Here is a 56,540-nt window from a genome sequence, read left to right as displayed (position 1 = left end):
ACGGCCGCCCGGCCGGCTCGCTGCCCGTCACCGCCTGGGTGGACAACGACCACGAGGCCGCCGTACTCGGCATCCTCGACCACCTGGCCGCCGCCGGCGCCCGCCGGATCGGCCTGCTCACCGGCACCACGACCGACACGTACACCCACCTGTCGACCACCGCGTACCTGAGTTGGTGCGAGCGCGTCGGCCAGGACCCGGTTTACGAGGCCTACCCGGCACACGATCCCTGCGCGGGCGCGGTCGCCGCCGACCGGCTGCTCGCCCGCCCCGACCGGCCCGACGCCGTCTACGGCCTGTTCGACCCGAACGGCACCGACCTGCTCGCCGCCGCCCGCCGCTACGGGCTGCGTGTCCCGGAGGACCTGCTGCTGGTCTGCTGCAGCGAGTCCACCGTGTACGCCAGCACCGAGCCACCCATCACCACGTTGTCGCTGAAGCCGCGCCGCATCGGCACGGCGGTGATCCAGGTCCTCATCGACGCCATCGAGGGGCTCGACGCGGACCGGCCGGTCGAGCAGGTGATACCCACCGAGCTGATCGTGCGCACGTCGTCGCAGCGCCGGCCGCCCCGTACGACGGTCAGCCCGCCCCGGTCACCCGAGGGCACGTAGGCGTCCCGGACGAGCGGCACACGGGGCCCGGCCGACGTGCCGCGGGAGCGGCGGCCGGAGTGGCGGAGGCGACACCGGCACGACCGCAGCGCGATCACGTCACCGTCCCGGACGGACGAAGACCGGCCCAATCGGGGCGAAAGCCGCAGTGAAGCGGAGTCATGTTCTGATTCACCACCCCTGGGTCATCACACAGCGCGATCCGCATTCCTATGATGGGCCCACACACCGCGGGCCGCTGCGACCAGGCAGTCCGAAGCGGTGCAGATGCGGCGCGATGGTGGAGGGGTCGATGACTCAGGGGGCCGGTCAGGGACCCGAGGTGGAGCGGACCGCGACGGTGCGCGACTTCCGGGTGCCCGCGTACGTCCACGAGACCGCGCCGTACGCCACCCCCGGCCCGCACGCGGCCGAGGCCGCGCCGCCCTCCGAAGAGACCTATCCGGAGGGTTACACACCCACCCAGCGTGATCTGCCCGTCATCCGTCGGGGTGACACGGTCCAGGTGGCCGTCGACCCGGAACCGGCCCCGGTGCAGCAGCCCACCACGGGCCAGGGCCCGCTGTTCGTCGTCGGCGACGTGCACGGGTACCTCGACCAGCTCGTGGCCGCCCTGCAGGAGAAGGGCCTCATCGACGACGCCGGACAGTGGTGCGCGGGCACCTCCCGGCTGTGGTTCCTCGGTGACTTCACGGACCGCGGCCCGGACGGCATCGGCGTCATCGACCTGGTGATGCGGCTGTCCGCCGAAGCCGCCGCGGCCGGTGGCTACTGCAAGGCGCTGATGGGCAACCACGAGCTGCTGCTGCTCGGCGCCAAGCGGTTCGGTGACACGCCCGTCAACTCGGGCGCGGGCACCGCCACCTTCCAGGCGGCCTGGCTGCTGAACGGCGGCCAGAAGACCGACATGGACCGGCTCCAGGACCACCACCTGCAGTGGATGGCCCGCCTCGACGCCCTCGAACAGGTCGACGACCACCTCCTGGTGCACTCCGACACCACGACCTACCTCGACTACGGCCGCTCCATCGAAGAGGTCAACGACACCGTCCGCGAGACGCTCACGCGTAACGACGCGGAGGAGGTGTGGGACCTCTTCCGCAAGTTCACCAAGCGTTTCTCCTTCCGCGACGAGGGCGGGGCCGACGCCGTACGCTCGCTGCTGGACACGTACGGCGGCACCCGGATCGTCCACGGTCACAGCCCCATCCCGTACCTGCTGGGCGAGGTCGGCTCCGAGGACGGCGAGGACGACACCCGCACCGCTGTCGAAGGTCCCCACGTCTATGCGGACGGCCTGGCCATCGCGATGGACGGCGGCGTGACCATGGCCGGAAAACTGCTGGTCCAGCAGCTCCCGCTCGACGCCTGACCGTTCATCGCACGCTCTGCTCCCCGGCGGCGTGCCCATGGGCCGGCATCCAATTTCTGTAAACCCCCTGTCACCACACGCCGTCACCGCTCTACCATCGGTCTATCCGTAGCAGGCTCCCCTCCGTTTCTGCCCGACGGCTCGTTGGCATGCGAGCCCCAAGCCCTACGGAGCATCGGGGGATGCACATGAACAGCGTTCCGCAGTACCTGTCGAACGAGGACCGCCAAGAGTACGAGCGGGTCCTCGACGAGGCGCTGCGCTCCGCGCCACACCGCCCGGAACTGGCCGCTCTCGGACGGCGGCTGAACGCCGAACAACTGCGCGCCATGGCACTCAACGCCACCGCCCTCATCACGGCGGCGGCCACGACCGAGTACCAGCACTACGTGAAGGTCCGCGAGGAACTGCGCCACCCGGGGCCGACCGCCCCCGCGTCGTCCACGCACGAGACCGACTCCGAACAGCCGGGCACGGGCGCGGTGCGTCTCGCCGCCACGATGGGAGAGGTCGCCGAGGCGTCCGGCGCGGGCGCCGTCGCCGTCGTCGCCGTACTGGCACCCGTCCTGGCCGGCACGGCCGCGGCGATCTTCCTGCTCGTCGGCTACGTCCTGAGGATGCTCGACCCGGGACAGACGTTCGCGCAGACCATGCTCACCACCGGCTGGGTGTTCGGCGCCGTGACCGCGGTGGCGATCCTCGTCGCCGCTGTGGGTTTGCTGCTCACCGCGCTGCACAACCGCCCCACCGCCGAGTCCGGCCGCTACGGCGAACTCGACGAGGAGGTGGCTCGGGCCAGGGAGGCCTGGCACGACGCCCTGCTGGAACGCGGCATCCTCCCCTTCCTGCGGGAAGCACTCGCGGACCCCGGCTCGGCGGCAGCCCTGCACCCGTCGGGGCCGACGGCACCGACCAACCGGATGCCCCACCTCGGATATGCCCGCCCGGGGTTCACGAGCCCCGGTGAGGGCCCGAACGCGGGGTCCCGCCCGAGCTACTCGAGCCCCGACTACAGCAGCCCGGACTTCGGCGGCCCGGAACACCGCCCCGAGTAGTCGTCGGCCCGGGCGGGCAACGGATCAGAGGATGCCCGCCCGGCCGGCGGCAGTGACCCAGGACGGGAACTCCGACAGCAGGCGGTCGTACAGCTCCGCGTCCGGGACGGTGCTGATGTCGTCCACGGCGAAGAAGCCGACGTTGTCGACACGTCGGTCCGGCAGGGTGTCAAAACGCTCCAGCACTCCGTAGTCGGACCGACCGAGCCCCACGAACTGCCAGAAGACCGGCTCCTCCACCGCCTCCCGCAACTCCCGCTCGATCTCGGCGTTGCGGTAGACACCGCCGTCGGAGAAGAACAGCACCAGGGTCGGAGCCGACGCCGGGTTGTTCCGGACGAAGGCGCGTACCTCCGCGATCACCTTCTGCTCCTCGTTCTGGATTCCGACCGCCCGCATGTCGACCTGGTCGGGATGCAGCCCCTTCTTCCTGCTGCGGCGGAAGAGGCCGATCTCCCCCACGCGTACGTGCAGCCTCAGCCACTCGGGGAGGTCGCCCAGACGGAGATCGGGCAGGCGCGCCGGGTTCGACGCGAAGGTCCACGCCTGCATCTCACCGTCGTCGTCCAGTTGGGCGGCCACGGCGGCCATCCGCTCCACGACGTCCGCCACCACGCCCTTGGAGTAGAGGAAGGACATGGACCCGGACGCGTCGAGGACCAGGATGACGCGCGCGGTGACACCGGCCGCGCCGTGCTTGCTCAGACTGACCGCGACCTGTTCCTTGCGCAGGGACAGCCGTTTGCGCATGTCCACGGGAAGGCGTTCCTCGCCCTTGGTGAGGCGGGGCCCCACGGGTGCCGGGGGCAGCGGCGGGGCCGCAGGCGGGGTGGTCGGCGGCGCCGACGCGGACGGCGGAGCCGATGCCGTCGGCAGAGCGGCGGCCACCGGGGGAGCGTCGTCCACCGTGATGCCGAAGTCGGTCGCCAGCCCCGCCAGCCCTGAGGCGTACCCCTGTCCGACCGCGCGGAACTTCCACTGGCCCCGGCGCCGGTACAACTCGCCACCGACCAGTGCGGTCTCTGTCCCGGCCACCATGTCGAACCGGGCCAGCTCGGTGCGGTTTCCCGCGTCCAGCAGGCGCAGTGACAGCCCCGGCACCCGGCCGAACGTCCCACCGTCCGCCGAAGCGCACAGGACGACGCGTTCGACGGCGGGTTCCACCGAGCGAAGGTCGACCTCGACGGCGTCGGTCGCGACGCCCTCACCGGCACCGGAACCGGGACCGCCATGCTTACCGGCGTGCCTCACCGCATCGGACGCGTGGCGGGGCTGGTTGTAGAAGACGAAGTCGCCGTCGTCCCGCACGCGGCCGGTCGAGGTGAGCAGCAGCGCGGAGGCGTCGACCTCGGGCACGCCCGGCCCGACGGACCAGACGAGTTCGACGCGGACCACGGGGGAGTCGACGGCGAGATTGGCGCCCTTGGCCAGGAAGGTGGCTGTCATGGCACCAGTCTGCCGATGCCGTGCCCGCAGTGGGAGGGAGCACGTGACCCGTCCCGGGGCTCGGAACGGGTCAGACGCAGTGATTCCTCACCGGTCGCGCGCAGCTCGACCAGCGGCGTGCGCAGGATCCGGCCTGCGTGCGTCAGCTCGTACCGCGTCCGTACGGGAAAGCCTCCGCGCCGCTCCACCGCCACCAGGCCCTCTCCCGCAAGGCCCGGAGCCGCTCGCTGAGCGCCTGCGCCGCCAGGCCGGGAAGCAGGGCCCGCAGCTCGGTGAAGCCGCGTGGACCTCCCATCAGCTCCGCAGGGAGAGGGTGGTCCATCGGCCGGAGACCGCCGGGAGGACCACCTCCACCGAGCCATCGCCGTCGGGCGCCAGATGCGTCCACGCGGACCCGGCGCCGAGTCCGCGCTCCGCTTGTGCGCTTCCGTTCGGTGACCCGGGTCGACGCTGAGCGCTCCCCGCCGGCTGCGGGGCAGAGCTCAGCGTGACGTCGAAAGCGGGTGACTCAGTCGGCCAGCGGCAGATACACCCGGTTGCCGCCGGCGGCGAACTCCTTGGACTTCTGCAGCATTCCCTCGGCGACCTCCTCGGCGGACGCGCCCTCGGCCACACCGCCACCGAACCGCTCCGTGATGCTCTGGCTGATCTTCATCGAGCAGAACTTCGGCCCGCACATCGAGCAGAAGTGCGCCGTCTTGGCAGGCTCGGCCGGCAGCGTCTCATCGTGGAACTCCCGTGCCGTGTCCGGGTCGAGGGCCAGGTTGAACTGGTCCTCCCACCGGAACTCGAAGCGGGCGTCCGACAGGGCGTCGTCCCACTCCTGCGCACCCGGGTGCCCCTTGGCGAGGTCGGCGGCATGAGCGGCGATCTTGTAGGTGATGACGCCGGTCTTGACGTCGTCACGGTTGGGCAGCCCCAGATGCTCCTTGGGCGTGACGTAGCAGAGCATGGCCGTGCCCCACCAGGCGATCATCGCGGCACCGATGCCGGAGGTGATGTGGTCGTACGCGGGCGCGACGTCCGTCGTCAGCGGGCCGAGCGTATAGAACGGAGCCTCATCGCAGATCTCCTGCTGAAGGTCGATGTTCTCCTTGATCTTGTGCATCGGGACATGGCCCGGGCCCTCGATCATGGTCTGTACGTTGAAACGCTTCGCGACCGAGTTGAGTTCCCCGAGCGTGCGCAACTCCGCGAACTGCGCCTCGTCGTTGGCGTCCGCGATGGACCCCGGCCGCAGGCCGTCACCGAGGGAGTACGTGACGTCGTAGGCCGCGAGGATCTCGCAGAGCTCCTCGAAGTTCTCGTACAGGAACGACTCCCTGTGGTGTGCCAGGCACCACGCCGCCATGATCGACCCGCCCCGCGAGACGATGCCGGTCTTGCGGTTCGCGGTGAGCGGCACATACGCCAGGCGCACTCCGGCGTGGACCGTCATGTAGTCCACGCCCTGCTCGGCCTGCTCGATGACGGTGTCCTTGTAGATCTCCCAGGTCAGCTCCTCGGCCCGGCCATCGACCTTCTCCAGAGCCTGGTAGAGCGGCACCGTCCCGATGGGGACGGGGGAGTTGCGCAGCACCCATTCGCGGGTGGTGTGGATGTTGCGTCCGGTGGACAGGTCCATGACCGTGTCGGCGCCCCAACGGGTCGCCCAGGTCATCTTCTCGACCTCCTCCTCGATGGAGGAGGTCACCGCCGAGTTGCCGATGTTGGCGTTGACCTTCACCAGGAACCGCTTGCCGATGATCATCGGCTCGATCTCCGGGTGGTTGACGTTGGCGGGCAGCACGGCCCGCCCCGCCGCGATCTCTTCACGGACCACGTCCGGTGAGACGTTCTCCCGGACGGCCACGTACTCCATCTCCGGGGTGATCTCGCCCCGTCGTGCGTACGCGAGCTGCGTCACCGCCTCGCCGTCCCGGCCCCGGCGGGGCTGGCGCGGCCGTCCTGGGAAGACCGCGTCGAGGTTGCGCAGGCCTCCGCGCGGAGAGGTGTGCTTGATTCCGTCGTCCTCGGGGCGAACGGGACGACCCGCATACTCTTCGGTGTCACCACGGGCGATGATCCAGTTCTCCCGCAGCGGCGGCAGTCCCCGGCGGACGTCGGTGTCGACGAGTGGGTCGGTGTACGGGCCGGAGGTGTCATAGAGCGTGACCGACTGCCCGTTGGTCAGGTGCACCTGGCGGACCGGCACCCGCAGATCGGGGCGCGAGCCCTCGACGTACGCCTTGTGCCAGCCGATGGACCTCCCGGCCTCCACGGCGGTCTCCTCGTCGGCGGAGCTCTGCGCGACGGCAGGCGTGCGTGCGTCCTTGATGGTCATGAGACCTACTCCCTACGCCGGCATTACCCGGTAACAGGTTCGGCGGTCGACGCAGCGGTTTCCGTCTGCCGACGCTCCGTGGGAAACATCACTCGGCTTCGGTGTCGTTTCCCGTGAAACATCGCTGGGACGGAGGTCAGCGCCCTCTCAGCCCGGTGCTCCGAGCTCCCGCGTGTACAAAGGTGCCACCACGCTAGCGTCAATTCGGGCGCGGTGAACAGAGGGCCTCCCTCGTTCTTGCGATGATCGGTCGGTGACGACACCGCAGCATCCCTCCTTCCCGCCACACGACTCCCGCCGTGGACCGGGCGTCGAAGACGGCAACAGCCGCGGAGACGGGCAACACGGCGCCGGCGGCCACGGCGACTCGGGCGGCCACGGTGGTTCCGGCGGCTCGGGCGGCCACGGTGGCTCGGGCGCGCACGGCGGCGGCCACGGACACTCCCACGCCCATGGCCCGGCGGCGCCCGTCTCCCGGCATCTGCGGAAGGTCATCGCTGCGGTCCTCATTCCCTTCGCCGCCGCGGTGTTGGTCGGTCTCGCGGTGCTCTGGCCGGGTGGTGCGCCGACGCACGAACGCACCGGAGTAGGTTTCGACCGGCAGACGCAGCAGGCCACCGTCACCAAGGTGGTCGAGCTGAGCTGTCAGGCCGTCAACGCATCGGGGAGCACCCCGACCGGTGACACCTCCACCGCCGAGGGGTCCTCCGCGGTGCAACAGGCGAAGGGCGACTGCAAACGGGCGACGATCCGCGTCGACACCGGCGAGGACAAGGGCCGTACGTTCGCTGAGATCGTGCAGCCGGACCAGTCACGGCAGTTGCACGAGGGCCAGAAGGTCGTGGTCGCCTACGAGCCCTCCGCGCCGAAGGACCTGCAGTACTCGGTGACCGACATCAACCGCCGGCTTCCGTTGGCGCTGCTCGCCGGCATCTTCGCGCTCGCCGTGGTGGCGGTCGGACGGCTGCGCGGCCTCATGGCGCTGATCTCGCTGGCCATCAGCTTCCTGGTGCTGAACTTCTTCGTCCTGCCCGCGATCCTGCAAGGATCGAACCCGCTGGTCGTGGCGGTGATCGGGTCCAGCGTGATCATGCTGATCGCGCTGTATCTGTGCCACGGCCTGTCAGCCCGTACGTCCGTGGCGGTGCTCGGCACGCTGATCTCGTTGCTGTTGATCGGCGTGCTCGGTTCTCTGTTCATCGACTGGGCCGCGCTCACCGGCAACACGGACGACAACACCGGCCTGATCCACGGCCTGTATCCGTCGATCGACATGAGCGGTCTGCTGCTCGCCGGCGTCATCATCGGCTCGCTCGGCGTTCTCGACGACGTGACCGTCACTCAGACGTCCGCGGTGTGGGAACTGCACGAGGCCAACCCGTCGATGGGCTGGCGCGGGCTGTACCGCGCGGGCATCCGTATCGGCCGCGACCACATCGCCTCGGTCGTCAACACACTCGTCCTGGCGTACGCGGGCGCCGCACTGCCACTGCTGCTGTTGTTCTCGATCGCTCAGAGCAGCGTGGGGACGGTCGCCAACAGCGAGTTGGTCGCGGAGGAGATCGTGCGCACGCTGGTCGGCTCCATCGGGCTGGTGGCGTCGGTGCCGGTCACCACGGCCCTCGCAGCCCTTGTCGTCTCGGCCGACCGGCCGGCGGCGCAGGCCGCCGGTGCGGTGCCGGGTGCCGGGGCGGCACCGGTACGCGGCGGGCGGGGCCGTCGCCGCAAGCGCTGAGGCGCCCGCCCCCTCCGGGGGCGGCGGGCGGAGTCGTCCACAGGGAGCGGCAGCCACGGCGAAGCGTTACGCCATCGCCGTACGCATGCCGTAACGGTTCAGCCCGCGCTCGGCTCCTCCGCCAGAATGCGGTCCAGGGCCTCGTCGAGATGAGCGTCGAAATCGGCGAGCGCGCCTTCCTGTCCCAGCGGCACCAGCTTGTCGGTCCGGTCGAGAAAGGCCACGAGGGGCGCCGCCGACGAACGGAACAGCGCCTGGTCACTGCCGACCTGCAGGCGAATCAGTACCTCGGCCAGCGGCTCGGGGTCGACGGGTGCGATGCGCACATCTCCGTCACCGCACGGCCGACCCACCCCGTCGACCAGCAGCTCACGGCCGAACGCCCAGGTCACCGGGGCATCTCCGGGCAGATGGAAGGTCAGTCGCACGGCATAGGGATCACAGGTTTCGTAGCGCAGCTCCACCGGAATACGGAAAGAGAGCTCCTCGGACACGAGAAAGCTCATCATGACCTCTGCCTGCACGGACTCGCCCATCGCCTACCCCGTCATTCGCCGTCGACTGGCCGGGAATCAAACCTCTTACACTGGTGGCATCTTGCTCAACGTACACACCAGATCACAAGGAGTGAGTTTTCAGATACTGATAGAGAGCGCGAGTGACCCCAGCAGGCGTCCCACCTCGTCCTGCAACTGCTGCGCCGCGGGCAACAAGCGGTCGGCCTGGTGGGAGGGCAGAGAGATGGCCATCGTCACGGCATTGGTGCCGACGGTGATTGGAATCGCGGCGCAGACCGTCCCCAGGGCATACTCCTGCCGCTCGGTCACCGGCGTCATCCGCCGCATCCGTTCCAGTCGTTTCAGCAGACTGTTCTCGTCACGCACCGTGTACGGCGTGACGGGCTGCACCGGGTAGCGGTCAAGGTGGTCGCGGCGGGCCTCCTCGTCCAGCTGCGACAACAGGCATTGCCCGATGGCGTGCGCGTGCCCGGTCTCCCGGAAGTCCGCCCATTCCTCGACCGCGGGGATGCCCGGGGAGTCGGAAACGCACATGAGCTCGATCTCGCCGTCGCGGTACATGGCGTAGTAGACAGGGGCGCCGATCGCGTCGCGCCAGCGCGCGAGCGCGTCGACCACCGTGCTGCGACGTTTCTGCTCCGCCCCGCTGCTGCTCAGCCGCTCGGCGGCCTCGCCGAGGAAGAACAGTCCCTTCTCGCGGCGCAGATAACCCTCGTGCACCAGAGTGCGCAGCAGGTGGTAGGCCGTGGGCAGGGCGAGCTGCGTCTCACGCGCCAGTTGCTTGGCGGGGGCTCCGTACGGGTGCTGTGCGACGCACTCCAGCAGGCGCATCGCCCGCTGGACGGAACCGATGAGAGTCACGCGGGAGGGCCCCGCGGTGGGAGCCGTAGGAGGTGTCCGAGGCGTCGAGTGGGGCTGCACGGGCAGTGCGTGCAACGGTACGAATGCGGTGTCAGCCGTGGCCAAGGGTCACTTCCGTAACGCGAGAAGGCAGTCCGTGCGGAAACACGGGTGGGGACGTACGCCGCTCGCGGGGTCGCCCCCGCGTGGATTTCCGGACTTTAACCGCCGGTCACCACTCGCCGACGGCCCGTCCGGAAAACTTCCCCCGCGCGAGGGACCCGGTCGTTCCTGTCACCGCCACCGATGTCCCACGGCTCTCACCAGTCGCCGCGCGACGACGAACCCGACATGAACTTGCGTACGACGTAGATCAGTCCGCCGACGAGCGCGACGAAGACCAGCAGCTTGAACAGCAGTCCGATCACGAACCCGACCACGCTGGCGATCAGGCCGCCGAACACGACCAGGGCGATGACCGGCACCGCGACCCACTTCACCCACCACGGCAGTGCCGTGAAGATCTCTCGCATCGCCCTCGTCCTTACTTTCCGCCCGTCGAGTGCCGGGGCCTGGGGTGGCCCCGGGTTCCTTCTGGGAATTTCCTGATGTCCTGCACTCGATGCTAGGGCCGCAAGGGTCCCGGCAGGGCCCTCGCGGCCCCTGTCTCCCCCTGACCGATCCCCTAGGGAACCGGGGGCCGCGGCTCAGCTCTCGGGCGGAGAGAACACGACCAGGACCCGGAGGTCCTCGCTGATGTGGTGGAACTTGTGGGCGACCCCGGCCGGCACGTACACCACGCTGCCGCGGGCGACCTGAGTGGTCTCCATGCCCACGGTGATCGCGGCCCGCCCGCTCACCACGAAGTACACCTCGTCCTGCCCGTGCGGCTTCTGCGGGTCGGCCGTGCCCGCGTCGAGGGCGTACAGCCCGACCGACATGTTCCGCTCACGCAGGAACTGCAGGTAGGCACCGTCGTTGGCGGCGCGCTCCGCCTCCAGTTCGTCCAGCCGGAATGCCTTCATCGCCTCGTCCGCCCCTGCCTCACCGTTCATTTCCGTTCGGGTCTGTCACGATCAGACACATGAAGAATTTCCTAGTCAAGACGATCGCCAACGCGGGCGCCCTGGCAGTCGCCGTGTGGCTGCTCGACAAGATCACCCTGACCGGGGGCAGCACCGGCGAGAAGGCCGGCACGCTGATCGTTGTCGCCCTCGTGTTCGGCCTGGTGAACCTGCTGGTGAAGCCGATCGTGCAGGTGCTGACCCTTCCGCTGTTCATCCTGACCCTCGGCCTGTTCACGCTGGTGGTCAACGCGCTCATGCTGTTGCTCACGTCGTGGCTGGCCGACAAGCTCGACCTGAGCTTCCACGTCGACGGGTTCTGGACCGCCGTCCTGGGCGGCCTGATCATCTCGGTCGTCTCCTGGGCCCTCAACGCGTTCCTGCCCGACAAGGACTGAACCCGATGACCTACCGCGTCTGCTTCGTGTGCACGGGCAACATCTGCCGCTCCCCCATGGCCGAGGCCGTCTTCCGCGCGCGTGTGACGGACGCCGGGCTGGACGGCCTCGTCGAGACCGACAGCGCCGGCACGGACGGCTGGCACGAGGGCGAGGACGCCGACCCGCGCACCCTGGAAGTCCTGGGGCGCAACGGCTACGGCCTCGACCACACGGCCCGCCGGTTCCAGCCGTCGTGGTTCTCCCGCCTCGACCTCGTCATCGCCCTCGACGCCGGCCACCTCCGTGCGCTGCGCCGCCTCGCCCCCACGGAGCAGGACGCGGCCAAGGTGCGGCTGCTGCGGTCGTACGACCCCGCCGCCGACAGCGCCGACCTCGACGTACCGGACCCCTATTACGGGGGCGCGGACGGCTTCGAGGAGTGCCTTGAGATGGTGGAGGCGGCGAGCGACGGACTACTCGCCGCGGTACGCGAGCGAGTGGAGGGACAGGCGGCATGAACGATTCCGCTACGAACGACGCGGAGGGTGCGGGCGCGGAGGAGTCGCCTGCCGGCACCGGCGACGGCACGCGCGCGGTGCGGGCCGGACTTCCCGAGCCCGTCAAGCACGAGCCGACCCTGCCCGGCCCCGTGTTCGCCGCCCACTTCCATCTGCCGGGCGAGCCCACCGGGCCCTACACCTACGGCCGCGACGAGAACCCGACCTGGACCCATCTCGAGCGCGCCATCGGCGAGCTGGAGGCCCCCGGGCGGGACGACGTCGAAACGCTCGTGTTCGCGTCCGGCATGGCCGCGATCTCGTCGGTGCTCTTCTCTCAGCTGCGCGCCGGTGACACGGCCGTCCTGCCCGACGACGGTTACCAGGCCCTGCCGCTGGTCCGCGCCCAGCTGGAGGCGTACGGCATCGAGGTGCGCACCGCGCCGACCGGCGGGGACGCCCAGCTCGACCTCCTGGACGGGGCGAGGCTGCTGTGGATCGAGACGCCGTCCAATCCCGGGCTCGACGTGTGCGACGTCCGACGACTCGTCGACGCGGCACACGCGCGCGGGGCCCTGGTCGCCGTGGACAACACGCTCGCCACACCACTGGGGCAGCGCCCGCTGGAGCTCGGCGCCGACTTCGCGGTGGCCAGCGGCACCAAGCAGCTCACCGGCCACGGTGACATCCTCCTGGGCTACGTGGCCGGCCGCGACGCCGGGGCCATGACCGCCGTACGACGCTGGCGCAAGATCGTCGGAGCGATCCCCGGGCCCATGGAGGCCTGGCTCGCGCACCGTTCGATCGCCACCCTCCAGCTGCGGGTGGAGCGGCAGAACGCCACCGCGCTCAAGGTCGCCGAGGCCCTCGCGTCGCGGCCCGAGGTCACCGGGCTGCGGTACCCGGGGCTGCCCGACGACCCCTCGTACAGGATCGCCTCGCAGCAGATGCTGCGCTTCGGGTGCGTCGTCTCGTTCACGCTGCCCACACGCGCGCGTGCCGATCGTTTTCTCGACGCGCTGCGACTGGTCGACGACGCGACGAGCTTCGGCGGAGTGCGGTCCACGGCCGAGCGACGCGGGCGCTGGGGCGGCGACGCGGTGCCGGAGGGCTTCATCAGGCTCTCGGTCGGCGCGGAGGACCCGGCGGACCTGGTGGCTGATCTGCTGCGCGCGCTGGAGGAATCAGCGGACTGACCACCGCCGCACGGGCCCGGCCGGGTACGACGGACGGTCCGAGCCTCCCCCCTCGTGACTCGGACCGTCCTCCGGTTCTGCGCGCGAAGAACCGCGTGATTAAGGCTAGTTGACTCTGCGTCAGTGTCCAATCACAGTAGCGACAGCGACCTATCGACATATTTATAGTTGGGCGCGGTCGGGGGGCTGGAGCAGAACAGAAGAGGGAGAGGGGGCGCCATGGACCTGGCCTTGCTGCGCACCTTCGTGACAGTGCACCGGGCCGGTTCCTTCACCCGTGCGGCAGCCCTGCTCGGCCTCTCCCAGCCCGCGGTCACCTCCCAGATCCGCACGCTGGAGCGGCAGCTCGGCCGCCCCCTGTTCCTGAGGCAGGCCCGCGGCGTGACCCCGACCACCATCGGCGACGAGCTCGCCCACAAGGCCGCACCCCATCTCGATGCCCTGGTGGAGATCACCGAGGCCGGGCTGGACGACGAGTCCTCCCTGCGGACACTGCACCTCGGCGGACCGCTCGAGTTCACCGCCGAGCGGGCGCTGCCCGCGCTCTCCGAGCTCACCGGGGAGGACGGACGGGGCTTCGGGCTGCGCGCCTCGTTCGGGAAAGCCGAGGAGATCCTGGAAGGGCTGTCCGCCGGTCACCACGATCTGGCCATCAGCACGGCCCGACCACGCGGCGCGCTGCTCACGGCTACTGCGCTCTGCGACGAGGAACACGTTCTGGTCGCCGCGCCTCGCTGGGCGGCGACCACCGAAACCGGCGCGCCCCGCCGCTCCACGGCATCCGCCCTGGAGCACATCCCCGTGGTCGAGGTGCACGAGTCGCTGCCCTTCGTCGCCCGTTACTGGGCCACGGTCTTCGACACCTGCCCGACCGCTCCGGGCACGGTCGTCGCCCCCGACCTGCGTGCGGTGCTCGCCTGCGCGATCGCCGGCGCCGGCCTCGCCGTGCTGCCCCGCTACCTGTGCGCCGAGGCACTGGAACGCGGGGACGTCCTCGCCCTGCATGCTCCGGCGGTCCCTCCGCTACGGACGTACTTTCTGGTGGTGCGTACCGGCACGTTGGCGATGCCGCACATCGCCCGGGCCCATGAGTGGCTGCTGCGGGCTGCCGCCGACTGGAACTGAGCCGGCGCACTCGCGCGCGGGGCTCCGCGATGTTTCACGTGGAACCAGTCGGGCCACATTTCTCCCATGACCGTCCGACCCGTGGTCAAGCGCACCGCCCGCGCCGTTCTCCTGGACGGCGACGACCTGATCCTGATCAAGCGCACCAAGTCCGGCATCGACCCCTACTGGGTCACTCCCGGAGGCGGCGTGGAGCCCGGTGACGCAACCGTCGTGGACGCGCTGCACCGCGAAGTGCACGAGGAACTCGGCGCCAAGATCACCGATGTGGTCCCGTGCTTCGTGGACACCGTGGAGCACATCGGCGAGGACGGTGGCGCGACCGGCGTGAAGGTGCAGCACTTCTTCGTCTGCCACCTGGAATCCATGGACCCCTCCCGGCGCCACGGACCCGAGGTCGAGGAGCCCGCCGGCGAGTACGAGATCGTCCGGGTACCGTTCACCCGCGTCGGAATCGCCTCCGTCCACCTCGTGCCGCTGTCGCTGCGGCACTATCTGGACGGCAACATCGAAGGCGTGCGGGCCATGCACGCGCCCGACCTCGGCTGACCCACCGCGGCACCGGCCCTGGCCGGTCGGTGTGGCGTCCAACAGATGTCCGGCCGCTGTGCACTCGGACACAACATGGCCAAAAGCTCGCGTGTTCCACCGGAAAGAGGTGGACGCGGAGGGCTGCTGTCGGACAGCCTGACCTGCGTGCCGACACCTTCCCTCACCTCACTGCCGATCCGCCGTCTGACGCTCCGCGATCTCACCGCCTGCGCCGACCTGTCCGAGAACCGGGGGTGGCCGCGCGAGGAGCACAAGTGGGGGTTCCTCCTCACAGCCGGGAAGGGATACGGCATCGACGACCCCGACGGTGGCCTGGTCAGTGCCTGCACGGTCACCGAGTACGGGCCGCACGATCGTCCCTCCCTCGCCGCCATCGGCATGGTGCTGGTCGCGGAGCGGCATGCACGCCAGGGCGTCGGACGCCGGCTGATGCGGCACGTCGTCGCGGAGCTGGGGACGACGCCCCTGACCCTGCACGCGACTCCGTACGGCCGACCGCTCTACGAAGAGCTGGGGTTCAAGACCACCGGTCAGGCCGAGATGGTGCGCGGGCGCTTCACTCCGGGCGGGCCCGATCCCCGGATCGCCACACGTGCGGCGACGGCCGAGGACCTGGCCGCGATCCTCCGGCTCGACGAGGAGGTGTTCGGCGCCGACCGCACGCACGTCATCACGCGGCTGCCGGCCTTCACCGACCATCTGCGCGTCGCCGAGGAGGACGGCCGGCTCATCGGGTACGCCGCGGCCTGGCCCAACATGGACACCCATGTCGTGGGCCCGCTGATCGCCCGCGACACCGAGACCGCCAAGGCACTGATCGCCTCCCTCGCCGCCCGCACCGACCGCCCGCTGCGCACCGACATCGACGTCCGGCACGAGGAGCTGCTGGCCTGGGTCGGGGAGCACGGGCTCGCGTCCGTCTCCCACAACGCGGTCATGACGTACGGAATCACGGAGCTGCCCGGGGACTGGAACCGGCGTTTCGCCCCGCTCACCGTGGCGGCGGGCTGACCCTTCGCGGTAGCCCGGCGTCCGATGGAACGAAGCCGGTGCCCGAGGACGTCCCGGGCACCGGCTTCGTGCGTACGGCGGTCGTCGTCAGGCGAGGGTCTCCACCGCCGCCGTGGCGAAGGCGTGGTCCTGTTCCGGCGCTCCTCCGCCCACTCCGACCGCACCGATCAGCCGGCCGTCGCGGTGTACCGGTACACCACCCGCGATGAACAGCAGTGGCCGGTCGAGTGCGGTGGGCAGGGTGTGGAAGAGACCTCCGGGCTGTACCGCCTCGACGAGGTCGGCGGTCGGGGTGTCCAGCTGAAGCGCCGTGTAGGCCTTGCGTGTACTGGTCTCTCCGGAGATCAGCACGGCCCGGTCGTCACGACGGAACGCGAGCAGGTGGCCTCCGGCGTCGAGGACGGTGACGCTGACGGTGACCCCGGCCGTCTCGGCTGCGCGGTGGGCCGCGCTGACGAGGGCCTCGGCGTCCTGAATCGTCAGCGGGGCGACAGCGGTGGTGCTCATGGGGTGGTTCTCCTTGGTCGGTGTCCGGTGGTGCGGCCTCGGTGGTCCCGAGGCGGGGTGAGCCGCGGGGGCGCGGGGACGGCCCTGGCCCCGATCCCGCTGCGGCCGGGGTGGTTCAGTGGTGGGCGACGGTCGGCTGCTCGGCGGGGACGGAGCTCGCGACGACCTCGCTGGGGACGCTGTCCCGCCGTTCGATGACGGCCGAGAGGACCGCGAGGACCAGGGCGGCGGCGGCCAGTACGGCACCGACCCAGTTCGGGGCGGTGTAGCCGAACCCCGCCGCGATGACGACGCCCCCCAGCCAGGCGGAGAGCGCGTTGCCGAGGTTGAAGGCGCCGATGTTCACGGCCGAGGCCAGCGTCGGGGCGCCGTGCGCGTGGTCCAGAACGCGCTTCTGCAGCGGCGGGACGGTGGCGAAGCCCAGAGCGCCGATCAGGGCGATGGTCACGGCCGACGCGATCTTGTTGTGCGCGGTGAGCGTGAAGAGGGCGAGCACGACGGCCAGGGCGCCCAGGGAGACGTACAGCATGGGCATCAGGGCACGGTCGGCGAACCTGCCGCCGACCAGGTTGCCGCCGACCATGCCAAGGCCGAAGAGGACCAGCAGCCAGGTGACCGAGCCGTCCGCGAAACCCGCCACGTGGGTCATCATCGGCGCGATGTAGGTGATGGCCGCGAAAACACCGCCGAAGCCGAGAACGGTCATGGCCATCGCGAGCAGGACCTGGACGTTCTTGAACGCGGCCAGTTCGTGGCGCAGTCGCACGCCTTCAGCCCTGGGCATGTCGGGGACCAGCTTGGCGACACCGGCCAGGCCGATGACGCCGAGTGCGGCGACGGCGGCGAAGGTGACGCGCCAGCCGACGGACTGCCCGACGAGCGTTCCGAGGGGAACGCCGACGACGTTGGCGACGGTCAGCCCGGTGAACATCATCGCGATCGCGCCGGCCTTCTTGTCGGGGGCGACCAGGTCGGCGGCGACGACCGATCCGATGCCGAAGAAGGCGCCGTGTGCGAGTGAGGCGACCACACGGCCGATCAGCATGACCGAGAAGGTGGGAGCGAGGGCGGAGAGCAGGTTGCCCACGATGAACAGCCCCATCAGCAGCATCAGCATCCGCTTGCGCGGGATCTTGGTGCCGAGCACGGTCATCAGCGGGGCACCGAACATCACGCCGAGCGCGTATCCGGTCACCAGCAGGCCGGCGGTGGGGATGGACACCCCGTAGTCGCTCGCGACCTCGGGCAGCAGGCCCATGATCACGAACTCGGTCGTTCCGATTCCGAAGGCCCCGATCGCGAGGGCCAGAAGCGCGAGAGGCATGGGGATACCTTCCAAAACGATTACAGGAGCACTTTACGAGCGTCCACAATAGTTGCATACGCTGGCTATCCGCAACCGCTGGCAATTGCGGAGATGGTCTACCCTGGTCTCAACCGCTCCGGGACGGAGGAAAGACATGACGGCGACGGACCCCGCGCTCACCGCTCTCTCCCAGGGCTGGTGCGCCCTCTCCCTGCTGCACGGGAGGATCGAGGCCCACATCGAGCGCGCGCTGCAGGCCGGGCATGATCTGAGCGTGCGGGAGTACTCCCTGCTCGATGTGCTCAGCCGACAGCACGACGGTGACGGGGGTCATCTGCAGATGAAGCAGGTCGCCGACGCCGTCGTCCTCAGCCAGAGCGCCACCACGCGCCTGGTCACCCGGCTCGAGGACCGGGGGCTGCTCGAGCGCTACTTGTGCCCCACGGACCGTCGCGGCATCTACACCAACGTCACCGGGGCCGGCCTGGAACTGCTGGACCAGGCACGGCCCACCAATGACGCCGCTCTGCGGGAAGCTCTCGACGAGGCGGCCAAGAACCCGGAGCTGGCCCCGCTGGTCCGGGTCGTGGAGACGCTCAAGTCACCGGTGCCCGCTTAGCCAGGGCCGGTCCACCCGGGGTCCCGTATTCGCGACGGTCTCGCTGCGTAAGGTGCGAGTCATGGGAGATCTTGCAATACGCCCCACCGCCAAGGATGACGTCCTAGCGATCGTCGCCATGCTCGCCGACGACCCCCTGGGCGCCCAGCGCGAGTCGCCGGACGACATGAGCCCCTACCTGGCAGCGTTCGAACGACTCACCGCCGATCCGAACCAGCACCTGGTCGTCGCCGTACGCGACGACCGTGTCGTCGGCACCCTCCAGCTGACGATCGTGCCCGGCCTGTCCCGGCGCGGTTCCACCCGGTCGATCATCGAAGGGGTACGGATCCACGCCGACGAACGCGGCAGCGGACTGGGCACACAGCTGATCGAGTGGGCGATCGACGAGTCACGGCGGCAGGGATGCCACCTGGTACAGCTCACCTCGGACAAGACCCGTACCGACGCCCACCGCTTCTACGAGCGCCTTGGCTTCGAGCCCTCGCACACGGGCTTCAAACTCCAGCTCTGAACGCGGGCTCCAGCCGTGAGGCCCTCCGTGTGCTGTCCCGTTTCACGTGAAACGGGACAGCACACGGGAACAGACCGACACTCAGGCCATCCCTCGCCACCCCTCCGGGTCCACACCACCGGGCACAGGAGCACCTTCGTCGTACGGCTGGCGTGTGAATACGAACGAGCCAAGGTCAAGGTGACTCACGCTCCCCTCCTGTCGCCGCACGACGCGGAGAAGTTCCCCGGCGTAGTAGCCCTCCAGTCCCGTCCAGGTACCGTCGCCATTGGCCCGGAAGCAGGAGCGGCGGCCAGGGCCCGACAACGGTTCCAGGGAGACTCCCCCGTCAGGTGTCAGCCGCAGGGCGAAGGCGTGGGTCCCCCAGTACCACTGGCCGGCCAACTCCAGTACGGAGGGATCCGCTTCCGGCAAGGGACGCCACGGTTCCGGGATGCGGGGTTCCGCCTCGGCCACGATGCGGACCAGATCGGCACCCACCCCGGCCAGCAGCGGACCAGAGGTGCAGTTGGTCAAAGCCACCGCGGCCACGTCGTCCTCGACGCTGATGGTGAGGTTGGCCAGGAAGCCCGGCAGAGAGCCGGAGTGTCCCACGAGCAGGCGCCCGTCCCGGTGCTGGATCTGCAGGCCGAGGCCGTACGCCGCACCGTCCATGACATCCGCGGCCTCCACCGGTGCCGCAGGTGTGCGCATCTCCCGCACGGTCTCCGCGCTCAGCACCCTGTCGTCTCCCCTCGCCAGGAAGACGGCGAACCGCGCCAGGTCTCCAGTGGTGGACCAGAGCTGACCGGCCGGTGCCATCAGCCCCAGGTCCTCGACGGGCTCGGCCAGCAACACGTCGGCCCACGGATGCACCGCCCAGCCACCGGCATGGGGCGCCCGCGGTCGCGCGGTCGTACGGCCCAGACCCAGCGGTTCCAGAACCTCCCGCCGCAGCACGTCCTCCCACGGAGCGCCACGCAGCTTCTCGACCAGCGCGCCGAGCAGGGTATAGCCCGGGTTCGAATAGTGATGCCGACGGCCCACCGGGTGCAGAAGAGGCTGCTTGCCCAGCACATCAGCGAGCTCGGGCCGCAGAGACCCGGGCGTCCGCTCCCACCACGGCGCCGGCGACTCGGCGGCCAGTCCACCGGAGTGCGCCAGCAGCTCGGCGATCGTGGCCTCTCCCGCCCCGGTACCCGGCAGATGCTTCTCCAGCGGATCCCCGAGGTCGAGCACGCCCTCGTCGCGCAGCCGCAGGACCAGAACAGCGGTGAACGTCTTGGTGATCGAACCGATCCGGTACTGCACGTTCTCGTCGGGGCCATGGCCGTCGACCGAGGTCCGCGCACCGTGCCACACAGTGCGCCCGTCCCGGACGACCGCGGCGACGAGCGACGGTGTACGTCCTTCGGCCTGGGCCACAGCGATCCGATGCAGCAACGCTCGGCGGGTGGCGGGGAGCAGCTCTTCCTGAGGTGTCGTCATGCCCCCAGTCCACCGGGCCAGGCGTCCCGCGTCGAGCCGATTTCGCCCGTGCCGGGGGGTCAGGTCTGCGCCATGTCCACGAAACGTGAGTAGTGGCCCTGAAAGGCGACGGTGATCGTGGCCGTCGGACCGTTACGGTGCTTGGCCACGATCAGGTCGGCCTCGCCCGCACGCGGCGACTCCTTCTCGTAAGCGTCCTCGCGGTGCAGCAGGATGACCATGTCGGCGTCCTGCTCGATGGATCCGGACTCGCGCAGGTCGGACACCATCGGCTTCTTGTCGGTGCGCTGCTCGGGACCACGGTTCAGCTGGGAGAGCGCGATGACCGGGATCTCCAGCTCCTTGGCCAGGAGCTTGAGGTTACGGGACATGTCCGAGACCTCCTGCTGACGGCTCTCGGCCCGCTTGGACCCGCCGGACTGCATCAGCTGGAGATAGTCGATGACGACCAGCTTGAGGTCGTTGCGCTGCTTGAGCCGCCGGCACTTCGCGCGGATCTCCATCATCGACAGGTTCGGGGAGTCGTCGATGTAGAGCGGGGCAGCCGAGACGTCCGGCATCCGGCGGGCCAGACGGGTCCAGTCGTCGTCCGTCATCGTGCCGGACCGCATGTGGTGCAGTGCGACGCGGGCCTCGGCGGACAGCAGCCGCATCGCGATCTCGTTGCGCCCCATTTCGAGCGAGAAGATGACACTGGGCAGGTTGTTCTTGATCGAGGCGGCCCGCGCGAAGTCCAGCGCGAGCGTTGACTTACCCATGGCGGGACGCGCGGCGATGACGATCATCTGGCCGGGGTGCAGACCGTTGGTCAACGAATCGAAGTCGGTGAAACCCGTGGGGACACCGGTCATCTCGCCGCTGCGCGACCCGATCGCCTCGATCTCGTCGAGCGCGCCCTCCATGATGTCGCCGAGCGGCAGATAGTCCTCACTGGTGCGCTGCTCTGTGACGGCGTAGATCTCGGCCTGGGCGCGGTTGACGATCTCGTCGACGTCGTCGTCGGCCGCGTATCCCATCTGCGTGATCCGTGTACCGGCCTCCACCAGTCGGCGCAGGACGGCTCGCTCGTGCACGATCTCCGCGTAGTACGCGGCGTTCGCAGCCGTCGGCACCGTCTGCACGAGGGTGTGCAGGTACGAGGCCCCACCGACCTTGTTGATCTCGCCGCGCTTGGTGAGTTCGGCGGCGATGGTGATCGGGTCGGCCGGCTCGCCCTTGGCGTAGACGTCGAGGATGGCCTGGTAGACCGTCTCGTGGGCCGGCTTGTAGAAGTCGTGGCCCTTGAGGATCTCGACGACGTCGGCGATGGCGTCCTTGGACAGGAGCATGCCGCCGAGAACGGACTGCTCGGCATCCAGGTCCTGCGGCGGCACCCGTTCGAAAGACGGCCCGCCGCCGTCCCACGCACTGGTGTCCGGGCCGCGCTCGTGCTGTTCGTCGCGGCCACGTCCCGCGTCACCCCGGCGGCGGGAAGCGGGCAGACGATCACTGGGACCGCTGTCGGCCCACGGGTCGTCCAAGGGCTCGGAAATGCTCACCGAGCCACCTCCTCCCGTCCGCCGAGCGGACCTCGCCGTGCCCCTCATTTCTACGGCACGGCACTGACAAATAAGACGCCCAACTCCGGTCCTGACGCGTCGGTTTTGTAAGGGTTCACAAGCCGACGCTGGGAGCAGGCGCCGGACCACCGTAGGCCTGCGGGCACCGTCAGCCAATCTGGTTATCCACAGGCCATGTGGACGACCGGCCAGATGCTGTGGAGAACTCCTCGAAACCTGTGCACGACCCGGTGGACAGCCCTGTGAACAAGCCCTCGCCGCCCGCTCCGAAAACTCCCTGAGCTGCAGCTTTACCGTCCACCGGCTGTGCAGAAGAAAAACTTTCCGCACCGGCTCAAGATTGCTTCGAGCTGGACCCGGAAGTCCACACCCCGCGACGGCGAGTAAGGGTCATTGAAGCGTTGCATCTCTTACCTGTGGACGATTAGATTGGTGCTCATGACACAGGCCCCCGCGCGCTCCCGGACTGCCCGGCGCCAGCACGACCGAGAGATCATCGCGCTGGCCGTCCCGGCCTTCGGCGCTCTCGTCGCCGAGCCCCTCTTCGTCCTGGCCGACAGTGCGATCGTCGGCCATCTCGGCACCGCACAACTCGCCGGTCTCGGCATCGCATCGGCCCTGCTCACCACAGCCGTCAGTGTCTTCGTCTTCCTCGCCTACGCCACCACGGCTGCCGTCGCCCGACGCGTCGGCGCGGGTGACCTGCCGTCCGCCATTCGCCAGGGCATGGACGGCATCTGGCTGGCGCTGCTCCTCGGCGCCGCCGTCATAGCCGTCGTCCTCCCGACGGCCCCGTCCCTCGTCGAACTCTTCGGCGCCTCCGACACCGCGGCCCCGTACGCCACCACGTATCTGCGGATCTCCTCGCTCGGCATCCCTGCCATGCTCGTGGTGCTGGCCTCGACCGGTGTACTGCGGGGACTCCAGAACACCCGGACCCCGCTCTACGTGGCCATCGCCGGATTCGTCGCCAACGCCGTCCTCAATGTCGGGCTCGTCTACGGCGCCGACCTGGGTATCGCCGGCTCCGCCTGGGGAACGGTCATCGCCCAGTGCGGCATGGCCGTGGTGTACCTCTGGGTGGTCGTCCGCGGAGCTCGACGCCACGGCGCCTCCCTGCGCCCCGACATTGCCGGGATCAAGGCGTCCGCTCAGGCCGGGGTACCCCTGCTGGTGCGCACCCTGTCCCTCCGGGCGATCCTCATGATCGCCACAGCCGTGGCCGCTCGACTCGGCGACGCCGACATAGCGGCCCACCAGATCATTCTGTCTCTGTGGAGTCTGCTGGCCTTCGCCCTCGATGCCATCGCCATCGCCGGGCAGGCCATCATCGGGCGCTACCTGGGAGCCGGTGACGCCCAAGGCGCCCGCGACGCCTGCCGCAGGATGGTGGAGTGGGGCATCGCGGTCGGGGTCGTACTCGGTCTGCTCGTGGTGCTGTCCCGCCCGGTGTTCCTGCCCCTGTTCACCGGTGATGCCACGGTCAAGGCCGCCGCTCTGCCCGCCCTGGTGATCGTGGCCGTGTCACAACCGGTCTGTGGAGTGGTCTTCGTCCTGGACGGCGTTCTCATGGGTGCGGGTGACGGCCCGTACCTCGCCTGGGCAATGCTGCTGACCCTGGCGGTCTTCACCCCTGCGGCGCTGCTCGTCCCGACGCTCGGCGGCGGGCTCACCGCCTTGTGGGCGGCCATGACGCTCATGATGACCATGCGGATGGCCACGCTGTGGCTGCGCACTCGATCAGGTCGTTGGGTCGTCACAGGCGCGACGCGCTGACCGTTTCACGTGAAACGCCGAGCTCACCGCAGAACAGAAACATGAGAAAGGGCCGCATCTCCCAGCCGGGAGATGCGGCCCCCGCTAGTGCCTCAGCGAGTGCAGGACTCAGGCCGCGACGACCTCGATGCTGACCTTGGCGTCAACCTCGGGGTGCAGACGCACGGACGTCTCGTGGGCGCCCAGGGTCTTGATCGGCGAGCCGAGCTCGATGCGGCGCTTGTCGACCTCGGGGCCACCGGCAGCCTTGATCGCCGAAGCGATGTCGGCCGGGGTGACGGAGCCGAAGAGACGACCGGCATCGCCCGAGCGGACGGCCAGGCGGACCTTCACACCCTCGAGCTGGGCCTTCACCTGGTTGGCCTGCTCGATGGTCTGGATCTCGTGGATCTTGCGAGCACGACGAATCTGCTCGACGTCCTTCTCGCCGCCCTTGGTCCAGCGGATCGCGAACTTCCGCGGGATCAGGTAGTTACGGGCGTAGCCGTCCTTGACATCGACGACGTCGCCCGCGGCACCGAGGCCGGAGACCTCGTGGGTGAGGATGATCTTCATGTTTCGGTCACCCTTCCCTTATCGCGCGGTGGAGGTGTAGGGCAGCAGTGCCATCTCACGGCTGTTCTTCACGGCCGTGGCGACGTCACGCTGGTGCTGCGTGCAGTTGCCGGTCACGCGGCGGGCACGGATCTTGCCGCGGTCGGAAATGAACTTCCGCAGCATGTTCGTGTCCTTGTAGTCCACGTACGTGACCTTGTCCTTGCAGAATGCGCAGACCTTCTTCTTCGGCTTGCGCACAGGCGGCTTCGCCATGATGTTTCTCCTGTGTGATCAAGAAGTGTGGGTACGGCCCACCTAGAAGGGGGGCTCGTCCGAGTAGCCGCCACCGCCGCCGGAGCCGCCGCCCCAGCCGCCGCCCTGGCCGCCACCGCCCTGGTTGCCACCGGCGGGAGCGCCGGTCGCCCACGGGTCGTCGGCCGGAGCGCCGCCGCCCTGCTGGCCACCGCCGGGGCCGCCGCCCCAGCCGCCGCCACCCTGGGCGCCACCGCCGCCGTAACCGCCCTGGCCGCCGCGGCCCTGGCCCGAGGTCTTGGTGACCTTGGCCGTGGCACTGCGCAGGCTGGCGCCGACCTCGTCGACATCCAGCTCGTAGACCGTGCGCTTGACGCCCTCACGGTCCTCGTAGGACCGCTGCTTCAGCCGGCCCTGCACGATGACGCGCATGCCTCGCTGGAGCGACTCGGCGACGTTCTCCGCCGCCTGGCGCCAGACCGAACAGGTCAGGAAGAGGCTTTCGCCGTCCTTCCACTCGTTCGTCTGGCGGTCGAAGGTGCGGGGAGTGGACGCGACACGGAACTTCGCGACGGCCGCACCGGACGGGGTGAAGCGCAGCTCGGGGTCGTCGACAAGATTGCCGATGACCGTGATGACGGTCTCGCCTGCCATGGGGGAACCTCTCGGCGGGTTTGCTGCTGGCTGCTTGTGCTACTCGGATCCCGAGATCGGCTGAGCGAAAGGGCTCAGTGGGTCTCGGGACGGAGGACCTTGGTCCGGAGGACCGACTCGTTCAGGTTCATCTGGCGGTCGAGCTCCTTGACGACCGCAGGCTCGGCCTGCAGGTCGATGACCGAGTAGATGCCCTCGGGCTTCTTCTTGATCTCGTACGAGAGACGACGACGGCCCCAGGTGTCGACCTTCTCGACCTTTCCGCCGCCATCACGGACGACGGAGAGGAAGTTCTCGATCAGCGGGGAGACAGCGCGCTCCTCGAGATCGGGGTCGAGGATGACCATCACCTCGTAGTGACGCATGTGGAACCCACCTCCTTTGGACTCAGCGGCCACGGTCGTTCCGTGGCAGGAGGGTTGCGATGCGTTGGCACCGGCATCTATGAGTAAACCAGGACCCACTGACAATCGGGCCTCCGAGGAGGGGGCCCGGCCGTGGAGGCAGCAGACACCAGTGCAGAAGGTACAGAGTACCCGCCCGTCCCCTTGCGGTTGAAATCCGCCGGTGAAGGGACACAATCGGTACTCAGCGGATGTGAAGGGCCAATGCGCACTCCCTTCGGCAGGAGGTTCCCCATGGCACAGATCATGCGATCCGCCAAGCCAAGGACCGGCTTGCTGGCCACCGACGGAAAACCGCACCCCCTCCAGGACACGCTGCTCGCCGTGACACTGGTGCTCGGAGTGCTCGCCCTCGTCACCGCCGGCTTCGAGGGGCTCCACATCCTGACCTCGTGGGCCGGACTGCTGGGAGTCCTGACCGGCGGGTACGGTCAGCTCATCTCCGAGACGACACGTGAGCGCTTCGGCCTGGTGCTGGGTCTCGGGGCCTGCGCGCTCGGCCTGTTCTTCGGCCTCCACAACGGCGGGCTGTTCGGCTGAGCCCCGGCCGCCGTCCTCCACCGGACAAGGCGCTTCCCCCCGTACGCCGGACGGGGCGCTCGCAGGGCGCAGTAGGCTTCGCGCGAGAGCCGGAGCCCCTGTACCCATGGGGACACACCAGCCCGAGGAGCGCCCCGAATGAGCCTGACCCTGAGGACCATCAGCCGCGAGCAGCATCTGGCCTACATCCAGAGCCTGCCGGCGGCGAGTCACATGCAGGTGCCGGCCTGGGCGGACGTGAAGGCGGAATGGCGCTCGGAGAACCTCGGCTGGTTCGACGACCGGACCGGTGAGCTGGTCGGCGCGGGTCTCGTGCTCTACCGGCAGCTGCCCAAGATCAAGCGCTACCTCGCCTACCTCCCCGAAGGCCCGGTCATCAACTGGTTCGCACCGAACCTCCAGGACTGGATCGAGCCGATGCTGGCGCACCTCAAGCAGCAGGGCGCCTTCTCGGTGAAGATGGGCCCGCCGGTGATCATCCGTCGCTGGGACGCCGCGTCCATCAAGAAGGGCATCCAGGACCCCGACGTCAAGCGCCTGCGCGACATAGAGGCCGACCACATCGAGCCGCGCGCCTTCGAGGTGGCCGACAAGCTGCGCCGCATGGGCTGGCAGCAGGGCGAGGACGGCGGCGCCGGCTTCGGTGACGTGCAGCCCCGGTACGTCTTCCAGGTGCCGCTGGCCAACCGCTCCCTGGAAGAGGTGCACAAGAACTTCAACCAGCTGTGGCGCCGCAACATCAAGAAGGCCGAGAAGGCCGGTGTCGAGGTGGTCCAGGGGGGCTACTACGACCTCGAGGAGTGGCAGCGCCTGTACGAGATCACGGCCGTGCGCGACCGCTTCCGGCCGCGTCCGCTCTCGTACTTCCAGCGCATGTGGGCCGCCCTCAACAACGAGGACCCCAACCGCATGCGGCTGTACTTCGCCCGGCACAACGGGGTGAACCTCTCGGCGGCGACCATGCTGGTCGTCGGCGGACACGTCTGGTACTCCTACGGCGCCTCCGACAACATCGGCCGTGAGGTCCGGCCCTCGAACGCGATGCAGTGGGCCATGCTGCGTGACGCCTACGCCCTGGGCGCCACCGTCTACGACCTGCGCGGTATCTCCGACTCCCTGGACGAGAGCGACCACCTCTTCGGCCTGATCCAGTTCAAGGTCGGCACGGGCGGGCAGGCGGCCGAGTACCTCGGCGAGTGGGACTTCCCGCTGAACAAGCTCCTCCACAAGGCGCTCGACATCTACATGTCGCGCCGCTGACCCCCGTCCCCGGCTCCAGTAGCGTCGGTAGCGGCACCGCAGCTCCGACCGTCCCTCCCACCTCTGACACACCGCAGCCACGAGAAAGGTCCCAGGTCCGGCCATGGCGCTCACGCTCTACGTCGACACCGCGCGCTGGCGGGCGCACCACAAGCACGTGCAGGAGCAGTTCCCCGGGCTGGTCCCGGTCTGCAAGGGCAACGGCTACGGCTTCGGCCACGAGCGGCTGGCGGAGGAGGCCACGCGGCTGGGGTCGGACGTGCTGGCCGTCGGCACGACCTATGAGGCCGCCCGGATCAAGGACTTCTTCGGTGGCGACCTGCTGGTGCTGACTCCGTACCGGCGTGGCGAGGAGCCCGTGCCGCTGCCCGACCGGGTCGTGCGCTCGGTGTCGTCCGTCGACGGCGTGTACGGCCTCGTGGGCGCGCGAGTGGTCATCGAGGTGATGTCCTCGATGAAGCGGCACGGCATCAGCGAGCAGGACCTGCCGCATCTGCACGCCGCCATAGAGAACGTCCGGCTGGAGGGCTTCGCCATCCATCTGCCGCTGGACCGCACCGACGGTTCGGACGCCGTCGAGGAGGTCATCGGCTGGATGGACCGGCTGCGCGCTGCCCGGCTGCCCCTGCACACGATGTTCGTCAGCCACCTCAAGGCAGAGGAACTCGCCCGGCTCCAGCAGCAGTTCCCTCAGACGCGTTTCCGGGCCCGGATCGGCACGCGCCTGTGGCTGGGGGACCACGACGCCACCGAGTACCGCGGCGCGGTCCTGGACGTCACGCGCGTGAGCAAGGGCGAGCGCTTCGGCTACTGGCAGCAGAAGGTGGCCTCCGACGGCTACCTCGTGGTCGTGGCGGGCGGAACGTCGCACGGCGTGGGTCTGGAGGCCCCGAAGGCGCTGCACGGCGTCATGCCGCGCGCCAAGGGTGTTGCCCGGGCCGGCCTCGCCACGGTCAACCGCAACCTCTCACCGTTCGTGTGGGGCGGCAAACAGCGCTGGTTCGCGGAGCCGCCGCACATGCAGGTGTCGATCCTTTTCGTGCCCTCGGACGCGCCGGAGCCCACGGTGGGTGACGAGTTGGTGGCCCATCTGCGACACACCACCACGCAGTTCGACCGGATCCTCGACCGCTAGCGGGCGGGCCGTACACGATGTCTCCGTGTACGGCCCGGCGCGCGTTCGCTCAGAGCGAACCACCTGTCTGCTGTCTCGTGCCCCACTTCACCGGTGGCCCTTCGAAGGGGGCCGCGGGCTGCTCGGTCCGAGCGGCGGGGCCCAGAACGAAGACGTCCTCCGCGCCGTCGAGCACACCACCCGACGGGTCGTCGTCGCCCGCCCGCCGGACCGGGTCCCGGTCCGGCATCAGGATGTCGCGCACGACCATGACGCACAGGAACAGCGTTCCCGCCAAGTGCGCACCGATGGCCCAGTGGTAGCCGTCCGTCGGCAGTCCCTTGTGGGCGTCGCCACTGGTCGTGTAGGCGAGATACATCCAGATGCCGAGGAAGTAGACCACCTCGCACGCCTGCCAGATCAGGAAGTCCCGCCACTTCGGCCGGGCCAGTGCGGCCAGCGGTACCAGCCACAGCACGTACTGCGGTGAGTAGACCTTGTTGGTGAGGATGAACGCCGCGACGATCAGGAAGGCGAGCTGGGTGAACCGCGGACGCCGGGGGGCGGTCAGCGTGAGCGCCGCGATGGCGCCGCAGCACAGCAGCATCAGGAGCGTGGCGAGCGTGTTGACGGTCTCGGTGCTGGGCGGGTCGTCGGAGTTGTGCGTCAGGATCAGCCAGAAGGACCCGAAGTCGACGCCCCGTTCCTGACTGAACGTGTAGAACTTCGACCATCCGTCGAAGGCGAAGAGCATGACCGGCAGGTTCACCACGAGCCAGGCGACGGCCGCGCCCCCCAGCCCCTTGCCGAACTCCCGCCATTTGCCCGCACGCCAGCACAGCACGAGAAGCGGGCCGAGAATCAGGAAGGGGTAGAGCTTGGCGGCCGTGGCCAGGCCCAGCAGAACACCGAAGGCCAGTGAACGTCCCCGCGACCACATCAGGATCGCGGCGGACGTCAGGGCGACCGCGAGAAGGTCCCAGTTGACGGTGGCGGTGAGCGCGAGAGCGGGCGCGAGCGCCACCAGCAAGCCGTCCCAGGGGCGCCGGGTGTGCGTGCGGGTCACGCAGACGGCGATGACGGACGCGCACACCATGAGCATCCCGGCGTTGACCATCCAGTACCACTGCTCCTGGTCCTGGATCGTGCCGCTGCCGGGGGTGAGCCAGGTCGCGACCTCCATGAACACGCCGGTCAGCACGGGGTACTCGAGGTACTCCATGTCGCCGGGGAGCTTGTCGAAGTACGGCACGAGCCCATCGGCGAACCCGCGTCCCTGATAGAGGTGCGGAATATCCGAGTAGCAGGCATGTGTGTACTGAGAGCTGGCACCGAAGAACCAGGCCCCGTTGTAGCAGGGCGCCTTCTGGACCAGGCCGAGGACGAACATGCCGATCGCCACGAGCGCGATCACCCGCACGGGGGTCCACCAGGACGTGCCGAGCAGGGCGCGTCGGCCGATCGGGCCTCCGATCAGCTCGCTGCCGGCCGCAGCAACCGTGTCCTCTTCGGTCGGCTGCACCGGATCCGGCTCGTGCGCGGTCGCTGGCGTCGATTCTGCACTGGGCATGGGCACATCCTGCCGTACGAGCGTGGGAATACGCCGGGGCCGCCGCACCCTCTCTGGGTGCGGCGGCCCCTGTTTCACGTGGAACCTGCGGGTGTTTCACGTGAAACGCGTATGTCGGGTTCTGCGACGGCTAACCGTTCGGGCCGGCGATGAAGCCGCCACCATTCTGGTTGCCTCTGCTGTCGTCCTCTTCCCCTGACCCACTGGGCGAGATGGAAGGTGACGGACTGCCCTCCGGACCACCGATTTCGTTGCCGGCGTTCTCATGACCGCCGTTCTCCTGCCCGCCTTCGCAGTTCCAGTCGAAGACGTCACAGGTGTCGCTCGCCGACGGCGAGGGGGTGATCGCACTGTGACTGGGTGACGGCGTCGGGGAGGGAGACGTCTCTTCCTCTTCCTTCTCCGTCTTGGAGGGCGAGGGAGTCGGGCTCGGCGGCGGGGCGTCGTTGATGACCTCGCCGATGGGCTCGGGCTTCGGGAACTTCTCCGGCTTCGTGTCCTTCAGTGCGTCTTCCATGTAGTCCCGCCAGATGTGGGACGGGAAGGACGCACCGTGGATCTCCTCCTCGCCACCCGTTCCGTACATCTCCAGGAACGTGCGGTTCTTGATGGTCTCGTCGTCCGGGTAGCGGAACATGCTGATCGCCGTCGAGAGCTGCGGGGTGTAGCCGACGAACCAGGCGGACTTGTTGCCGTCCGTGGTACCGGTCTTACCGGCCACCTCACGGCCGGGAAGCTGGGCGTTGGTACCCGTTCCCTCTTCGACGACGGTCTTCAGGACATCCGTGACGTTGTCCGCGACCTTGGCGGTGAACGCCTGCTTGGTCTTGACCGTGTGCGTGTAGACCGTGCCGTCCTTGTTCGTCACCTTGGTGACGGAGTACGGATCGCGCTGCTTGCCGCTCTCCGCGAAGGTGGCGTACGTGCCCGCCATACGGATGGCACTCGGGTCCGAGACCCCGATGGAGAACGACGGGTAGCCGGAGCCCGCCAGGCTGCCCTCCAGGAGCCCCGCGTCGATGGCGGCCTCCTTCACCTTGTCCAGGCCGACGTCCATGCCGAGCTGCACGAAGGCGGAGTTCACGGACTCCCGCATGGCCACGCGAAGATCGATCTTGTAGTCCGGCGCCTCACCGACCGACTCCTTGCCGTCGTTCTCCTGGCGCCACTGCTCGCCCTTCTCGTTCTGCCAGACCGACCCGTCGTAGTTGTTGATCTTGAGGTTGTTCTGGCCGCTGTAGAGGCTCTTCGGGGAGACGATGGTGCGTTCCTCCAGGGGCTGGACCTCAGCGCCCTTGGGATCGCGCACACCCCACTTCATCGCCGCCGCGAGCACGAACGGCTTGAACGTCGAACCGACCTGGGCGCCGGTCACGTCGGCATTGTTGGTGAAGTGCTTGGTCGCGTCCTGTCCGCCGTAGATGGCCTTGATGGCACCCGTCTCGGGATCCACGGACGCCCCGCCGAACTGCACGTGGGTGTCCGTCTTGGGACGCTTCTCGGGGTCGATGTTCTTCTTGTAGACCTTGTTGACCGCGGCTTCGAGCTCATCGACCTTCTTCTTCTCGAAGGTCGTGTAGATCGAGTACCCGCCCTGTTCCAGCTGCTTCTGTGTGACCTTGCCGGTCTTGATCACGGAAGCCTTGGCCAGGTCCACGAGATAGCCGATCTGGCCGCCCAGCTGGGTGTTCGACCGCGGGTTCTCCCACTTGGGAAGATCGGTGTACTTGGCCCGTTCCTCCTGGCTGAGGTGCCCGTAGTCCACCATCTTGTCGAGCGTGTCCTGCATCTGCCTCCTGGCACGCTCGCTGTTGGCCTTCGGAGTCGCCGCCGCGTCGATCGAGGTCGCGCCCGCCGGGTCGTAGTACGTGGCGCCCTTGAGCATCGCCGACAGGAAGGCACACTGTCCCGCGTTGAGGTCGACGGCATCCACGTTGAAGTACGCCCGCGAGGCCGCCTGGATCCCATAGGCACCGCGTCCGTAGTACGCGGAGTTCAGATAGCCCTCGAGGATCTTGTCCTTCTTCACCTCGGCACCGACCTTGATCGAGACGAAGATCTCCTTCACCTTGCGGGAGATCGTCTGCGACTGGTCGTTGAGCATCGCGTTCTTCACGTACTGCTGGGTGATGGTGGAACCACCCTGCGTGTCGCCGCCCTTGGCCATGTTGAGCACGGCCCGGGCGATGCCCTTGGGGTCGATGCCGCTGTCCGAGTAGAAGGTCTTGTTCTCCTGGGAGATGACGGCGTTGCGCATGTCCTTGGGGATCTGCGCGAGATTGACGCTCTGGCGGTTGCGCTCACCGCCCGTGGCGACCATCTGGCTGCCGTCGGCCCAGTAGTAGACGTTGTTCTGCGCCGTGGCGGTCTCGCTGACGACGGGGACCTTCACCATGGCGTAGGCAAGTCCCGCGGCGGCGACCATGGTGCCGAAGAACGCGATGCACAGTCCCGAGACGAGTTTCCACGAGGGCACCCAGCGGTACCACCCGTCCTTGTCGCGACGCGGGTAGTCGATCATCCGCTTCTTTCCGGACGGTGCCACGCGCCCCCGTCCGGCCCCTGCCGGACCGCCGGGAGCGGCCCGCCGGCCTCCGCGGCCCGGCTCGGCCGCTCTGCGGCGACCGCCTCCGCTCCGCTGTGCCGCGCGCCGTGCCCCGGCGCGGCTCCCGTACGAACGCTCCTCGTCCTCCGGGCCGTACGAGCCGGACGGAGACCCTGTGGCGCCCCGCGGTGCCGCGCGGCGGCCGGAGAACGAGCCGGACTGGCCTCGTCGGGCCGCGGCACGTCCGCCTCCCTGCGGCGGCGGTTTGCGACGGTGCTCGCTCATCGAACGACTACTCCTCGGGCAGGCGCACCTTTGCGCGCCTGGAAAAGGCGGCTGGTTTCCGGTCCCCCCGAAGTACGGATGCGGCCCCTCCCGCATTCACCCGTACTGCACCGGGGACAGGGACGCCCCCCGGCGTCACTCGGTTCCCGGTGGTCTGCATGGCGCACAGACTACGCACCGCCAAAACCCCCGAGCTCCGAAGTTCACCTCAAATCAGGCAACTTGCTCGCGATGAGACCCTGATGTGATCCCGTTCACCCACGCCCCTCTTGTCGCATGCGGAAGGTCGTTCTATCGTCGTGATGTATCGAGTCGATACATCAGCGCGGCATAAGGACGAGAGGAGGCGACGATGAGCCGACGTTCCGGCATCCTCGAGTTCGCCGTACTCGGCCTGCTCCGCGAGTCCCCGATGCATGGCTATGAGCTGCGCAAACGACTCAACACATCGCTGGGTGTGTTCCGGGCGTTCAGCTACGGGACGCTCTATCCCTGCCTCAAGACGCTGGTCGCCAACGGCTGGTTGATCGAGGAACCGGGGAACGTCGGCGAGGCCGCCGCATCCCTCACGGGACGCCGCGCCAAGATCGTCTACCGGTTGACGGCCGACGGCAAGGAACACTTCGAGCAGCTCCTCTCCCAGACGGGCCCGGACGCGTACGAGGACGAGACCTTCGCCGCTCGCTTCGCGTTCTTCGGACAGACGTCGCGCGACGTACGCATGCGCGTGCTCGAGGGCCGGCGCAGCCGACTGGAGGAGCGCCTGGAGAAGATGCGGGCCTCCCTGGCCCGCACCCGGGAGCGACTCGACGACTACACGCTTGAGCTCCAGCGCCACGGAATGGAGTCCGTGGAGCGCGAGGTGCGCTGGCTGAACGAGCTCATCGAGAGCGAGCGGGCGGGGCGGGACCTGCGGGGTTCCGCCCCGGAGGGGACCGCTCAACAGGACACGACATCTGGAGCGACGGGCGGCCTGCCCCGGTCCGGGGACGATCCCCGGCCGGATACGCCCGGCGACACCGCCACGTGAGAGCCCAGTCAGGGCCTCACTCGTACACACAGGGAGCAACCGGAATGGGTTCGGTTCGCGTAGCCATCGTCGGTGTGGGCAACTGCGCCGCATCGCTGGTGCAGGGCGTCGAGTACTACAAGGACGCCGACCCGGCGGCCAAGGTCCCGGGCCTGATGCACGTCCAGTTCGGCGACTACCACGTCCGTGACATCGAGTTCGTCGCCGCCTTCGACGTGGACGCCAAGAAGGTCGGCCTGGACCTCGCGGACGCCATCGGCGCCTCCGAGAACAACACCATCAAGATCTGTGACGTGCCGAACAGCGGCGTCCAGGTCCAGCGCGGCCACACCCTCGACGGTCTCGGCAAGTACTACCGCGAGACCATCGAGGAGTCCGCCGAGGAGCCGGTCGACGTCGTCCAGGTCCTCAAGGACAAGCAGGTCGACGTCCTCGTCTGCTACCTGCCCGTCGGTTCCGAGGACGCGGCGAAGTACTACGCCCAGTGCGCCATCGACGCCAAGGTCGCTTTCGTCAACGCCCTCCCGGTCTTCATCGCCGGCACCAAGGAGTGGGCGGACAAGTTCACCGAGGCGGGTGTCCCGATCGTCGGCGACGACATCAAGTCGCAGGTCGGCGCCACCATCACGCACCGCGTCATGGCGAAGCTGTTCGAGGACCGGGGCGTCGTCCTGGACCGCACGATGCAGCTGAACGTCGGCGGCAACATGGACTTCAAGAACATGCTCGAGCGTGAGCGCCTGGAGTCCAAGAAGATCTCCAAGACGCAGGCCGTCACCTCCCAGATCCCCGACCGGGACATGGGCGAGAAGAACGTCCACATCGGTCCGTCCGACTACGTCGCCTGGCTGGACGACCGCAAGTGGGCCTACGTCCGCCTCGAGGGCCGCGCGTTCGGTGACGTCCCGCTGAACCTGGAGTACAAGCTCGAGGTCTGGGACTCCCCGAACTCCGCGGGTGTCATCATCGACGCCCTGCGCGCCGCCAAGATCGCCAAGGACCGCGGCATCGGCGGTCCGATCCTGTCGGCGTCGAGCTACTTCATGAAGTCCCCGCCGGTCCAGTACTTCGACGACGAGGCCCGCGCCAACGTCGAGAAGTTCATCGCCGGCGAGGTCGAGCGCTGACGAAGGCGGACTCCGGTCCGTCGGAGGTCCCCGGGTCACAGGACCCGGGGACCTTTCCCGTATGTGAGGCTGTGCCCCATGGCCGTCGTCCGTGACCTGCGCGTCCTGCTGCGTCTGAAGGGTTTTCGGCGCCTGCTCGCCGTACGCCTGCTCTCCCAGGGCGCCGACGGCGTCTACCAGGTCGCGCTCGCCGCGTACGTCGTCTTCTCCCCGGAGAAACAGACCTCACCCGCCGCGATCGCCTCCGCCATGGCCGTCCTGCTGCTTCCCTACTCCCTGGTGGGACCCTTCGCCGGTGTCCTGCTGGACCGGTGGCGCCGTCGCCAGGTCTTTCTGTACGGCAACCTGCTGCGCGCCGTGCTGGCCGCGGTGACGGCCGTGCTGATGGCCGCCTCCGTCCCGGACTGGCTCTTCTACGTCTCCGCGCTCTGTGTCACCGCCGTCAACCGCTTCGTCCTCGCGGGCCTGTCCGCCGCACTGCCGCGCGTGGTCGACGCCGAGCGCCTGGTGGTCGCCAACTCGCTCTCCCCGACCGCCGGCACCCTGGCCGCGACGGCGGGCGGCGGCCTCGCCTTCGTCGTACGCCTCGTGATCGCGGACTCCGATGCCGCCGTGGTCCTGCTCGGCGCCGCCCTGTACCTGTGCGGCGCGCTGGCGTCGCTGCGCATCGCCGTGGAACTGCTGGGTCCCGATCAGGCGCGCGTGCCGCCACGACTGACCTCGGCGCTCGTCGGCACGGCCCGCGACCTGGTGGCGGGGATACGTCATCTCGCCGCACCGGCACGGCGGGAAGCGGCGTGGTCGCTCGCCGGCATGACACTGATGCGGTTCTGCTACGGCGCCCTGCTGGTCATGCTGCTGATGCTGTGCCGGTACGCCCTGACCTCGGACACCAACGAAGGGCTGGCGCTGCTGGGGCTGGCGCTGGGTGTCTCAGGAGCCGGATTCTTCGCGGCGGCGGTGATCACTCCCTGGGCGGCGGGACGGTTCGGACCCGGCCGGTGGATGGCCGTGTGCGCGGGGGCCGCCGCGGTCCTGGTGCCGGCTCTCGGCCTGCCGTTCGCCACCGTGCCGCTGCTCTGTGCGGCGTTCGTCCTGGGCCTGACGACACAGGGGGCGAAGATCGCGACCGACACGGTCGTGCAATCCTCGGTCGACGACGCCTACCGTGGCCGGATCTTTTCCGTCTATGACGTGCTCTTCAACGTCGCTTTCGTCGGAGCCGCCGGAGTGGCCGCGCTGATGCTGCCTCCTGACGGCCGGTCCGTGGCACTGGTCGTGACGATCGCGGTGGGCTACGGGGCGGTTGCGACGGCTATGGCCCGGTTTGAACGCCAGTAAGTGTCACATCAATGCCACAGAGCCCCACAGGGCTACAGAGTTGTCAGTGGGGCCCGGTAGCTTACGTGCGTCTTATTCGCGTCATGTTCGCGACACGCACCTATGCTTGAGGGGGACCCCCAGTGACTACTCCGCCGCCCCAGGGCAATCCATTCGCCCAGGGCCAGCCGCAGGCCATGCAGCAGCCGCAGGGGCAGAACCCCTTCGCCCAGGGACAGCCGGGCTTCCCGCAGCAGCCCGGTCAGCCCGGATTTCCCCAGCAGGGTGCGCCGTACGCGCCGGTTCCGCCGCAGCCGGCCCGCCGTAAGCCGAGCTTCAAGACGATCAAGAACATCGTCATCGCCGTGGTCGTCATCGGCGTGGCCGTCGGCGGTTACATCGCCAGCCGGGACGACGCCGACCAGGCCGGCGTGGGCGACTGTCTGAAGGCCGCGTCCTCGTCTTCCGATCGCATGGAGGTCGTGGACTGCTCGTCCTCCGAGGCAGAGGGCAAGGTCCTCAAGAAGGTGAAGGGCCACTTCACGTCCGTCACCGCGGAGACCGAGTGCCGCAAGGTCGACGGAGCCATGGGGTTCTACGCCGAGACCGGCGACGGAGAAGAGTTCCTGCTCTGCTTCGGCAAGGTCTGATCGGTCGGTCTCTCCCGGCCCGCAACACACAGGGCGGCGTCATGTTTCACGTGAAACATGACGCCGCCCTGCCGGAAAGACCTGTCCCGGAAGCCCCTACCGCATGACAATCACGCTGATTCCGCGCACTGCCCCCACCATTCCCTGAGGGCCGCCACCGCCGCGTCGAGCTCCATCGGCCCGTTCTCCAGGCGGAGCTCCAGCATGTGCTTGTAGGCCTGGCCGACGGTCGGCCCGGGGCCGATGCCGAGGATCTCCATGATCTGGTTGCCGTCCAGGTCCGGGCGGATCGCGTCCAGCTCCTCCTGCTGCTGAAGCTGCGCGATCCGCTCCTCCAGCCCGTCGTAGGCCCGCGAGAGCGCCAAGGCCTTGCGCTTGTTGCGGGTCGTGCAGTCCGAGCGGGTCAGCTTGTGGAGCCGGCCGAGCTGAGGACCGGCGTCCCGGACATAGCGGCGGACCGCGGAGTCCGTCCACTCGCCCGTGCCGTAACCATGGAAGCGCAGGTGCAGTTCGACCAGGCGCGAGACGTCCTTCACCAGCTCATTGGGGTACTTCAACGCGGTCATGCGCTTCTTCGTCATCTTGGCTCCGACCACTTCGTGGTGGTGGAACGAGACTCGCCCGTCCTTCTCGAAGCGACGTGTGCGCGGCTTGCCGATGTCGTGCAGCAGGGCGGCCAGGCGGAGGGTCAGGTCGGGGCCCTCGCTCTCCAGGGCCATCGCCTGCTCCAGAACGATGAGCGTGTGGTCGTAGACGTCCTTGTGCCGGTGGTGCTCGTCCCGCTCCAGCCGCAGGGCCGGTAGCTCGGGCAGGACCCGATCGGCGAGGCCGGTGTCCACCAGCAGGGTCAGTCCCTTGCGCGGGTGCGAGGAGAGGACGAGCTTGTTCAGCTCATCCCGGACCCGCTCGGCCGAGACGATGTCGATGCGCCCGGCCATGTCCTTCATCGCACCGACGACATCGGGAGCCACCTCGAAGTCGAGCTGCGCGGCAAACCGTGCGGCCCGCATCATCCGGAGCGGATCGTCCGAGAAGGACTCCTCAGGAGTTCCCGGAGTACGCAGCAGCCGGGCCGCGAGGTCGTCGAGCCCTCCGTGCGGATCGATGAACTCCTTCTCCGGCAACGCCAGGGCCATGGCGTTCACGGTGAAGTCCCGACGGACGAGGTCCTCCTCGATGGAGTCGCCGTAGGACACCTCGGGCTTGCGCGAGGTGCGGTCGTAGGCCTCCGACCGGTAGGTGGTCACCTCGATCTGGTAGCCGTCCTTCTGCGCCCCGACCGTGCCGAAGGCGATCCCGACCTCCCAGACGGCGTCCGCCCACGGCCGCACGATCTTCAGGACGTCCTGCGGGCGGGCGTCGGTCGTGAAGTCCAGGTCGTTGCCGAGCCGGCCGAGCAACGCGTCCCGGACCGAGCCGCCGACCAGGGCGAGAGAGAACCCGGCCTCCTGGAAGCGGCGGGCGAGGTCGTCGGCGACAGGCGCCACCCGCAGCGGTTCACTCACCGCACGGCGCTGCGCCTGACTCGGGGCACTGGGGTTGACTTCGTTGGCGTTCGGCACAACAGAACAGGGTACGTGGCCCACGCCGACACCGACGCCCTCATTGATCACCCACCGGATCCCTTCCTTTTCCACCGCCCTTTATAGGCGCACATACAGGACAGTCCCGTTCGCCACCGGATCTTGTGACGTACGCCGTGGCACTTCACTTCGGCGCGCATCGTTACCATGCGTGGACGCACATTCCGACGACCACTGACGACGACGAGGGACGGGCGAGCGCGTGGCCGAGGCGGCAGACTTCCAGGGGACCAGTCCCTCACCTGCCCGCCGGTGGCTACGGCGCACCACGGCGCTGATCGCCGGGGCGCCCCTGCTGGCCGGCCTGCTCCAGCTGCCGGCCGCGGGCCCGGCACACGCCGACGTGCCGTCCTCCGCCAAGGCCGCCTCCGACCCAGGCTCGGTGGCTGTCGCCATCGACTCGCTCACCCCCGCCGCCCCCACGGACGGGGACACGGTCACCGTGTCCGGCACCGTCACCAACCACGGCAAGCAGACGGTCACCGACGCCCACGTGCGCCTGCGCCCGGGCGCCGAGGTCAACACCCGCTCGGCCGTCGACGAGATCGCCAAGAACAGCGACGATCTCCAGGAGGCCATCGGCCCGGAGATCGACGACAAGTACACCGAGAAGTTCTCGAAGCTGACCCCCGGCGTCGCCGAGCACTTCAACATCTCCGTTCCCGTCGACGATCTCGACCTCGGTGAGGACGGCGTCTACGAATTCGCCGTCTCGCTCTCCGGGCAGACCTCCTCCCAGCCGTGGGAACGGATTCTCGGTATCCAGCGCACCTTCCTGCCGTGGCAGCCCCGAGCGGCCGACCCCAGGACGAAGACGACGGCTCTGTGGCCCCTCGTCTCGACCACGCACATGGCCGCCGAGACGGGCCCGAACGAAGAGCAGACACCGGTCTTCCTCAACGACGACCTGGCCAAGGAGATCTCCCCCGGAGGCCGCCTGAACCAGATGGTGACGCTGGGCAAGGAACTCGACGTCACCTGGGTGGTCGACCCGGACCTCCTCGCCTCCGTCGACGCGATGACGGGCAGCTATCGCGTCCGGGACGGGGACACGACCACCGCCGGCGCCCACCAGGCGGTCGCCAAGCAGTGGCTCGCCGACCTGCAGGACGCGGTGGCCGACAAGGAGGTCGTCGCCCTTCCCTTTGCCGACCCGGACCTGGCGTCCCTCGCCCACAACGGCACGGACGTCACCGGCTCACTGAGCCAGTTGAAGGACGCCACGGACGTCATCACCAACACGGTCGAGCCGATCCTTCACGTGAAACCGAGCACCGACTTCGCCTGGCCCGTCAACGGCGCCGTCGACCGGTCGATCGTCAAGGTCGCCACGTCCGCCGGCGCCGACAAGGTGATCGCTCGCAGCGACAGCCTCCAGGAGACCCACGGCCTGCCGTACACCCCCTCCGCGGCCCGCCCCATCGGAGGCGGCACGACGGCCGTCGTCGCCGACGCCCGGCTGTCCACGGCGTTCGAGGGCGACCTGACGAAGGCCTCCGCGTCCACGCTCGCGGTGCAGCGGTTCCTCGCCCAGAGCCTCGCCCTCAGCCAGCAGACCAGCAAGCAGCGCAGCGTCGTCATCGCCCCGCAACGCACACCGTCCGGCAGCCAGGCACGAGCCATGGCCGAGGCGCTGAGGGCGCTCCAGGGCGGCGCCTGGTCCCAGTCCCAGAAGCTGGCGGCCGCCGCGGCGGCCAAGCCGGACCCCGATGCCACCACGAAGGTGCCGAGGGCCTCCTCGTACCCCTCGGCACTGCGCAAGAAGGAACTGCCCCGGTCTGCGTTCGAGCAGATCGCGCAGACACAGGACAAGCTCGCCAAGTTCCAGGTGGTTCTGTCGAACCCGTCCCGGGTGGTGACCCCCTTCGGGCGCGCCCTGAACCGCAACATGTCCGCGTCGTGGCGGGGCCGGGCAGCCGAGGCGGAGTCGTTCCGCGCGGGTGTGCAGTCGTACCTCGACGGGCTGACCGGACGGGTCAGACTGATCGACAAGTCGGAGACGAAGCTCTCCGGCCGCAGCGCCACGATTCCCGTGACGGTGCAGAACAACCTCGTGCAGGACGTCGGTCCCCTGGTCCTGCGGCTCACCTCCACGAATCCGACACGTCTCGAGATCGACGGCGCCGCCTACCAGGAACAGCCGGTCTCCGTCTCCGGCGGCCACAGCCAGTCGGTGAAGTTCACCACGTCTGCCAACGCCAACGGCCGGGCTGCGGTGATCGCCCAGCTGTACACCACGGACGGACGGAAGTACGGCGACCCCGTCACCTTCGACGTGAAGGTCACCGAGATCACGGCCACCGTGATGCTCGTCATCGGCGGCGGTGTCCTGCTGCTCGTCCTCGCCGGCTTCCGGATGTACACGCAGCGCAAACGGGCCGCCGGCCGGGAATCCGAGAAGAGCGAAACCGACGAGACGCGGGACGCCGAGAACCCCGAGGACGCCCCGAAGAACCCCGAAAGCTCCGACGAACGTCCCAAGGAGGAGTCCGAGGCGCACCCCCGGGCAAGCGCCCCGGAGCAGCCGAGTGACCCGACACCGGACACCGCAGCGGAAGACGGCGACCCGTCCGGCACGGGTGAGAGAGTGGACCGTTGAGGATGTCGTGGCCGGTCGGCCCGGGACGATGAGGTGGGGTAACCATGAACGCGCCGTACGACGGTGACCGCGGTCAGGCCGTGGACGGCTCGGGCCACCCCGAGGGTCCGCCGCCCGACACCAGCCGGACGCCGCCGGAGCCGCCCGCGGACATGTACCTCCAGGACGCCTACGACCAGGATCCCTACCGGGCGCAGGACCTCTCCGCCCAGGACCCGGTCTCCGAGGCGCTCTACGACCGGGCCGCGCACCCCCCGCCACCGCCGGGCACGTACCCGCAGCAGCAGCCGCTGTACTCCCAGCCGCCCCCGTCTCCCTACGCCCCCGACCCGCGCGTCTGGGCCCAGCCCCCGGCGCCCGAACCGGAGGGCCCGACCCAGTACCTGCCGTACGGCGACGACCCGAGGACGACGCAGTTCGTCGGCGTGGACGACCTGGTCACCCAGGCCGGCGAGCAGCGCCATGAGCCCGACGCCTTCGCCCACCTGTTCCGGGACCAGCAGCAGGCCGGCGGGCACCCCTCGTACGACGACCACGCGTCCGTACCCACCCCCGCCCCGGCACCTGGGCAGTACGGCGGGACACCGGGGCCGGGACAGTACGGCGGGGCACCCGGGACCGACCAGTACGGCGGCACCCACGGCCCCGATCAGTACGGTGGCACCCACGGACCCGCCCCGTACGGACACGCACCGGCCCCCGGCCAGTACGTCCAGTACGGCGACGGTCCCGCTCCGGCACCCGGGCAGTACGGAGGAGAACCCGCTCCGACCCCCGGGCAGTACGCCGCGCCCGCGCCCGGCCAGTACGCGGTGGCTCCCACCCCGGAAGCGGCCGAGGCCCCCCTCCAGGAGCCCGAGCCCGTCCCGGCTGCCGCACCGGCCGCCGCGTCCAAGAAGGGCGGGCGTGCGGGGGGCCTGCTCAAGTCGAGCGCCGTGATGGCGGCGGGCACGATGGTCTCTCGGCTGACCGGGTTCATCCGTTCCGCGATGATCGTCTCCGCGCTGGGGCTCGCGTTGCTGGGCGAGTCCTTCCAGATCGCCTATCAGCTGCCGACGATGATCTACATCCTGACGGTCGGCGGCGGCCTCAACTCGGTGTTCGTTCCGCAGCTCGTCCGCGCCATGAAGGAGGACAAGGACGGTGGGGAGGCCTACGCCAACCGGCTCCTGACCCTGGTCATGGTGGCCCTCGGCGCCCTTACCGCCCTGGGAATGCTGGCGGCCCCACTGCTGGTTCGCGCCCTGTCGAACCCCGTCGCCACGAACCCCGCGGCCAACGAGACGGCCATCACCTTCACCCGGTACTTCCTGCCGTCCATCTTCTTCATGGGCGTCCATGTGGTGATGGGGCAGATCCTCAATGCCCGCGGCCGGTTCGGCGCGATGATGTGGACCCCGGTACTGAACAACATCGTCATCATCGTCACGCTCGGCATGTTCCTCTGGGTCTACGGAACCGCCGCCGACTCCGGTATGACGGTCGAGAGCATCCCGCCGGAGGGCGAGCGACTCCTCGGCGTCGGGATCCTCCTCGGCCTCGTGGTCCAGGCCCTGGCGATGATCCCCTACCTGCGCGAGACCGGGTTCAAGCTGAGGCTGCGGTTCGACTGGAAGGGCCACGGCCTCGGCAAGGCCGCGATGCTCGCCAAGTGGACGATCCTTTTCGTTCTCGCCAACCAGGCGGGCGCCCTCGTCGTCATCCAGTTGGCCACCGCCTCGGTCACGGACACCGACCTCCCCGGCACCGGTTACAGCGCCTACGCCAACGCCCAGCTGATCTGGGGCCTGCCGCAGGCCATCATCACCGTCTCCCTGATGGCCGCGCTGTTGCCCCGCATCTCCCGCTCGGCAGCCGAGGAGGACGGTGGCGCGGTCCGCGACGACATCTCGCAGGGCCTGCGCACGACGGCCGTCGCGATCGTTCCGGTCGCCTTCGGCTTCGTCTCCCTCGGCATCCCGATGTGCACGCTGATCTTCGGCTCCTCGGGTATCGGCGCGGCCACCAACATGGGCTACATGCTCATGGCCTTCGGCCTCGGCCTCATCCCGTACTCCGTGCAGTACGTCGTCCTCCGCGCCTTCTACGCCTACGAGGACACCCGGACGCCCTTCTACAACACCGTCATCGTGGCCGTGGTCAACGCCGCCGCCTCGGGGCTCTGTTATTTCCTGCTCCCGGCCCGCTGGGCCGTCGTCGGCATGGCCGCCTCCTACGGTCTGGCCTACGTGATCGGGGTGGGCGTCGCCTGGCGCAGGCTGCGCAAGCGGCTCGGCGGAGACCTGGACGGTGCCCGGGTGCTGCGGACATACGCCCGCCTGTGCATCGCGTCCGTCCCCGCCGCGCTGCTCAGCGGAGCGGCCTGCTACGGAGTCAGCCGCGCGCTCGGCCAGGGTGTCGTCGGGTCGTTCGCCGCGCTGCTGGCCGGCGGGGCTCTGCTGTTCGGTGTCTTCTTCGTCGCCGCCCGTCGGATGCGCATCGAAGAGGTCAACTCGCTGGTCGGCATGGTGCGCGGACGCCTGGGACGCTGAGGCCGGGGGTAGGCGCACAACCATCGTCCGCCGCCGTGTGTCGTGCATAGCGGCGGACTGTGGGCACAATTGGGTTCGGCGTCGGACTGCGCGCAGCGGAAGTCGGCCGGCGTGCATCGAAGGGGAGGCAGGAACGACGGTGGCGGAACGGAGCACAGCTGCCGTCGACGTGGCAGACAACAGCGGTGACGAGCCGCTGACCGCACAGGCGGACCAGTCCACGGCCGACGGGGTGGCCAACAACCGGGAGCGGGACACGGACAGCGACGAGGCACAGGGGAACCCCACGAGCGAGGAATCCGGCAAGGCCTCGCCTCCCGAACTGCACAGCGGGCACAAGCTCGCCAGACGCTACCGCCTCGAGGAGTGCGTCACCCGTCTGGACGGCTTCAGCAGCTGGCGGGCCGTCGACGAGAAGCTGCGCCGGGCCGTCGGAGTCCACCTTCTTCCGGCGGACCACACCCGGGCGCGTTCCGTACTGGCCGCGGCACGCTCCTCCGCGCTTCTCGGTGACCCCCGCTTCGTCCAGGTCCTCGACGCCGTGGAGGACAACGACCTCGTCTACGTCGTGCACGAGTGGCTCCCCGACGCCACCGAGCTGACCGCCCTCCTCGCCACCGGCCCCCTGGAGGCGTACGACGCCTACCAGATGGTCAGCCAGGTCGCCTCAGCCATGGCCGCGGCCCACCGCGAGGGCCTCTCCCACCTGCGTCTCAACCCCAACGCGGTGCTGCGTACGTCCACGGGTCAGTGGAGGATCCGCGGGCTCGCCGTCAACGCAGCGCTGCGCGGCATCAGTTCCGACACTCCGCAGCGCACCGACACCGAGGCCATCGGCGCCCTGCTGTACGCCACACTCACCCAGCGCTGGCCGTACGAGAGCGACGCCCACGGCCTGGCCGGTCTCCCCAAGGACCTCGGTCTGATCCCGCCGGACCAGGTACGCGCAGGTGTCCACCGCGGCCTGTCCGAGCTCGCCATGCGGGCGCTCGCCAACGACGGCGCCACCGCCTCCCGCCACGAGTCCCCGTGCACCACGCCGGAGGAACTGGTGAAGGCGATCGGCGAGATGCCCCGCATCCGCCCACCGGAGCCGGCGTACACCGCACCGCCCGCGTACCAGCGCACGTCGTACCAGAAGGGCACGTACGGCCGTCCGGCACCGCACCCCGGGGTCACCCAGCCGGTGCCGGCCCCGCCGCCCCCGCTGCAGAGCCGCACCGGCAAGGCGCTGAAGTGGACCGTCTCCGCCCTGCTGATCGCCGCACTCGGCCTGGGCAGCTGGCAGCTGGCGGACGCCCTCATGGAGCGGGGCGGCAAGGCCGACGACCAGAACCAGACACAGACGACGGACAGCAACGACAAGAGCGAAGAGCAGCCCAAGCCCGTCAAGCCGATCAGTGTCCAGGACGCCCGGGAGTACGTCGCCAGTGGCGAGGCCCAGGCACCACAGGACGTGGTCAAGACCTACGACGGTGACGCCTCCACCTTCTGGCGCACGAAGCGGTACAACGAGGGTCCGACGCTCGCGCCGTACAAGCCCGGGGTCGGCATCGTCTACGACCTCGGTTCGCCCCAGGAGGTCTCGACGGCGTCGATAGGGCTCCGGTACTCCGGGGATCACACGACCGTGCACCTGTACGCCACCGATTCGCTGTCGCCCTCGACCGGAGTCGACGGCCTGAAGAAAATCGCGACCGCCACCACGACAGGCACTTCGCTCACGGCCAAGGCGGCGAAGCCCGTCAAGACGCAGTACGTCCTCCTGTGGATCACTGACGTGCCGAATGCTCCTTCCGACGGCTACAGCGGCGCCGGGTACAAGCAGGCCGTCACCGACGTGACGTTCAAGGGCTGAAAGCCGACGTACAAGGGGAGGGGGTCCGATGGCAGATGACACCGCATACGGTGGCGTCCGCGATCAGGACCTCCTGGCCCGCCACGTCGAAGGCGATCCCGACGCCTTCGGTGAGCTCGTACGCCGCCACCGTGACCGGCTCTGGGCGGTGGCCCTGCGGACGCTGGGGGACCGCGAGGAGGCCGCTGACGCAGTCCAGGACGCCCTTGTCTCCGCATACCGGGCCGCCCACACCTTCCGCGGACAAGCAGCCGTCACGACCTGGCTGCACCGGATCACTGTCAACGCCTGCCTGGATCGTGCCCGCAAGGCCGCCTCCCGGAAGACCGCGCCCATCGACGACACCGAACGCCTGGAGCAGCTCCTGGAGCCGCACGAATCGGCTTCGGTTCCTGCCGAGCGCAACGACCTGCACCGCCAGCTGCTCGAGGCCCTGGGCACCCTGCCGGCCGATCAGCGGGCGGCCCTCGTTCTGGTGGACATGCAGGGCTACCCCGTCGCGGAAGCCGCCCGGATCCTTGATGTGCCGACCGGCACGGTCAAGAGCCGGTGCGCTCGCGGCAGAGCCAGACTCCTGCCGCTGCTCAGCCACCTACGGCAGGACGGCGACAGCGAGGCCGGGAAGCCCGACGCGAAGCGGAACCGGACTCAGGGGACATCCGTCCCACCCGCAGCGGGACCACGCCGGGCAGGCCCGTCGGGCTCAGGACCGAGCGATTCAGCCGCAGTGAAGGGCGGAGGTGGACGAGCATGACGTCGTCGACGACAGACATGGCCGGTCACCCGGACACCGCGGAGATCTCCGACCTCGCTGAAGACCTGCTCCCCACCACACGGGCCGCGGCCGTACGGCGGCACCTGGAGACCTGCGCGCCCTGCGCGGACGTCTACGCGTCGCTGGAGGAGATCCAGGGACTGCTCGGCACGCTGCCGGTACCGGCACGGATGCCGGACGACGTGGCCGACCGCATCGACGCCGCCCTGGCGGCCGAGACCCGACCGAGCGCCACCACGCCGGACTTCGCGGGACCGGCTGCTGCGACTGCGCGGCTCGCCACCTCCGGGAGCAACGACAGCACGCATGTTTCACGTGAAACAACTGCGTCGACGGACCGACCCGCCGGGCACGCCCGCCCCTCCTCCGCCGGCCCGGGCCGCAAGGATCGCCGTCGAATCGGGCGGCGCAGGATCGCTGCACTCGGCGCCGTGGCCGCCGCCACCCTCGGGCTGGGCTCCGTCATCGTGTCCTCCATGACCGGGGGGAGCCCCTCCGACGACACCGCCCGCGGCAAGCAGTCCGCGCTCGCGGACACCTTCTCCGCGGGACAGCTGAAGGAAAAGGTCACCGGCCTCATCGCGGACGGGCAAGAGGCTCAGGACGGGACGCGCACACCCCGCAGCTTCGGCATGGAGTCCGACGGCGGCGCCGAGACCGGTGCAGAGAACCGTGTCTTCAAGAAGCCGACGGTCCCCGAATGCATCCAGAAGGGCATCGGCCGCAGCGACGCGGCGCTCGCCACGGAGAAGGGCGTCTACCAGGGCAAGAAGGCACTGCTCGTGGTGTTGCCCGACGCCTCCAACGACAGCCTGGTCACCGCCTACATCGTCGAGGCGACGTGCGTGGACGAGCCCGCCGTCAGCAAGGCTGAGATCCTCTTGAAGCACTCCTACGCGCGTTCGTAGCGGTCAGGCACCCCTCCTCGTCCGGCACCCCACCACCTGTCTCCTCTGCACGCCCACCCCGCTGTCTCCGTGTGCCCGGACACAGCGGGAATGCACGCCCCGTAGGATCCGTTGGGTGGGGTGAGAGCTCCGAGAAAAGCTCCACCCGGCCCTGAAGACGCAGTCCAGAGACGAGGAATGAAGCCGTGAGCGACGTCCGAAACGTGATCATCATCGGCTCCGGGCCCGCCGGCTACACGGCGGCGCTCTACACCGCGCGCGCGTCGCTGAAGCCGCTGGTGTTCGAGGGCGCCGTCACTGCGGGCGGTGCGCTGATGAACACCACCGAGGTGGAGAACTTCCCCGGCTTCCAGGACGGCATCATGGGCCCCGAGCTCATGGACAACATGCGCGCGCAGGCCGAGCGCTTCGGCGCCGAGCTGATCCCCGACGATGTCGTCGCCGTCGACCTGACCGGCGAGGTCAAGACCGTCACCGACACCGCGGGCACGGTCCACCGCGCCAAGGCCGTCATCGTCACCACCGGCTCCCAGCACCGCAAGCTCGGCCTGCCGAACGAGGACGCTCTGTCCGGCCGCGGCGTCTCCTGGTGCGCGACCTGTGACGGCTTCTTCTTCAAGGACCAGGACATCGCTGTGATCGGCGGCGGTGACACCGCGATGGAGGAGGCCACGTTCCTCTCCCGCTTCGCCAAGTCCGTGACGATCGTCCACCGCCGGGACACCCTGCGCGCCTCCAAGGCGATGCAGGAGCGTGCCTTCGCCGACCCGAAGATCACGTTCGTCTGGGACAGCGAGGTCGCGGAGGTCCAGGGCGAGCAGAAGCTGTCGGGCCTGAAGCTGCGCAACGTCAAGACCGGCGAGCTCTCGGACCTGGCCGTGACCGGCCTGTTCATCGCCATCGGCCACGACCCGCGCACCGAGCTCTTCAAGGGCCAGCTCGACCTGGACCCGGAGGGCTACCTGAAGGTCGACGCTCCGTCGACCCGCACCAACCTCACCGGTGTCTTCGCCGCCGGTGACGTGGTCGACCACACCTACCGCCAGGCGATCACCGCCGCCGGCACCGGTTGCTCCGCTGCCCTCGACGCCGAGCGCTTCCTGGCCGCGCTCACCGACGAGGACAAGGCCGAGCCCGAGAAGACCACTGTCTGACCCCGTCCACCCCACGCACCAACCACTTTAAGGAGCCCGCCGTGGCCGAAACCCTGAAGAAGGTGACCGACGCCTCCTTCGATGAGGACGTCCTCAAGAGCGACAAGCCCGTCCTCGTGGACTTCTGGGCCGCCTGGTGCGGCCCGTGCCGCCAGATCGCGCCGTCCCTCGAGGCGATCGCCGCCGAGTACGGTGACAAGATCGAGGTCGTCAAGCTGAACATCGACGAGAACCCGGGTACGGCGGCCAAGTACGGCGTCATGTCGATCCCGACCCTGAACGTCTACCAGGACGGCGAGGTCGCCAAGACCATCGTCGGCGCCAAGCCCAAGGCCGCGATCGTTCGCGACCTCAAGGACTTCATCGCTGACTGACGTTTCACGTGAAACACGAATGGGCCGACCCGGACGGGCCGGCCCATTCGCATGACAGAGGTCCTTCGGGACCACGTCCGTGCTACAGCGGCCGCAGCGCGGGCTCCTTCTGGACCGCCCCCAGCAGGCGGTCCAGCGCCATCTCCACGTCCTCCTTCCAGGACAACGTGGATCGGAGATCCAGTCGCAGCCGCGGGTGACTGGGGTGAGGCCGGACCGTCTTGAACCCGACCGCCAGCAGATGGTCCGCCGGCAGGATGCAGGCAGGCTCCTTCCAGCGGGCATCACCGAACGCCTCGATGGCCTTGAAGCCGCGGCGCAGGAGGTCCTTCGCGACCGTCTGGACCATCACCCGGCCCAGCCCTTGGCCCTGGTAGCCCGGCACCACGAACGCGGTCATCAGCTGCACGGCGTCGGGCGCGACGGGACTGGTGGGAAAGGCGGCCGAGCGGGGGACGTAGGCAGGAGGGGCATAGAGCACGAAGCCCACCGGTACGTCGTCGACGTAGGCCACGCGGCCGCACGACCCCCAGTCCAACAGGACGGCGGAGATCCAGGACTCCTTTTCCAGGGCCGATGTGCCCGCCTTCACCGCGGCTTCGCCGCTGACCGGGTCCAGCTCCCAGAAGACGCACGAGCGACAGCGCCGGGGAAGGTCCTGAAGGTTGTCCAGCGTGAGCGGTACGACCCGGCGCCCCATGAAGGCTGTTCCTCGCTTCCCTCGCCCGCCGCGTAGCGGGCAGCTGTCAGAGCGCTCCGTTCCCTGAGCAGGCTGCCGATGAACCCGCCCATCGCGCCCAGCCCCAAGCCCGCGCTCACCAGTCCGGTGCGGCTCATCGTTCGCATGGCCCCTGCCTCCCTCTCAGAGGTACTGCCAGGTGATTACGCCGTCCCGAACGCATCGTATCCACGATGCGCCGCCCTCGACACTGACGTAAAGCAAAGGGCGGGCCGTGTTCCGGTACACACCGGCAACGACCCGCCCCAGGCGGCAGGTGAAGCATCGTCCTCCTGCTTCACCTGCCCGGACATCAGGAGTCGAGCTCTTCGCTCTCGCTCTCCAGGAGGCCCTTCTGCAGTACTGGCCCCTCGCCGGGAGCGAGGCTGCCGAGGATCCGTTCGAGATCTTCCATGGAGGCGAACTCCACGGTGATCTTCCCCTTCTTCTGACCCAGGTCGACCTTCACCCGCGTCTCGAAGCGGTCCGAGAGCCGCGTCGCCAGTTCCGAAAGCGCCGGGGAGACCAGGGAACCGGCCCGCGGTCCCTTGGCTCGCTGCGGCTTCTGTGGCCGGGAACCCATCAGGGTCACGATCTCTTCGACCGACCGCACGGAGAGACCCTCGGCCACAATGCGATGGGCCAGCCGGTCCTGCTCCTCCGGGTCCTCGACGGAGAGCAACGCCCGCGCGTGTCCGGCGGAGAGCACACCCGCCGCCACCCGGTTCTGAACCTTCGGGGAGAGCTTCAGCAGACGCAACGTGTTGGAGACCTGCGGCCGGGAACGACCGATGCGGTCCGCCAGCTGGTCGTGCGTGCAGTTGAAGTCCTTCAGCAGCTGGTCATAGGCGAAAGCCTCTTCCAACGGATTCAGCTGGGCCCGGTGCAGGTTCTCCAGCAGCGCGTCCAGGAGGAGCTTTTCGTCCTCCGTGGCCCGCACGATCGCCGGGATAACATCCAGTTCCAACTCCCGGCAGGCCCGGAAGCGGCGCTCGCCCATGATGAGCTCATAGCGCCCGGGACCCGTCGGCCGTACGACGACGGGCTGGAGAAGACCGACCTCCCTGATGGAGGTGACCAGCTCGGCCAGCGCGTCAGCGTCGAAGTCCTTACGCGGCTGCTTCGGGTTCGGCGTGATGGCGTCGAGGGGGACCTCCGCGAAATGCGCCCCCACAGGAGCCCTGAGCAGGTCACCCCAGCCCGGTGCCGCCGACTCCTCCGCTTCACGGGAAACCGGAGGCAGCGTGGCCACCTTCGCCGCCGCCACGCCCCGGTCGTTCGGCATCGGCATGGCCGCGGGAGACGCGGACGCCGCATTTCCCAGTGCCGCCGAAGCCACCGACTTCTCCGTCGGGGCATTGGGGATCAGCGCGCCCAGACCTCGGCCCAGCCCCCTCCGTCGCTCACTCACTGGATCCCCTCCACCGTATTCGGGTCTTTCTGTGCGCCGATGTGGGCGTGGGTCGCGTCGTAGCTGACTCCCACACCCTTCAGCGCGATTTCGCGTGCCGCCTCCAGATAGGAGAGGGCACCACTCGATCCTGGATCGTAGGTCAGTACCGTCTGCCCGTAGCTCGGGGCCTCGGAGATACGGACCGAGCGGGGAATGCTCGTGCGCAGCACCTCGTCGCCGAAGTGGCTGCGTACCTCGTCCGCGACCTGGGACGCGAGCCGCGTCCGGCCGTCGTACATGGTGAGCAGAATCGTTGACACGTGCAGCGTGGGGTTGAGGTGCCCCCGGACCAGGTCGACGTTGCGCAGCAGCTGCCCCAGTCCTTCCAGCGCGTAGTACTCGCACTGGATCGGGATCAGCACCTCCTGGCCGGCGACGAGCGCGTTGACCGTCAGCAGGCCGAGGGAGGGCGGGCAGTCGATGAGGATGTAGTCCAGCGGCTGCTCATACGCCTGGATCGCCCGCTGAAGCCGACTCTCCCGTGCCACCAGAGAGACCAGCTCGATCTCCGCACCGGCGAGATCGATCGTGGCCGGCGCACAGAAAAGGCCCTCGACATCGGGGACCGGCTGGACGACCTCCGAGAGCGGCCTGCTCTCGACCAGGACGTCATAGATGGACGGGACCTCGGCGTGGTGGTCGATACCCAGTGCAGTGGACGCATTGCCCTGCGGGTCGAGGTCGACGACCAGCACACGAGCACCGTGCAGAGCGAGCGACGCGGCAAGGTTGACGGTCGACGTCGTCTTGCCCACACCGCCCTTCTGGTTGGCGACCACCATGACCCGCGTCTGCTCGGGCCGCGGCAGACCCTCGCCGGCACGGCCCAAAGCCTCCACCGCCAGCTGGGCAGCACGACCGATCGGAGTGTCGTCCATCGGAGGCGGTGTTTCACGTGAAACATCCGCCCCCGTCGACTCGGTTCGGGGACCGGGGACCGGATCGGTCATCGGTCCCGCGATGTTTGCGTCGGACCGCAAGGATTCACTCTCCTCGACTTCAGGCTCGCAATGAACAGAGCCTCCCATGCCTTCGGGGTCATGAACCAGTGAGGCCTGGTCCTCTGTGGAGAAATCCATCTCTGTGGACAACTCCACGCCCTCTCCGAGAGACCCGAGAGGCTTCCGGTCACGGGGTTCGGCCGCGGCGCGGCCCCGACTGATGATGCCGTGCAGCAGTGAGCGACGTTTCACGTGAAACACGATGCACAGCCAGTGGTGCCGAAATGTCGCGACACTCCGGCAGGTGCGGGTTGGGCAGCTTGTGTGGAGTACGGCTGACCATCAGCAGGAATCAGCCGCCCTCACAGCCCTCCCCGCGTCCCCTCCTACGCCCGTTCACTACGCCTGTGGGCCGACCTCGGAACGCCAACGCCCCGCACCCTTCCCTACCCGCGACGTCGACGTGCCCGCCCCGTCCGGGCCGCCTTGGCCCGCTTGGCGGCGAAACGCACGCCACCGGGGCTCTCCCCGACCTCGACGCGCACCACGGTGGACATGGGGTTCACGACCCCCTCACCGACATGCAGGATGGACGTCTCCACCGCACCCAGCTTGCTCAGCGCCGCAGCTGCGGCCTTCAGCTCCTCCTCGGCCGTGTCGCCCTTGAGGGCGAGCATCTCGCCGTAAGGACGCAGCAACGGGATCCCCCATGTGGCCAGCCGGTCCAGCGGAGCAACGGCGCGGGCCGTCACCACATGCACCGGCGGGATCTTGCCCATGACCTCCTCGGCCCGCCCACGCACGACGGTCACATGATCCAGCCCCAGCAGCTCCACGACCTCCGCGAGGAAGTTCGTCCGGCGCAGCAGCGGCTCAAGAAGCGTGATCTTCAGGTCGTCCCGGACGAGGGCGAGCGGGATACCGGGCAGGCCGGCGCCCGAACCGACATCGCACACTGTCACCCCCTCGGGTACCACCTCCGAGAGGACCGCGCAGTTCAGAAGATGCCGCTCCCACAGGCGGGGAACTTCACGCGGACCGATCAGGCCGCGCTTCACCCCCGCCTCGGCGAGCAGTTCCGCGTAGCGGACCGCATCCGCGTACCGATCGCCGAACACCTCGCGTGCCTGCTCGGGCACAGGGGGAAGCTCCGCTGCCTCCGTCACGGGGGACCGTCCTTCCGTACCGCACCGGCGCACCAGGCGCCGGTGCCAGAACCACCAGAACTATCAGGCTGACAAAATTCGGCCCCGCCTGCGCAACAGACGGGGCCGGGGAACGTGGGGGCCGATCAGGCGGGCAGGACGACGACGAAGCGCTCCGGCTCCTCGCCCTCGGACTCGCTGCGCAGACCCGCGGCCTTCACCGCGTCGTGCACGACCTTGCGCTCGAACGGCGTCATCGGCTTCAGCCGCACGGACTCGCCGGTGCTCCTGGCCTCGGCCGCGGCCTTGGCGCCCAGCTCGGAGAGCTCGGCGCGCTTCTGGGCCCGGTACCCGGCGATGTCGAGCATCAGCCGGCTGCGGTCACCGGTCTCCCGGTGCACGGCCAGGCGCGTGAGCTCCTGCAGGGCCTCGAGCACCTCGCCGTCCCGGCCGACCAGCTTCTGCAGGTCCCGGCTGTTCGTGTCGCTGATGATCGAGACAGAGGCACGGTCGGCCTCGACGTCCATGTCGATGTCACCGTCGAGGTCGGCGATGTCGAGCAGACCCTCCAGGTAGTCCGCGGCGATCTCGCCCTCCTGCTCGAGACGAGTCAGGGTGTCTGCGCCCTCGGCAGCGGCGGAGGTGGTGCCTTCCGTCACGGGATGGACTCCTTCTTACTTCTTCGACGGGGACTTGGGCCGCTGCGGGCCCTTGCGCTGTCCGGACTGGGCCTTGCTACGGCCACCGCCGCCGGACTTCTGGGCCGGCTTCTTGGCGGCGGCAGGTTTCGTGTCCTGCTTGCCGTCCTGCGGCTCGTCCGACTTGGTCAGCGAGGTCTTCGGCTCGGACTCGCCGGCCACCTTGGCGGCCTGGCGCTGGGACTTGCTCTGCCGCTTGGGCTGCTGACGCCTGGGCGTGGTGGTCACGGTCGCGCCGTCCTCGGTCTGAGCGGCGACAGCGGCGTCATTCTTCACCACGTTGCCGTCGGCCTGCGCCGCCAGCCCGGCCTTGTTCAGACCGTTGATGAACTTCCGCTCGAACTCGTTGCGGTCCCGCCCCTTGGCGACGATGGCCTTCACGATGGCCCGCTGGCCACGGCCCCGCGTCCCGCCGTGCTCGGTGACGCTCTTGTGCAACCGCTCGAGATAGGCGGCCTGCGCCTTGGAACCGGGCGTCGGGTTGTTGCGGATGACGTACATCTGCTGGCCCATGGTCCACACGTTGGTGGTCAGCCAGTAGACGAGGACACCGACGGGGAAGTTGATGCCGAAGACGGCGAACATGACCGGGAAGACGTACATCAGCATCTTCTGCTGCTGCATGAACGGCGTCTTCACCGTGGTGTCGACGTTCTTGGTCATCAGCTGGCGCTGGGTGAAGAACTGCGACGCCGACATCAGCACGATCATCACCGCGGTGACGATCCGGACGTCCGTGAGCGAGGAACCGAGGGCCTCCACCTTGGACGAGCCGTCGGTGAACTTCACGGCCAACGGGGCACCGAAGATGTGGGCCTTCTGCGCGCTCTCCAGGAGGCTCTTGTTGATCACGCCGACGGTGTCGTTCGACGCGATGGCGTTGAGCACGTGGTACAGGGCGAAGAAGAACGGGGACTGCGCCAGGATGGGAAGGCACGAGGAGAGCGGGTTGGTGCCCGTCTCCTTGTACAGCTTCATCATCTCTTCGGACTGACGCTGCTTGTCGTTCTTGTAGCGCTCCTGGATCTTCTTCATCTCCGGCTGGAGCGTCTGCATCCCACGCGTCGCCTTGATCTGCTTCACGAAGAGCGGGATCAGGCAGATGCGGATCAGAATCACCAGGGACACGATGGACAGGCCCCAGGCCCATCCGGTGTCAGGCCCGAAGATCGCCCCGTACACCTTGTGGAACTGGACGATGACCCAGGAGACGGGCCAGGTGATGAAGCTGAAGAGGCTGGCAATCGTGTCCACTAATCATGCTCCTTGGGCATGGGGCGGGGTCTCTGCGGCCGGGCTCGAGGGACTGGGCGGGCTCGTGCGAGATACCTGTCCGTCGGTGGCCGGTTCGGCGGCGGAGGGCCCGCCCTTGCGTGCACGCCAGGCGTCACGCAGCATTTCGTGCCACCGCGGACGCTTGCGCGGCGGAACGTGGTCCACACCGCCCAGCGACCACGGATTGCACCGCAGGATGCGCCAGGCGGTGAGCGCCGTGCCCTTGAGGGCACCGTGCCGGTCGATGGCCGTGTACCCGTAGTGGGAGCACGACGGGTAGTACTTGCACACCGGCCCCAGCAGCGGACTGATCGTCCACTGGTACACCTTGATCAGAGCCAGCAGCGGGTACTTCATCGCGCGCCCCCTCCCAGCAACCGCTCCAGAGCGGCGTCCAGGTCTCGGGCCAGCTGTGCATGGTCGGCGTCACCCGCACCGGCCAGCGCTCGTACGACTACCAGGCTACCGGGGGGAAACAGGTCGATCCGGTCGCGCATCAGATGACGAAGCCTGCGCTTCACCTTGGTGCGCACCACCGCGCCACCCACGGCCTTGCTCACGACGAAACCCGCACGTGTCGGGGGAGCGCTCTCCCCAGGCGCGTGCGGGTCCGTGGCACCGCTTCGAAGGTGGACGACGAGGGCCGGACGGCCGGCCCGGCGGCCTCGTCGTACCGCGGTCGCGAAGTCCTCGCGCCGCCTCAGCCGGTTCTCGGTGGGCAGCACGATGTCATGACCTGACCGTGATCAGGCGGACAGACGGGCGCGACCCTTGCTGCGGCGGGACGCGAGGATCGCGCGGCCGGCACGGGTGCGCATACGCAGCCGGAAGCCGTGGGTCTTCGCGCGACGACGGTTGTTCGGCTGGAAGGTGCGCTTGCTCACTCGGGGGCTCCAGAAAGAATCGGGGTTGGCGGGGTGCCGTCTTGGCTGTCACCGTGCGCCCACGAGTAGCTCGCGTTACGCCCGAGTGCACCGCTTTTCGATCACCTTGGACGTGACCTGTGCCCATCGGAGGCAGGCGGCAGCAGCCATCGACAACTCGACCTGGTTACGGTACGTGGGACTGCGCCATTCGGTCAAACCAGCGGTGACCGGGAGACACTTGTCCACAGGCTGGGGACAACAACTTGAACCCTACCGGTCGCGCTGACTACCGTGGCTGGACTCCGATTCGTTCCCTTATCCCTGACCCACCCGAGTTTCACCCCGACCCGTCCCCGAATCACACATTCGAGGGACTCGTGAGAGAGCGTGCCCTGTGGCTGACGTACCTGCCGATCTTGCCGCAGTGTGGCCACGCGTACTGGAGCAACTCCTGGGAGAGGGCCGCGGACAGGGCGTCGAGTCGAAGGACGAGCGCTGGATCCGGCGCTGCCAGCCCCTCGCACTGGTCGCCGACACCGCCCTGCTCGCCGTACCGAACGAATTCGCGAAGGGCGTACTGGAGGGCCGCCTCGCCCCGGTCGTCAGCGAAACACTGAGCCGTGAATGCGGCCGCCCCATCCGCATCGCGATCACCGTCGACGACACCGCCGGCGAGCCCGCCACCCCCGCCCCGCAGACACCGCCCGCCCGACCCCAGCCCCGCTACGAGGAGCCCGAGCTCCCCGCACCCGGCCAGGGCCAGGGCGGCCACGACGACTACGAGGGCTACGGCCGCCACCGCGCCGACCAGCTCCCCACCGCACGCCCCACCTACCCACAGGAGTACCAGCGCCCCGAGCCCGGCTCCTGGCCCCGCCCGGCGCAGCAGGACGACTAC

General features: G+C 68.9%; 54 protein-coding genes, 2 pseudogenes and 1 riboswitch (1 of these 57 running past the window's edge). Of the genes and pseudogenes, 28 read left to right on the top strand and 28 right to left on the bottom strand.

All coding sequences use genetic code 11. The features are described from left to right. From KUM32_RS14055 to KUM32_RS14045, 3 genes are all read left to right on the top strand, one after another. Window positions 1-614, top strand: partial view of a LacI family DNA-binding transcriptional regulator gene (locus KUM32_RS14055; RefSeq protein WP_217142197.1) — the 3' portion only. 499 nt of this gene lie to the left of the window's left edge; the window shows 614 of its 1,113 coding nt (coding positions 500-1,113); its start codon lies off the left edge, out of view; its stop codon occupies window positions 612-614. A gap of 277 nt (window positions 615-891) precedes the next feature. Further along, complete coding sequence (locus KUM32_RS14050; RefSeq protein WP_254405521.1) at window positions 892-1,986, top strand: metallophosphoesterase; 1,095 nt, start codon at window positions 892-894, stop codon at window positions 1,984-1,986. 182 nt (window positions 1,987-2,168) lie between these two features. Next, the gene (locus tag KUM32_RS14045) at window positions 2,169-3,041 is read left to right on the top strand and encodes a hypothetical protein (protein WP_217142195.1); all 873 of its coding nucleotides are present in this window, start codon (window positions 2,169-2,171) and stop codon (window positions 3,039-3,041) included. A 24-nt stretch (window positions 3,042-3,065) separates the two neighbouring features. Here the strand turns inward: KUM32_RS14045 and KUM32_RS14040 are convergent, their stop codons facing one another. The 3 genes from KUM32_RS14040 to thiC all read right to left on the bottom strand — a co-directional run bounded on the left by KUM32_RS14040 (window position 3,066) and on the right by thiC (window position 6,810). Then, the gene (locus KUM32_RS14040) at window positions 3,066-4,487 is read right to left on the bottom strand and encodes a VWA domain-containing protein (protein WP_217142194.1); all 1,422 of its coding nucleotides are present in this window, start codon (window positions 4,485-4,487) and stop codon (window positions 3,066-3,068) included. Between the two features lie 142 nt (window positions 4,488-4,629). Beyond that, the gene (locus tag KUM32_RS14035) at window positions 4,630-4,782 is read right to left on the bottom strand and encodes a hypothetical protein (RefSeq protein ID WP_217142193.1); all 153 of its coding nucleotides are present in this window, start codon (window positions 4,780-4,782) and stop codon (window positions 4,630-4,632) included. Between the two features lie 213 nt (window positions 4,783-4,995). After that, window positions 4,996-6,810, bottom strand: coding sequence for a phosphomethylpyrimidine synthase ThiC (gene thiC / locus KUM32_RS14030; RefSeq protein WP_217142192.1), 1,815 nt, complete (start codon window positions 6,808-6,810; stop codon window positions 4,996-4,998). Then, window positions 6,803-6,992, bottom strand: a riboswitch (TPP riboswitch). It overlaps the preceding gene by 8 nt. A gap of 71 nt (window positions 6,993-7,063) precedes the next feature. On the opposite strand from thiC, the gene KUM32_RS14025 reads away from it, so the two are divergent. Further along, window positions 7,064-8,545 (top strand): YibE/F family protein, encoded by a 1,482-nt coding sequence (locus KUM32_RS14025; protein ID WP_217142191.1) that lies wholly within the window; start codon window positions 7,064-7,066, stop codon window positions 8,543-8,545. A gap of 98 nt (window positions 8,546-8,643) precedes the next feature. Here KUM32_RS14025 and KUM32_RS14020 read toward each other — a convergent pair whose 3' ends face one another. From KUM32_RS14020 to KUM32_RS14005, 4 genes are all read right to left on the bottom strand, one after another. Continuing rightward, entirely contained in the window at window positions 8,644-9,081 is a 438-nt protein-coding gene (locus tag KUM32_RS14020) for an SsgA family sporulation/cell division regulator (protein WP_217142190.1), read from the bottom strand. 99 nt (window positions 9,082-9,180) lie between these two features. After that, entirely contained in the window at window positions 9,181-9,924 is a 744-nt protein-coding gene (locus KUM32_RS14015) for an IclR family transcriptional regulator C-terminal domain-containing protein (RefSeq protein ID WP_308408651.1), read from the bottom strand. 299 nt (window positions 9,925-10,223) lie between these two features. Further along, on the bottom strand, window positions 10,224-10,436 hold the full coding sequence (locus tag KUM32_RS14010) for a DUF5326 family protein (protein ID WP_217142188.1): 213 nt from the start codon (window positions 10,434-10,436) through the stop codon (window positions 10,224-10,226). A gap of 174 nt (window positions 10,437-10,610) precedes the next feature. Continuing rightward, window positions 10,611-10,928, bottom strand: a complete 318-nt coding sequence (locus KUM32_RS14005; protein ID WP_217142273.1) for a cupin domain-containing protein — start codon at window positions 10,926-10,928, stop codon at window positions 10,611-10,613. 59 nt (window positions 10,929-10,987) lie between these two features. On the opposite strand from KUM32_RS14005, the gene KUM32_RS14000 reads away from it, so the two are divergent. The 6 genes from KUM32_RS14000 (at window position 10,988) to KUM32_RS13975 (ending at window position 15,728) form a co-directional block, all read left to right on the top strand. Continuing rightward, window positions 10,988-11,365 carry a phage holin family protein gene (locus KUM32_RS14000; protein ID WP_217142187.1) on the top strand — a complete coding sequence of 126 codons (378 nt, stop codon included), beginning with the start codon at window positions 10,988-10,990 and terminating at the stop codon, window positions 11,363-11,365. Window positions 11,366-11,370: 5 nt separating this feature from the next. Further along, complete coding sequence (locus KUM32_RS13995) at window positions 11,371-11,865, top strand: low molecular weight protein-tyrosine-phosphatase (protein WP_217142186.1); 495 nt, start codon at window positions 11,371-11,373, stop codon at window positions 11,863-11,865. Continuing rightward, window positions 11,862-13,040 carry a cystathionine gamma-lyase gene (locus KUM32_RS13990; RefSeq protein WP_217142185.1) on the top strand — a complete coding sequence of 393 codons (1,179 nt, stop codon included), beginning with the start codon at window positions 11,862-11,864 and terminating at the stop codon, window positions 13,038-13,040. The genes KUM32_RS13995 and KUM32_RS13990 overlap by 4 nt, the downstream gene beginning before the upstream one ends. A 219-nt stretch (window positions 13,041-13,259) precedes the next feature. Beyond that, window positions 13,260-14,165 (top strand): LysR family transcriptional regulator, encoded by a 906-nt coding sequence (locus KUM32_RS13985; RefSeq protein ID WP_217142184.1) that lies wholly within the window; start codon window positions 13,260-13,262, stop codon window positions 14,163-14,165. A 66-nt stretch (window positions 14,166-14,231) separates the two neighbouring features. Further along, window positions 14,232-14,714, top strand: coding sequence for an NUDIX domain-containing protein (locus KUM32_RS13980; protein ID WP_217142183.1), 483 nt, complete (start codon window positions 14,232-14,234; stop codon window positions 14,712-14,714). Between the two features lie 147 nt (window positions 14,715-14,861). Continuing rightward, entirely contained in the window at window positions 14,862-15,728 is an 867-nt protein-coding gene (locus tag KUM32_RS13975; protein ID WP_217142182.1) for a GNAT family N-acetyltransferase, read from the top strand. Between the two features lie 87 nt (window positions 15,729-15,815). Here KUM32_RS13975 and KUM32_RS13970 read toward each other — a convergent pair whose 3' ends face one another. Together KUM32_RS13970 and KUM32_RS13965 are read right to left on the bottom strand one after the other, a co-directional pair. After that, window positions 15,816-16,235, bottom strand: coding sequence for a heme-binding protein (locus KUM32_RS13970; RefSeq protein WP_217142181.1), 420 nt, complete (start codon window positions 16,233-16,235; stop codon window positions 15,816-15,818). A gap of 115 nt (window positions 16,236-16,350) precedes the next feature. Continuing rightward, window positions 16,351-17,559, bottom strand: a complete 1,209-nt coding sequence (locus KUM32_RS13965) for an MFS transporter (protein WP_217142180.1) — start codon at window positions 17,557-17,559, stop codon at window positions 16,351-16,353. A 136-nt stretch (window positions 17,560-17,695) separates the two neighbouring features. Here KUM32_RS13965 and KUM32_RS13960 point away from each other — a divergent pair, with 136 nt between their 5' ends. Both KUM32_RS13960 and KUM32_RS13955 read left to right on the top strand, forming a co-directional pair. After that, window positions 17,696-18,160, top strand: coding sequence for a MarR family winged helix-turn-helix transcriptional regulator (locus tag KUM32_RS13960; protein ID WP_217142179.1), 465 nt, complete (start codon window positions 17,696-17,698; stop codon window positions 18,158-18,160). A 61-nt stretch (window positions 18,161-18,221) separates the two neighbouring features. Further along, a complete protein-coding gene (locus KUM32_RS13955; protein WP_217142178.1) occupies window positions 18,222-18,674 on the top strand; it encodes a GNAT family N-acetyltransferase in 453 nt (150 codons plus the stop codon). A gap of 81 nt (window positions 18,675-18,755) precedes the next feature. Here the strand turns inward: KUM32_RS13955 and KUM32_RS13950 are convergent, their stop codons facing one another. Together KUM32_RS13950 and dnaB are read right to left on the bottom strand one after the other, a co-directional pair. Continuing rightward, a complete protein-coding gene (locus KUM32_RS13950) occupies window positions 18,756-20,141 on the bottom strand; it encodes a serine hydrolase (RefSeq protein WP_217142177.1) in 1,386 nt (461 codons plus the stop codon). A gap of 59 nt (window positions 20,142-20,200) precedes the next feature. Then, the gene (dnaB, locus tag KUM32_RS13945; RefSeq protein WP_217142176.1) at window positions 20,201-21,679 is read right to left on the bottom strand and encodes a replicative DNA helicase; all 1,479 of its coding nucleotides are present in this window, start codon (window positions 21,677-21,679) and stop codon (window positions 20,201-20,203) included. Between the two features lie 459 nt (window positions 21,680-22,138). Here dnaB and KUM32_RS13940 point away from each other — a divergent pair, with 459 nt between their 5' ends. Next, on the top strand, window positions 22,139-23,476 hold the full coding sequence (locus tag KUM32_RS13940) for an MATE family efflux transporter (protein WP_217142175.1): 1,338 nt from the start codon (window positions 22,139-22,141) through the stop codon (window positions 23,474-23,476). 108 nt (window positions 23,477-23,584) lie between these two features. Here KUM32_RS13940 and rplI read toward each other — a convergent pair whose 3' ends face one another. The 4 genes from rplI to rpsF form a co-directional block, all read right to left on the bottom strand. Beyond that, a complete protein-coding gene (gene rplI / locus KUM32_RS13935; protein ID WP_217142174.1) occupies window positions 23,585-24,031 on the bottom strand; it encodes a 50S ribosomal protein L9 in 447 nt (148 codons plus the stop codon). Between the two features lie 18 nt (window positions 24,032-24,049). Then, window positions 24,050-24,286 carry a 30S ribosomal protein S18 gene (gene rpsR, locus KUM32_RS13930; RefSeq protein WP_003949403.1) on the bottom strand — a complete coding sequence of 79 codons (237 nt, stop codon included), beginning with the start codon at window positions 24,284-24,286 and terminating at the stop codon, window positions 24,050-24,052. Between the two features lie 42 nt (window positions 24,287-24,328). After that, window positions 24,329-24,919: a single-stranded DNA-binding protein gene (locus tag KUM32_RS13925; RefSeq protein ID WP_217142173.1), complete on the bottom strand. Its 591-nt coding sequence runs from the start codon at window positions 24,917-24,919 to the stop codon at window positions 24,329-24,331. A 74-nt stretch (window positions 24,920-24,993) separates the two neighbouring features. Beyond that, window positions 24,994-25,284 carry a 30S ribosomal protein S6 gene (gene rpsF, locus KUM32_RS13920; RefSeq protein WP_004985983.1) on the bottom strand — a complete coding sequence of 97 codons (291 nt, stop codon included), beginning with the start codon at window positions 25,282-25,284 and terminating at the stop codon, window positions 24,994-24,996. A 273-nt stretch (window positions 25,285-25,557) separates the two neighbouring features. Between rpsF and KUM32_RS13915 the strand changes: the two genes are divergently transcribed. The 3 genes from KUM32_RS13915 (at window position 25,558) to KUM32_RS13905 (ending at window position 28,258) form a co-directional block, all read left to right on the top strand. Further along, window positions 25,558-25,863: a hypothetical protein gene (locus KUM32_RS13915; RefSeq protein WP_217142172.1), complete on the top strand. Its 306-nt coding sequence runs from the start codon at window positions 25,558-25,560 to the stop codon at window positions 25,861-25,863. Window positions 25,864-26,001: 138 nt separating this feature from the next. Then, window positions 26,002-27,123: a peptidoglycan bridge formation glycyltransferase FemX gene (gene femX, locus KUM32_RS13910; protein ID WP_217142171.1), complete on the top strand. Its 1,122-nt coding sequence runs from the start codon at window positions 26,002-26,004 to the stop codon at window positions 27,121-27,123. A gap of 103 nt (window positions 27,124-27,226) precedes the next feature. Then, on the top strand, window positions 27,227-28,258 hold the full coding sequence (locus KUM32_RS13905) for an alanine racemase (protein ID WP_217142170.1): 1,032 nt from the start codon (window positions 27,227-27,229) through the stop codon (window positions 28,256-28,258). 49 nt (window positions 28,259-28,307) lie between these two features. Here KUM32_RS13905 and KUM32_RS13900 read toward each other — a convergent pair whose 3' ends face one another. Together KUM32_RS13900 and KUM32_RS13895 are read right to left on the bottom strand one after the other, a co-directional pair. Next, complete coding sequence (locus KUM32_RS13900; protein ID WP_217142169.1) at window positions 28,308-29,807, bottom strand: glycosyltransferase family 87 protein; 1,500 nt, start codon at window positions 29,805-29,807, stop codon at window positions 28,308-28,310. A gap of 130 nt (window positions 29,808-29,937) precedes the next feature. Beyond that, the gene (locus KUM32_RS13895; RefSeq protein WP_217142272.1) at window positions 29,938-32,328 is read right to left on the bottom strand and encodes a transglycosylase domain-containing protein; all 2,391 of its coding nucleotides are present in this window, start codon (window positions 32,326-32,328) and stop codon (window positions 29,938-29,940) included. A 661-nt stretch (window positions 32,329-32,989) separates the two neighbouring features. Here KUM32_RS13895 and KUM32_RS13890 point away from each other — a divergent pair. From KUM32_RS13890 to KUM32_RS13875, 4 genes are all read left to right on the top strand, one after another. Beyond that, window positions 32,990-33,667: a PadR family transcriptional regulator gene (locus KUM32_RS13890; protein ID WP_217142168.1), complete on the top strand. Its 678-nt coding sequence runs from the start codon at window positions 32,990-32,992 to the stop codon at window positions 33,665-33,667. Between the two features lie 44 nt (window positions 33,668-33,711). After that, entirely contained in the window at window positions 33,712-34,794 is a 1,083-nt protein-coding gene (locus tag KUM32_RS13885) for an inositol-3-phosphate synthase (RefSeq protein WP_217142167.1), read from the top strand. Between the two features lie 78 nt (window positions 34,795-34,872). Continuing rightward, complete coding sequence (locus KUM32_RS13880; RefSeq protein WP_217142166.1) at window positions 34,873-36,135, top strand: MFS transporter; 1,263 nt, start codon at window positions 34,873-34,875, stop codon at window positions 36,133-36,135. A 176-nt stretch (window positions 36,136-36,311) separates the two neighbouring features. Further along, the gene (locus tag KUM32_RS13875; protein WP_254405518.1) at window positions 36,312-36,764 is read left to right on the top strand and encodes a hypothetical protein; all 453 of its coding nucleotides are present in this window, start codon (window positions 36,312-36,314) and stop codon (window positions 36,762-36,764) included. 110 nt (window positions 36,765-36,874) lie between these two features. On the opposite strand, the gene KUM32_RS13870 is transcribed toward KUM32_RS13875, so the two are convergent. Next, window positions 36,875-38,326, bottom strand: a complete 1,452-nt coding sequence (locus KUM32_RS13870; protein ID WP_217142165.1) for a CCA tRNA nucleotidyltransferase — start codon at window positions 38,324-38,326, stop codon at window positions 36,875-36,877. A gap of 223 nt (window positions 38,327-38,549) precedes the next feature. Here KUM32_RS13870 and KUM32_RS13865 point away from each other — a divergent pair, with 223 nt between their 5' ends. The 7 genes from KUM32_RS13865 (at window position 38,550) to trxA (ending at window position 48,546) form a co-directional block, all read left to right on the top strand. After that, the gene (locus KUM32_RS13865) at window positions 38,550-40,946 is read left to right on the top strand and encodes a DUF6049 family protein (RefSeq protein WP_217142164.1); all 2,397 of its coding nucleotides are present in this window, start codon (window positions 38,550-38,552) and stop codon (window positions 40,944-40,946) included. A gap of 44 nt (window positions 40,947-40,990) precedes the next feature. After that, a complete protein-coding gene (murJ, locus tag KUM32_RS13860; protein WP_217142163.1) occupies window positions 40,991-43,477 on the top strand; it encodes a murein biosynthesis integral membrane protein MurJ in 2,487 nt (828 codons plus the stop codon). Window positions 43,478-43,616: 139 nt separating this feature from the next. After that, entirely contained in the window at window positions 43,617-45,335 is a 1,719-nt protein-coding gene (locus tag KUM32_RS13855; protein ID WP_217142162.1) for a protein kinase family protein, read from the top strand. A gap of 28 nt (window positions 45,336-45,363) precedes the next feature. After that, complete coding sequence (sigM, locus tag KUM32_RS13850) at window positions 45,364-46,089, top strand: RNA polymerase sigma factor SigM (protein WP_217142161.1); 726 nt, start codon at window positions 45,364-45,366, stop codon at window positions 46,087-46,089. After that, complete coding sequence (locus KUM32_RS13845) at window positions 46,086-47,018, top strand: anti-sigma factor (protein WP_217142160.1); 933 nt, start codon at window positions 46,086-46,088, stop codon at window positions 47,016-47,018. Before sigM ends, KUM32_RS13845 begins: the two co-directional genes overlap by 4 nt. Window positions 47,019-47,203: 185 nt before the next feature. Beyond that, on the top strand, window positions 47,204-48,172 hold the full coding sequence (gene trxB / locus KUM32_RS13840) for a thioredoxin-disulfide reductase (protein ID WP_217142159.1): 969 nt from the start codon (window positions 47,204-47,206) through the stop codon (window positions 48,170-48,172). Between the two features lie 41 nt (window positions 48,173-48,213). Continuing rightward, complete coding sequence (trxA, locus tag KUM32_RS13835) at window positions 48,214-48,546, top strand: thioredoxin (protein WP_217142158.1); 333 nt, start codon at window positions 48,214-48,216, stop codon at window positions 48,544-48,546. Between the two features lie 82 nt (window positions 48,547-48,628). Here trxA and KUM32_RS13830 read toward each other — a convergent pair whose 3' ends face one another. The 10 genes and pseudogenes from KUM32_RS13830 to rpmH form a co-directional block, all read right to left on the bottom strand. Next, entirely contained in the window at window positions 48,629-49,246 is a 618-nt protein-coding gene (locus KUM32_RS13830; RefSeq protein WP_217142157.1) for a GNAT family N-acetyltransferase, read from the bottom strand. A gap of 133 nt (window positions 49,247-49,379) precedes the next feature. After that, window positions 49,380-49,556, bottom strand: a pseudogene (locus tag KUM32_RS45275) (hypothetical protein); the annotation flags it as partial. A gap of 21 nt (window positions 49,557-49,577) precedes the next feature. Further along, complete coding sequence (locus KUM32_RS13820; RefSeq protein WP_217142155.1) at window positions 49,578-50,675, bottom strand: ParB/RepB/Spo0J family partition protein; 1,098 nt, start codon at window positions 50,673-50,675, stop codon at window positions 49,578-49,580. Further along, window positions 50,672-51,745, bottom strand: a complete 1,074-nt coding sequence (locus tag KUM32_RS13815) for a ParA family protein (RefSeq protein WP_217142271.1) — start codon at window positions 51,743-51,745, stop codon at window positions 50,672-50,674. Before KUM32_RS13815 ends, KUM32_RS13820 begins: the two co-directional genes overlap by 4 nt. A 359-nt stretch (window positions 51,746-52,104) precedes the next feature. Continuing rightward, the gene (rsmG, locus tag KUM32_RS13810; protein WP_217142154.1) at window positions 52,105-52,824 is read right to left on the bottom strand and encodes a 16S rRNA (guanine(527)-N(7))-methyltransferase RsmG; all 720 of its coding nucleotides are present in this window, start codon (window positions 52,822-52,824) and stop codon (window positions 52,105-52,107) included. Window positions 52,825-52,949: 125 nt separating this feature from the next. Continuing rightward, window positions 52,950-53,462, bottom strand: a complete 513-nt coding sequence (locus KUM32_RS13805; protein ID WP_217142153.1) for a R3H domain-containing nucleic acid-binding protein — start codon at window positions 53,460-53,462, stop codon at window positions 52,950-52,952. 15 nt (window positions 53,463-53,477) lie between these two features. After that, the gene (gene yidC / locus KUM32_RS13800) at window positions 53,478-54,755 is read right to left on the bottom strand and encodes a membrane protein insertase YidC (protein ID WP_217142152.1); all 1,278 of its coding nucleotides are present in this window, start codon (window positions 54,753-54,755) and stop codon (window positions 53,478-53,480) included. Window positions 54,756-54,758: 3 nt separating this feature from the next. Continuing rightward, the gene (yidD, locus tag KUM32_RS13795) at window positions 54,759-55,133 is read right to left on the bottom strand and encodes a membrane protein insertion efficiency factor YidD (RefSeq protein WP_217142151.1); all 375 of its coding nucleotides are present in this window, start codon (window positions 55,131-55,133) and stop codon (window positions 54,759-54,761) included. Next, window positions 55,130-55,501 carry a ribonuclease P protein component gene (rnpA, locus tag KUM32_RS13790; RefSeq protein WP_217142150.1) on the bottom strand — a complete coding sequence of 124 codons (372 nt, stop codon included), beginning with the start codon at window positions 55,499-55,501 and terminating at the stop codon, window positions 55,130-55,132. The genes yidD and rnpA overlap by 4 nt, the downstream gene beginning before the upstream one ends. Window positions 55,502-55,522: 21 nt before the next feature. Beyond that, complete coding sequence (rpmH, locus tag KUM32_RS13785) at window positions 55,523-55,660, bottom strand: 50S ribosomal protein L34 (protein ID WP_003956500.1); 138 nt, start codon at window positions 55,658-55,660, stop codon at window positions 55,523-55,525. A gap of 376 nt (window positions 55,661-56,036) precedes the next feature. Between rpmH and dnaA the strand changes: the two are divergent. Beyond that, window positions 56,037-56,540 (top strand): annotated as a pseudogene (dnaA, locus tag KUM32_RS13780) (chromosomal replication initiator protein DnaA); the annotation flags it as partial.

It is taken from the genome of Streptomyces sp. AC627_RSS907 (genome assembly GCF_019049165.1).
Note: the sequence above shows the minus strand (reverse complement) of the source record. Positions and strands in the feature narration are given on the sequence as shown.

Excerpts from the sequence above, each read along its gene's own strand:
- KUM32_RS14050 (WP_254405521.1), top strand. The coding sequence starts at position 892 with ATGGTGGAGGGGTCGATGACTCAGGGGGCCGGTCAGGGACCCGAGGTG.
- KUM32_RS14045 (WP_217142195.1), top strand. The coding sequence starts at position 2,169 with ATGCACATGAACAGCGTTCCGCAGTACCTGTCGAACGAGGACCGCCAA.
- KUM32_RS14040 (WP_217142194.1), bottom strand. The coding sequence starts at position 4,487 with ATGACAGCCACCTTCCTGGCCAAGGGCGCCAATCTCGCCGTCGACTCC.
- KUM32_RS14035 (WP_217142193.1), bottom strand. The coding sequence starts at position 4,782 with ATGGGAGGTCCACGCGGCTTCACCGAGCTGCGGGCCCTGCTTCCCGGC.
- thiC (WP_217142192.1), bottom strand. The coding sequence starts at position 6,810 with ATGACCATCAAGGACGCACGCACGCCTGCCGTCGCGCAGAGCTCCGCC.
- KUM32_RS14020 (WP_217142190.1), bottom strand. The coding sequence starts at position 9,081 with ATGGGCGAGTCCGTGCAGGCAGAGGTCATGATGAGCTTTCTCGTGTCC.
- KUM32_RS14010 (WP_217142188.1), bottom strand. The coding sequence starts at position 10,436 with ATGCGAGAGATCTTCACGGCACTGCCGTGGTGGGTGAAGTGGGTCGCG.
- KUM32_RS14005 (WP_217142273.1), bottom strand. The coding sequence starts at position 10,928 with ATGAAGGCATTCCGGCTGGACGAACTGGAGGCGGAGCGCGCCGCCAAC.
- KUM32_RS14000 (WP_217142187.1), top strand. The coding sequence starts at position 10,988 with ATGAAGAATTTCCTAGTCAAGACGATCGCCAACGCGGGCGCCCTGGCA.
- KUM32_RS13995 (WP_217142186.1), top strand. The coding sequence starts at position 11,371 with ATGACCTACCGCGTCTGCTTCGTGTGCACGGGCAACATCTGCCGCTCC.
- KUM32_RS13990 (WP_217142185.1), top strand. The coding sequence starts at position 11,862 with ATGAACGATTCCGCTACGAACGACGCGGAGGGTGCGGGCGCGGAGGAG.
- KUM32_RS13985 (WP_217142184.1), top strand. The coding sequence starts at position 13,260 with ATGGACCTGGCCTTGCTGCGCACCTTCGTGACAGTGCACCGGGCCGGT.
- KUM32_RS13980 (WP_217142183.1), top strand. The coding sequence starts at position 14,232 with ATGACCGTCCGACCCGTGGTCAAGCGCACCGCCCGCGCCGTTCTCCTG.
- KUM32_RS13970 (WP_217142181.1), bottom strand. The coding sequence starts at position 16,235 with ATGAGCACCACCGCTGTCGCCCCGCTGACGATTCAGGACGCCGAGGCC.
- KUM32_RS13965 (WP_217142180.1), bottom strand. The coding sequence starts at position 17,559 with ATGCCTCTCGCGCTTCTGGCCCTCGCGATCGGGGCCTTCGGAATCGGA.
- KUM32_RS13960 (WP_217142179.1), top strand. The coding sequence starts at position 17,696 with ATGACGGCGACGGACCCCGCGCTCACCGCTCTCTCCCAGGGCTGGTGC.
- KUM32_RS13955 (WP_217142178.1), top strand. The coding sequence starts at position 18,222 with ATGGGAGATCTTGCAATACGCCCCACCGCCAAGGATGACGTCCTAGCG.
- KUM32_RS13950 (WP_217142177.1), bottom strand. The coding sequence starts at position 20,141 with ATGACGACACCTCAGGAAGAGCTGCTCCCCGCCACCCGCCGAGCGTTG.
- KUM32_RS13940 (WP_217142175.1), top strand. The coding sequence starts at position 22,139 with ATGACACAGGCCCCCGCGCGCTCCCGGACTGCCCGGCGCCAGCACGAC.
- rplI (WP_217142174.1), bottom strand. The coding sequence starts at position 24,031 with ATGAAGATCATCCTCACCCACGAGGTCTCCGGCCTCGGTGCCGCGGGC.
- rpsR (WP_003949403.1), bottom strand. The coding sequence starts at position 24,286 with ATGGCGAAGCCGCCTGTGCGCAAGCCGAAGAAGAAGGTCTGCGCATTC.
- KUM32_RS13925 (WP_217142173.1), bottom strand. The coding sequence starts at position 24,919 with ATGGCAGGCGAGACCGTCATCACGGTCATCGGCAATCTTGTCGACGAC.
- rpsF (WP_004985983.1), bottom strand. The coding sequence starts at position 25,284 with ATGCGTCACTACGAGGTGATGGTCATCCTCGACCCCGATCTCGAGGAG.
- KUM32_RS13915 (WP_217142172.1), top strand. The coding sequence starts at position 25,558 with ATGGCACAGATCATGCGATCCGCCAAGCCAAGGACCGGCTTGCTGGCC.
- femX (WP_217142171.1), top strand. The coding sequence starts at position 26,002 with ATGAGCCTGACCCTGAGGACCATCAGCCGCGAGCAGCATCTGGCCTAC.
- KUM32_RS13905 (WP_217142170.1), top strand. The coding sequence starts at position 27,227 with ATGGCGCTCACGCTCTACGTCGACACCGCGCGCTGGCGGGCGCACCAC.
- KUM32_RS13900 (WP_217142169.1), bottom strand. The coding sequence starts at position 29,807 with ATGCCCAGTGCAGAATCGACGCCAGCGACCGCGCACGAGCCGGATCCG.
- KUM32_RS13895 (WP_217142272.1), bottom strand. The coding sequence starts at position 32,328 with ATGATCGACTACCCGCGTCGCGACAAGGACGGGTGGTACCGCTGGGTG.
- KUM32_RS13890 (WP_217142168.1), top strand. The coding sequence starts at position 32,990 with ATGAGCCGACGTTCCGGCATCCTCGAGTTCGCCGTACTCGGCCTGCTC.
- KUM32_RS13885 (WP_217142167.1), top strand. The coding sequence starts at position 33,712 with ATGGGTTCGGTTCGCGTAGCCATCGTCGGTGTGGGCAACTGCGCCGCA.
- KUM32_RS13880 (WP_217142166.1), top strand. The coding sequence starts at position 34,873 with ATGGCCGTCGTCCGTGACCTGCGCGTCCTGCTGCGTCTGAAGGGTTTT.
- KUM32_RS13875 (WP_254405518.1), top strand. The coding sequence starts at position 36,312 with ATGCAGCAGCCGCAGGGGCAGAACCCCTTCGCCCAGGGACAGCCGGGC.
- murJ (WP_217142163.1), top strand. The coding sequence starts at position 40,991 with ATGAACGCGCCGTACGACGGTGACCGCGGTCAGGCCGTGGACGGCTCG.
- sigM (WP_217142161.1), top strand. The coding sequence starts at position 45,364 with ATGGCAGATGACACCGCATACGGTGGCGTCCGCGATCAGGACCTCCTG.
- KUM32_RS13845 (WP_217142160.1), top strand. The coding sequence starts at position 46,086 with ATGACGTCGTCGACGACAGACATGGCCGGTCACCCGGACACCGCGGAG.
- KUM32_RS13830 (WP_217142157.1), bottom strand. The coding sequence starts at position 49,246 with ATGGGGCGCCGGGTCGTACCGCTCACGCTGGACAACCTTCAGGACCTT.
- KUM32_RS13815 (WP_217142271.1), bottom strand. The coding sequence starts at position 51,745 with ATGGGAGGCTCTGTTCATTGCGAGCCTGAAGTCGAGGAGAGTGAATCC.
- yidD (WP_217142151.1), bottom strand. The coding sequence starts at position 55,133 with ATGAAGTACCCGCTGCTGGCTCTGATCAAGGTGTACCAGTGGACGATC.